Annotated in this window: 36 protein-coding genes (1 of these 36 only partly in view); 23 read left to right on the top strand and 13 right to left on the bottom strand. The window is 69.8% G+C overall.

The window, feature by feature from the left end; all coding sequences use genetic code 11:
• The 5 genes from ACTHK2_RS08880 to ispA all read left to right on the top strand — a co-directional run.
• Positions 1 to 1,328, top strand: partial view of a heavy metal translocating P-type ATPase gene (locus ACTHK2_RS08880; protein ID WP_440245346.1) — the 3' portion only. Its footprint begins 1,075 nt before the window's first position; only the last 1,328 of its 2,403 coding nucleotides appear in the window; its start codon lies off the left edge, out of view; its stop codon occupies positions 1,326 to 1,328.
• Positions 1,329 to 1,506: 178 nt separating this feature from the next.
• A complete protein-coding gene (tdh, locus tag ACTHK2_RS08885; protein WP_440245380.1) occupies positions 1,507 to 2,529 on the top strand; it encodes an L-threonine 3-dehydrogenase in 1,023 nt (340 codons plus the stop codon).
• Positions 2,530 to 2,574: 45 nt separating this feature from the next.
• Positions 2,575 to 3,951 carry a tRNA lysidine(34) synthetase TilS gene (gene tilS, locus ACTHK2_RS08890; RefSeq protein ID WP_440245347.1) on the top strand — a complete coding sequence of 459 codons (1,377 nt, stop codon included), beginning with the start codon at positions 2,575 to 2,577 and terminating at the stop codon, positions 3,949 to 3,951.
• Between the two features lie 11 nt (positions 3,952 to 3,962).
• Positions 3,963 to 4,214, top strand: a complete 252-nt coding sequence (locus ACTHK2_RS08895; protein ID WP_440245348.1) for an exodeoxyribonuclease VII small subunit — start codon at positions 3,963 to 3,965, stop codon at positions 4,212 to 4,214.
• A 172-nt stretch (positions 4,215 to 4,386) separates the two neighbouring features.
• Complete coding sequence (ispA, locus tag ACTHK2_RS08900) at positions 4,387 to 5,280, top strand: (2E,6E)-farnesyl diphosphate synthase (RefSeq protein ID WP_440245349.1); 894 nt, start codon at positions 4,387 to 4,389, stop codon at positions 5,278 to 5,280.
• Positions 5,281 to 5,442: 162 nt separating this feature from the next.
• Here the strand turns inward: ispA and ACTHK2_RS08905 are convergent, their stop codons facing one another.
• Positions 5,443 to 5,871 carry a DUF4870 domain-containing protein gene (locus tag ACTHK2_RS08905; RefSeq protein ID WP_440245350.1) on the bottom strand — a complete coding sequence of 143 codons (429 nt, stop codon included), beginning with the start codon at positions 5,869 to 5,871 and terminating at the stop codon, positions 5,443 to 5,445.
• 86 nt (positions 5,872 to 5,957) lie between these two features.
• Positions 5,958 to 7,313: a metalloprotease PmbA gene (gene pmbA, locus ACTHK2_RS08910; RefSeq protein WP_440245351.1), complete on the bottom strand. Its 1,356-nt coding sequence runs from the start codon at positions 7,311 to 7,313 to the stop codon at positions 5,958 to 5,960.
• A gap of 24 nt (positions 7,314 to 7,337) precedes the next feature.
• On the opposite strand from pmbA, the gene yjgA reads away from it, so the two are divergent.
• Positions 7,338 to 7,877 (top strand): ribosome biogenesis factor YjgA, encoded by a 540-nt coding sequence (gene yjgA / locus ACTHK2_RS08915; RefSeq protein ID WP_440245352.1) that lies wholly within the window; start codon positions 7,338 to 7,340, stop codon positions 7,875 to 7,877.
• A 273-nt stretch (positions 7,878 to 8,150) separates the two neighbouring features.
• Here the strand turns inward: yjgA and tldD are convergent, their stop codons facing one another.
• From tldD to rng, 3 genes are all read right to left on the bottom strand, one after another.
• Positions 8,151 to 9,593 carry a metalloprotease TldD gene (gene tldD / locus ACTHK2_RS08920; RefSeq protein WP_440245353.1) on the bottom strand — a complete coding sequence of 481 codons (1,443 nt, stop codon included), beginning with the start codon at positions 9,591 to 9,593 and terminating at the stop codon, positions 8,151 to 8,153.
• 116 nt (positions 9,594 to 9,709) lie between these two features.
• On the bottom strand, positions 9,710 to 13,603 hold the full coding sequence (locus ACTHK2_RS08925; RefSeq protein ID WP_440245381.1) for a YhdP family protein: 3,894 nt from the start codon (positions 13,601 to 13,603) through the stop codon (positions 9,710 to 9,712).
• Positions 13,604 to 13,630: 27 nt separating this feature from the next.
• Positions 13,631 to 15,145, bottom strand: a complete 1,515-nt coding sequence (gene rng / locus ACTHK2_RS08930) for a ribonuclease G (protein WP_440245354.1) — start codon at positions 15,143 to 15,145, stop codon at positions 13,631 to 13,633.
• A 218-nt stretch (positions 15,146 to 15,363) separates the two neighbouring features.
• Between rng and ACTHK2_RS08935 the strand changes: the two genes are divergently transcribed.
• From ACTHK2_RS08935 to ACTHK2_RS08955, 5 genes are all read left to right on the top strand, one after another.
• Positions 15,364 to 17,703: a winged helix-turn-helix domain-containing protein gene (locus tag ACTHK2_RS08935; RefSeq protein ID WP_440245355.1), complete on the top strand. Its 2,340-nt coding sequence runs from the start codon at positions 15,364 to 15,366 to the stop codon at positions 17,701 to 17,703.
• Positions 17,704 to 17,841: 138 nt separating this feature from the next.
• Positions 17,842 to 19,650 (top strand): winged helix-turn-helix domain-containing protein, encoded by a 1,809-nt coding sequence (locus ACTHK2_RS08940; RefSeq protein ID WP_440245356.1) that lies wholly within the window; start codon positions 17,842 to 17,844, stop codon positions 19,648 to 19,650.
• Between the two features lie 105 nt (positions 19,651 to 19,755).
• Positions 19,756 to 20,829, top strand: a complete 1,074-nt coding sequence (locus ACTHK2_RS08945) for a hypothetical protein (RefSeq protein WP_440245357.1) — start codon at positions 19,756 to 19,758, stop codon at positions 20,827 to 20,829.
• Positions 20,830 to 20,871: 42 nt separating this feature from the next.
• Positions 20,872 to 21,288, top strand: a complete 417-nt coding sequence (locus ACTHK2_RS08950; RefSeq protein ID WP_440245358.1) for a globin domain-containing protein — start codon at positions 20,872 to 20,874, stop codon at positions 21,286 to 21,288.
• 151 nt (positions 21,289 to 21,439) lie between these two features.
• Positions 21,440 to 23,026: a choice-of-anchor Q domain-containing protein gene (locus ACTHK2_RS08955; RefSeq protein ID WP_440245359.1), complete on the top strand. Its 1,587-nt coding sequence runs from the start codon at positions 21,440 to 21,442 to the stop codon at positions 23,024 to 23,026.
• 61 nt (positions 23,027 to 23,087) lie between these two features.
• Here ACTHK2_RS08955 and ACTHK2_RS08960 read toward each other — a convergent pair whose 3' ends face one another.
• From ACTHK2_RS08960 to ACTHK2_RS08970, 3 genes are all read right to left on the bottom strand, one after another.
• Positions 23,088 to 23,663: a Maf family protein gene (locus ACTHK2_RS08960; protein ID WP_440245360.1), complete on the bottom strand. Its 576-nt coding sequence runs from the start codon at positions 23,661 to 23,663 to the stop codon at positions 23,088 to 23,090.
• A 101-nt stretch (positions 23,664 to 23,764) separates the two neighbouring features.
• Entirely contained in the window at positions 23,765 to 23,929 is a 165-nt protein-coding gene (locus ACTHK2_RS08965) for a hypothetical protein (RefSeq protein WP_440245361.1), read from the bottom strand.
• A 152-nt stretch (positions 23,930 to 24,081) separates the two neighbouring features.
• Positions 24,082 to 24,261, bottom strand: coding sequence for a hypothetical protein (locus ACTHK2_RS08970; RefSeq protein WP_440245362.1), 180 nt, complete (start codon positions 24,259 to 24,261; stop codon positions 24,082 to 24,084).
• A 137-nt stretch (positions 24,262 to 24,398) separates the two neighbouring features.
• On the opposite strand from ACTHK2_RS08970, the gene ACTHK2_RS08975 reads away from it, so the two are divergent.
• From ACTHK2_RS08975 to ACTHK2_RS08985, 3 genes are read left to right on the top strand one after another with little or no spacing between them, the layout of a single operon-like run.
• The gene (locus tag ACTHK2_RS08975; protein WP_440245363.1) at positions 24,399 to 25,259 is read left to right on the top strand and encodes an alpha/beta hydrolase; all 861 of its coding nucleotides are present in this window, start codon (positions 24,399 to 24,401) and stop codon (positions 25,257 to 25,259) included.
• Positions 25,259 to 26,377, top strand: a complete 1,119-nt coding sequence (locus tag ACTHK2_RS08980; RefSeq protein ID WP_440245364.1) for a peptidogalycan biosysnthesis protein — start codon at positions 25,259 to 25,261, stop codon at positions 26,375 to 26,377. The genes ACTHK2_RS08975 and ACTHK2_RS08980 overlap by 1 nt, the downstream gene beginning before the upstream one ends.
• A complete protein-coding gene (locus tag ACTHK2_RS08985; RefSeq protein ID WP_440245365.1) occupies positions 26,355 to 27,221 on the top strand; it encodes an arginase family protein in 867 nt (288 codons plus the stop codon). Before ACTHK2_RS08980 ends, ACTHK2_RS08985 begins: the two co-directional genes overlap by 23 nt.
• A gap of 291 nt (positions 27,222 to 27,512) precedes the next feature.
• On the opposite strand, the gene ACTHK2_RS08990 is transcribed toward ACTHK2_RS08985, so the two are convergent.
• The 4 genes from ACTHK2_RS08990 to ACTHK2_RS09005 form a co-directional block, all read right to left on the bottom strand.
• Positions 27,513 to 33,392, bottom strand: coding sequence for an ExeM/NucH family extracellular endonuclease (locus ACTHK2_RS08990; protein ID WP_440245366.1), 5,880 nt, complete (start codon positions 33,390 to 33,392; stop codon positions 27,513 to 27,515).
• A 172-nt stretch (positions 33,393 to 33,564) separates the two neighbouring features.
• Complete coding sequence (locus tag ACTHK2_RS08995) at positions 33,565 to 34,809, bottom strand: DegT/DnrJ/EryC1/StrS family aminotransferase (protein ID WP_440245367.1); 1,245 nt, start codon at positions 34,807 to 34,809, stop codon at positions 33,565 to 33,567.
• Complete coding sequence (locus tag ACTHK2_RS09000; RefSeq protein ID WP_440245368.1) at positions 34,781 to 35,173, bottom strand: DMT family transporter; 393 nt, start codon at positions 35,171 to 35,173, stop codon at positions 34,781 to 34,783. The genes ACTHK2_RS08995 and ACTHK2_RS09000 overlap by 29 nt, the downstream gene beginning before the upstream one ends.
• Before the next feature lie 5 nt (positions 35,174 to 35,178).
• The gene (locus ACTHK2_RS09005; RefSeq protein ID WP_440245369.1) at positions 35,179 to 35,538 is read right to left on the bottom strand and encodes a hypothetical protein; all 360 of its coding nucleotides are present in this window, start codon (positions 35,536 to 35,538) and stop codon (positions 35,179 to 35,181) included.
• Between ACTHK2_RS09005 and ACTHK2_RS09010 the strand changes: the two genes are divergently transcribed.
• From ACTHK2_RS09010 to ACTHK2_RS09045, 8 genes are all read left to right on the top strand, one after another.
• Positions 35,519 to 35,959, top strand: coding sequence for an acyl carrier protein (locus ACTHK2_RS09010; RefSeq protein WP_440245370.1), 441 nt, complete (start codon positions 35,519 to 35,521; stop codon positions 35,957 to 35,959). The two genes, ACTHK2_RS09005 and ACTHK2_RS09010, sit on opposite strands and share 20 nt — an antisense overlap.
• A 26-nt stretch (positions 35,960 to 35,985) precedes the next feature.
• Positions 35,986 to 37,200: a beta-ketoacyl-[acyl-carrier-protein] synthase family protein gene (locus ACTHK2_RS09015; RefSeq protein WP_440245371.1), complete on the top strand. Its 1,215-nt coding sequence runs from the start codon at positions 35,986 to 35,988 to the stop codon at positions 37,198 to 37,200.
• Between the two features lie 136 nt (positions 37,201 to 37,336).
• Entirely contained in the window at positions 37,337 to 38,239 is a 903-nt protein-coding gene (gene cysD / locus ACTHK2_RS09020; protein ID WP_440245372.1) for a sulfate adenylyltransferase subunit CysD, read from the top strand.
• Positions 38,239 to 40,143, top strand: a complete 1,905-nt coding sequence (gene cysN, locus ACTHK2_RS09025; RefSeq protein WP_440245373.1) for a sulfate adenylyltransferase subunit CysN — start codon at positions 38,239 to 38,241, stop codon at positions 40,141 to 40,143. Before cysD ends, cysN begins: the two co-directional genes overlap by 1 nt.
• A gap of 365 nt (positions 40,144 to 40,508) precedes the next feature.
• Positions 40,509 to 40,922, top strand: a complete 414-nt coding sequence (locus ACTHK2_RS09030) for a cupredoxin domain-containing protein (protein ID WP_440245374.1) — start codon at positions 40,509 to 40,511, stop codon at positions 40,920 to 40,922.
• Positions 40,923 to 40,930: 8 nt separating this feature from the next.
• A complete protein-coding gene (gene pcp / locus ACTHK2_RS09035) occupies positions 40,931 to 41,599 on the top strand; it encodes a pyroglutamyl-peptidase I (RefSeq protein WP_440245375.1) in 669 nt (222 codons plus the stop codon).
• Between the two features lie 141 nt (positions 41,600 to 41,740).
• Positions 41,741 to 42,610 (top strand): DMT family transporter, encoded by an 870-nt coding sequence (locus tag ACTHK2_RS09040; RefSeq protein WP_440245382.1) that lies wholly within the window; start codon positions 41,741 to 41,743, stop codon positions 42,608 to 42,610.
• The gene (locus ACTHK2_RS09045; protein ID WP_440245376.1) at positions 42,607 to 43,200 is read left to right on the top strand and encodes a hypothetical protein; all 594 of its coding nucleotides are present in this window, start codon (positions 42,607 to 42,609) and stop codon (positions 43,198 to 43,200) included. Before ACTHK2_RS09040 ends, ACTHK2_RS09045 begins: the two co-directional genes overlap by 4 nt.
• 12 nt (positions 43,201 to 43,212) lie before the next feature.
• On the opposite strand, the gene ACTHK2_RS09050 is transcribed toward ACTHK2_RS09045, so the two are convergent.
• On the bottom strand, positions 43,213 to 44,103 hold the full coding sequence (locus ACTHK2_RS09050; RefSeq protein WP_440245377.1) for a hypothetical protein: 891 nt from the start codon (positions 44,101 to 44,103) through the stop codon (positions 43,213 to 43,215).
• A gap of 468 nt (positions 44,104 to 44,571) precedes the next feature.
• On the opposite strand from ACTHK2_RS09050, the gene ACTHK2_RS09055 reads away from it, so the two are divergent.
• Positions 44,572 to 46,797: a WD40/YVTN/BNR-like repeat-containing protein gene (locus tag ACTHK2_RS09055; RefSeq protein ID WP_440245378.1), complete on the top strand. Its 2,226-nt coding sequence runs from the start codon at positions 44,572 to 44,574 to the stop codon at positions 46,795 to 46,797.
• The last annotated feature ends 95 nt before the right edge of the window (positions 46,798 to 46,892 follow it).

The raw sequence follows: 46,892 nt of genomic DNA on the forward strand, positions 1-46,892 counted from the left end.
AGAACACCAGCGGCAGCCTCGTCGTGCGCGCGACGCGCATCGGCGCCGACAGCGTGCTCGCGCAGATCGTGCAGCTCGTCGCGCAGGCGCAGCGCACGCGCGCGCCGATCCAGCGCCTCGCGGACCGCGTCGCGGCAGGTTTCGTGCTCGCGGTGCTCGGCGTGGCGCTCGTCACCTTCTTCGCCTGGGGCCTGGCAGGCCCCGCGCCGTCATGGACCTGGGCGGTACTCAATGCGGTGTCCGTACTCATCATCGCCTGCCCCTGCGCACTCGGCCTCGCCACGCCGATGTCCGTGATGGTCGCGAGCGGGCGGGCCGCGCGCGCGGGCGTGCTGTTCCGCGATGCGGCGGCGATCGAGACGCTGCGCCGCATCGACACCCTCGTCGTCGACAAGACCGGCACGCTCACCGAAGGACGCCCGCGTTTTCGTGAAATCGTGCCCGCGCCGGGCTGGACAGGCGACGAGGTGCTGCGCATCGCCGCGAGCCTCGACCAAGGCAGCGAGCACCCGCTCGCGGCGGCGCTCGTCGCCGAGGCGCGCGCACGGGCGCTGCCGCTCGAAACCGCGGCGGATTTCGAATCGACCGCCGGCATCGGCGTACGCGGCCGCATCGGCGGAAAGGACGTCGCGCTCGGCAACGCCGCACTCGCACGCGGCTTCGGCGTCGCGTCGTCGCCGCTGGCCGCGCGCGCCGAGGCGCTGCGCGCGGAGGGCGCGAGCGTCATGCACCTCCTCGTCGAAGGCGGCCTGGCCGGCCTCCTCGCGGTCGCCGATCCGATCAAGGCATCCACGCCGGCGGCGATCCGGACGCTGCGCGAAGGCGGCATGCACATCGTGATGGCGAGCGGCGACGGCGTCGCCACCGCGGCCGCGATCGCACGCGGGCTCGGCATCGACGAGGTGCACGGCGACCTGCGCCCGGAGGACAAGGTCACGCTCGTGCAGCAGCTGCGCGAGCAAGGACGTCGCGTCGCGATGGCCGGCGACGGCATCAATGATGCGCCGGCGCTCGCTGCGGCCGACGTCGGCATCGCGATGGGCAGCGGCACCGACGTCGCCATCTCCAGCGCGCAGGTGACGCTCGTGCGCGGCGATCTCGGCGGCATCGTGCGCGCCCGCTCGATCTCGCGCGCGGCGGTCGCCAACATGCGCCAGAACCTCGTGTTCGCACTGCTCTACAACGCCGCGGGCGTGCCCCTCGCGGCCGGCGCGTTGTACCCCGCCTTCGGCATCGTGCTGTCGCCGATGGTCGCGGCCGCGGCGATGAGCCTGTCGTCGGTGTCGGTGGTCGCGAACGCGCTGCGCCTGCGCAACGCCCGGGTGTGAGGCGACGCCGCAACCGGTCATCGACACGCGTTTGCGGGGGGGCCCGCCGGACCATCCGGCGGCGAATCGAACGGCATCGCGGTTTCGTGCGCCGCCGCTGCGCGGCGCGCGCGCGCAGGACGTATAATTCCGCGGTTCGCCTACCCGCACCGAGCGAGTTACCTCCATGTCGCAGATGATGAAGGCCCTGGTCAAGCGCGAGGCCGCGCGCGGAATCTGGATGGAGGAGGTCCCGGTTCCGGAGATCGGCCCCAACGACGTGCTCATCAAGCTCGAGAAGACCGCGATCTGCGGCACCGACCTCCACATCTACAAGTGGGACGAGTGGTCGCAGCGCGTGATCAAGCCGGGCCTGGTGATCGGCCACGAGTTCGTCGGTCGCATCGTCGACATGGGCCCGGGCGTGCGCGGCTACAGCCTCGGCCAGCGCGTGTCGGCCGAAGGCCACATCGTCTGCGGCGTCTGCCGCAACTGCCGCGCGGGCAAGCAGCACCTGTGCCCGAACACGGTCGGCATCGGCGTCAACCGCAACGGCGCGTTCGCCGAGTTCGTGTCCGTGCCGTCCTCCAATCTTTGGCCGATCCCCGACCAGATCCCGAGCGAGCTCGCCGCGTTCTTCGATCCGTACGGCAACGCCGCGCATTGCGCGCTCGAGTTCGACGTGATCGGCGAGGACGTGCTCATCACCGGCGCCGGCCCGATCGGCATCATCGCCGCGGGCATCTGCAAGCACGTCGGCGCGCGCAACGTCGTCGTCACCGACGTCAACGACTACCGCCTCAAGCTCGCCGCCGACATGGGTGCGACCCGCGTCGTCAACGTGTCCAAGCAATCGCTCAAGGAAGTGGTGAAGGACCTGCACATGGAGGGCTTCGACGTCGCCCTCGAGATGAGCGGCAACCCGCGCGCCTTCAGCGACATGCTCGACTGCATGTACCACGGCGGCAAGGTCGCCCTGCTCGGCATCCTGCCGAACGGCGCCGGCATCGACTGGGACAAGGTCATCTTCAAGGGACTCACGCTGCACGGCATCTACGGCCGGCGCATGTACGAGACCTGGTACAAGATGACGCAGATGGTGCTGACCGGCTTCCCGCTGCAGAAGGTGCTCACGCACCAGATCCACATCGACGACTTCCAGCGCGGTTTCGACCTCATGGATTCGGGCAACTGCGGCAAGGTGGTCTGCTCCTGGACCTGATGCTCGCGGATCCGACGCCCTGGCCCTGACGCGACGACCGCCGGCATGACACCGAGCCGCCGCATCCGCGACATCATCGAATCGGCACTCGCCGAGCTGCCGCAGACGCCGATCCTCGCCGCGTTCAGCGGTGGCCTCGACTCGATGGTGCTGCTGCACGCATTGGCGCAATCGGACGCGACGCGGGCGCGCGGACTGCGCGCGGTGCACGTCGACCACGGCCTGCACGAAGACAGCGAGGCGTGGGCGCGCCGCTGCCGCGAATTCGCCGATGCGCTCGGGGTCGAGTTGATCGTGTGCGCGGTCGACGTCGTGCGCAGCCCCGGCCTCGGCCTCGAGGCGAGCGCCAGGCGCGCGCGCTACGCGGCGATCGAGACCCTGCTCTCGCCCGGTGAAATCGTCGCGCTCGCCCATCATCGCGACGACCAGGCCGAAACCGTGTTGCTCAAGCTGCTGCGCGGATCGGGGCCCGAAGGCATCGGCGCGATGCGCCCCTTGCGCAGGCTCGGCCGCGGGTTCGCGTGGCGGCCGCTGCTGCTGTTGCCGCGCGCGGCATTGCGCGAATACGCCGAACACCATCGCCTGGGCTGGATCGCTGACCCGAGCAACGCCGACCAGACGATCGACCGCAACTACCTGCGCATGCAGGTGATGCCGCGCATCACCGCGCGCTGGCCCGAGGCCGAGAGCAGCATCGCGCAAAGCGCCGCCTGGGCGCGTGCCGCGGCCGAATTCATCGACGTGGAAGCCGAACGGGCGCTCGCCCGCATCCAGGGCCTGGACCCATCGACCCTGCAGTTCCGCGAATGGCTCGCGCTGCCGACTGCGCTGCGCGACCCGGTGCTGCGCCGCTGGCTGCGCGCGCTGGACCTGCCCGAACCGACGCACTATCAGGCCGCGGAACTCGTGCGCCAGCTCGGCGAAGCCGGCGAAGACCGCCAGCCGTGCGTGCGCTGGCCGGGCACGGAAGTGCGCCGCTATCGCGACCTGCTGCACGCGCTGGCGCCATTGCAGTTCCCGCCGCTCGAGTGGGTCGCGGCGTTCGACGGCAGTCCGCTGGCGCTGCCGCTCGATCTCGGCGTGCTGCGCCTGCGTGGCGCCGCCGGTGACCTGCGGCTGGCCGTCCCGCTGCAGGTGCGCTTCCGGCGTGGCGGCGAAAGCCTGCGCCTGTCCAGCGGCGGCCACACGCGCGAGCTGCGCGACCTGTTCCAGGAGGCCGGCATACCGCCGTGGAAGCGCGGCCGCCTGCCGCTCGCGTTCGATGCCGACGGCGCGCTCGTCGCGGTGGCCGACATCTGGCTCAGCGAAGCGGGTGCCGCCCTGCTCGCCCCGTCGGGCGCACGCTTCGAATGGACGTCCGCCGAAGGCGCGCGGCGCGGTGGCGACAGGCTCGCGATTGATCTTGCGGACGCGCTGAGCTAGTTTTCGCGCCCATGCCAAAGCCCGCCGCCGAAACCTCGCAGGTCGCCGACTTCGAGAAGTCCCTCGACGAACTCGAACAGCTCGTCGGCCGCATGGAACAGGGTGATCTCAGCCTCGACGAGTCGCTGCAGTCGTTCGAGCGCGGCATCGCGCTCTACCGCAACTGCCAGGGCGCACTCGACCAGGCGAAGCTGCGCGTGAGCCAGTTGCTCGATCCGGGGGTGCCGGAAGGTGCCCAGCCCTTCGACCCCGACGTGCCGTGATTTGTGCGATCGTCCATGATCGCGGCCTTGTCGGGGTGTAGCTGTTCGAACGGATCGTAGCCTCGCCCTGAAGTCCACAGCGGCCATCCATGGCCGCACTTTTCAAGGAAGGCATCAAGACCATTTACTGCGGGTGGGGCATTTGCCGTCCGCCCCGTCGAGAGCTGTCTACGTGAGCGATCTTTCTCCTGAACTTCTGGCGCTGTCGGTGCGGGCGGACGAGGCGCTGGCGCACGTGTTGCCGGATGAGGCGCAGCCGCCGGTCGAATTGCATCGCGCGATGCGCTACGCCGTGCTCGGCGGGGGCAAGCGCCTGCGGCCGTTGCTCGTCTACGCGACCGGCCTCGCGTTTGGCGCGGCGCCGGAGCAGCTGGATGCATCGGCCGCCGCGGTCGAGATCATTCACGCCTACTCGCTCGTGCACGACGACCTCCCGGCGATGGACGACGACGACCTGCGCCGCGGCCGGCCGACCTGCCACGTCGTATTCGGCGAGGCGATGGCGATCCTCGCCGGCGACGCGCTGCAGGCGCTCGCATTCGAGGTGCTCGCGAACGATCCTGCGCTCGCCACCGACCCGGCGAACCACCTCGCGATGCTGCGCACGCTCGCCGGCGCCTGCGGCTCGCACGGCATGGCGGGCGGCCAGGCGTTCGACCTCGCGGCGGTCGGACAGGTGCTCGACGCGCCCGAGCTCGAGCGCATGCACGTGCACAAGACCGGCGCGTTGATCCGCGCGTCCGTGCGCCTCGGCGCGCTCGCCGCCGGCGTCCGCGACGCGCGCGTGCTCGACGCGCTCGAGACCTACGGTCACGCGATCGGGCTCGCGTTCCAGATCCGCGACGACCTGCTCGACATCGAGGCGGATACCGCGCAGCTCGGCAAGACCGCCGGCAAGGACGTCGCGGCGAACAAGCCGACGTATCCCGCGATCCTCGGCGTCGACGCCTCGCGTGCGGAGCTCGCGATGCTGACCGCACGCGCGCTCGCCGCAATCGAACCGCTTGATGCGCGCACCGACGTGCTGCGCGGCCTCGCCCTCTTCGTCTCCGCCCGCAAAAGCTGAGTCCAGGGAGGCCTCACCCCGTGCAGGGCCATGGATGGCCGACGACAGGGGGTCCACTTCCGCAATGGACTCACTCCGTGCAGGCCATGGACCGCCGTCGACACGGCGCGACCGGCTCCGCGCAATACGCCGGCCACGCGATGCGCGCGGCCGGCGCGAACCTCACTTCACGAGACGCAACGCGAACGGATAGCGGTAGGCGACGCCTTCATTCGCCTTGATCGCGGCGACGATCGTCAGCACGAACCAGGCCACGAACAGCAGCAGGCCGATCGGCACCGTGAGCAGCGCGCCGATGAAGAACGTGCCGATCGTGACGACCCACAGCGCGGCCGCGACGATGAGCGCGGTGATGTTGAAGTTCAGCGCTTCCTTCGCCTGGTCGGCCGCGAACGGCAGCGTATCGCGCTTGACGAGCCAGACGATGAGCGGGCCAATGACGCAGCCGATGCCCGTGATGAACGCGCTGAACGCGGACAGGTGGCCGATCAGCGCCCAGGTACGGTCGTCGTTCGAAGGCACCGGGGACTGGACCGTTTCGGGCACGCTGGCCGGGGTGGCGCTGCCCGTATCGTTCTCGTTCTCGCTCATGCGCTCTCTCCGCGTTGGGTGGCGATGTCGAATCTGGGTGCGCGCGAACGACGCCACAATAGCGCGGAAGTCATGCCTGTGCCGCGCTATTCGCCTGCGATCGTCATGCGCTCGAGCAGGATCGACCCGGTGAGGATGTGCGAGCGCGGGTCGACGTCGCGGCCGACGGCTACGACGTTCGCGTACATGTCGCGCAGGTTGCCGGCGATCGTGATCTCCTCGACCGGGTACGCGATCTCGCCGTTCTCGACCCAGAAACCGCTCGCGCCGCGCGAGTAGTCGCCGGTGATCAGCGACACGCCCTGGCCCATGAGCTCGGTCACGAGGAGGCCGCGACCCATGCGCCGCAGCAGCGCAGGCGTGTCGTCCTCGCCCGGCTGCACGACGATGTTCTGCACGCCGCCCGCGTTGCCGGTCGACTGCAGGCCGAGCTTGCGGGCCGAGTAGCTGCCGAGGATGTAGCGCGCGAGAACGCCGTCGCGGACGAGGTCCGAGTCGCGCGTGGCGACGCCTTCCGAATCGAACGCCGTCGATCCATGGCCGCGCGGGATGTGCGGCCGCTCGACCATCTGCATCCAGTGCGGGAACACCGGCTTGCCGACGTGATCGACGAGGAAGCTCGCGCGCCGGTACAGCGCGCCACCGCTCGCCGCGGAGAGGAAATGGCCGACGAGGCTGCGCGCGACTTCGGGCACGAACAGCACCGGGCAGTCGCGCGTCGTCAGGCGCCGCGCGCCGAGGCGCGCGACGGTGCGTTCGGCCGCCTTGCGCCCGATCGACACGGCGCTGGCGAAGTCGCTCGCGCGGCGCACGCTGTCGTACCAGTAGTCGCGCTGCATGCCGGACTCGTCTTCCGCGATCAGCGCGACCGAGAGCGTATGGCTCGTGCCGCGCTCCGTCCCGACGAAGCCGAGCGAGTTCGCGTATGCGGTCAGCGATGCGCCGACCTGCACCGATGCGCCGTCGGAATTGTCGATGCGCGGGTCGTGCGAGCGCCCGGCCTCCTCGATCTCGACGCCGAGGCGGATCGCCTCCTCGGGCGTGATGTCCCATGGATGCCAGAGGTCGAGATCCGGGATCGTCTTCGCGAGCAGGGCCGGATCGGCGAGCCCATTCGCCGGATCCTCCTCGGTATGGCGCGCGATCGCGCACGCATGCTCGACCGTCTGCTCGATCGACTTGGGATCGAGATCGGCCGTGCTCGCCGAACCCTTGCGTTTGCCGAAATAGACGGTCACCGAAACGCCGCGATCGCGCGTGCGCTCGACCGTCTCGACTTCGCCGAGGCGCACGCCGACGGCGAGGCCGAGATCGACGCTCGCGGCGGCGTCCGCTTCGCTCGCCCCCTTCGCGCGGGCGAGGCGGACCACGTCCTCGGCGATCGCGGCGAGGCGGTCGAGGTCGGCGGAGCTGGTATCTTTGTCGGTCACGATGGCATTCATTGCAGCATTATCCTGGAATCCGTGATGCACGACCTGCACGACGACGAATCGCCGGAGGCCCTGGGGCCGAGCCGCAGCCAGTTGCGGCGCGAGGCGCTTGACATCTTCAAGCTCGCCGAGACGCTGTCCAACCTCAGCGAGGCCGAACTCGCCCGCGTGCCGCTCGACGACGACCTGCGCGAGGAAGTGCGACGCACGCGCGCGGTCACGTCACACATCGCGCGCAAGCGCCAGAACCAGTTCCTCGCCAAGCAGATGCGCAAGCTCGACGAGGAATCGGTCGAGGCCATCCGCTACGCGCTCGGCGTCGACCGCGAGAAGGCGCATCGTGAAACCGCAGCGATGCACCGCCTCGAAACCTGGCGCGAACGCCTGCTCGCCGAAGGCGACGACGCGCTCGCCGAATTCATCGCGCAGCATCCGTCCGCCGATCGCCAGCGGCTGCGCCAGCTCGTGCGCAACGCACTCGCCGAACGCAAGGCGGACAAGCCGCCGCATGCGTACCGCGAACTGTTCCGCGTGTTGCGCGAGGCGAGCGACTCCGACGCCGGCGCGGCGGAATGACGGCCGCCGGCGGCGCGCGGCGACACAAGGGTTCCTGCCCGTCGCCGCCAGCGCGATCCACGCGGTCGCGCCGAAGTGCGGCCAGCGGAAACAGTACGCGTCTGGCGCGAGTCCGGTCGTGATGCGCGGCTCGCGCGTCGCGTAGGCATGGCCACCCGGGGCGAATTCACGCGCGAGGCACGACGGCGCTCGTGCGCAGCGGCTTCGTCACCGCGCACGCGATACGCGAGCCGCTCGACGCCGCGAGGGCCGCACGCGGCGACCGCGTGAGCTTCACGCCGCGGTGCCTCCGACCGTCATGCCGTCGATCTTCAACGTCGGCTGGCCGACGCCGACCGGCACGCTCTGCCCGTCCTTGCCGCAGACGCCGACGCCTTCGTCGAGCTTGAGGTCGTTGCCGATCATCGACACGCGCTTGAGCACGTCGGCGCCCGAACCGATCAGCGTCGCGCCCTTCACCGGGCGCGTGACCTTGCCGTCCTCGATCAGATACGCCTCGCTCGCCGAGAAGGTGAACTTGCCGTTGGTGATGTCGACCTGGCCGCCGCCGAAATTGACCGCGTACAGGCCACGCTTGACCGACGCGATGATCTCGCCGGGGTCGCGCTCGCCCGGCAGCATGTAGGTGTTGGTCATGCGCGGCATCGGCAGGTGCGCGAACGATTCGCGCCGGCCGTTGCCGGTGGAGCGCTGGCCCATCAGGCGCGCATTGAGCTTGTCCTGCATGTAGCCCTTCATCACGCCGTTCTCGACCAGCACCGTGCAGCTCGTCGGCGTGCCTTCGTCGTCGATGCTGAGCGAACCGCGCCGCGCGGCGAGCGTGCCGTCGTCGACCACGGTGACGCCGTCCGCCGCGACCTTCTCGCCGAGCATGCCGGCGAACGCGGAAGTTTCCTTGCGGTTGAAGTCGCCCTCGAAACCGTGCCCGATCGCCTCGTGCAGGAGCACGCCGGGCCAGCCGGGGCCGAGCACGACCGGCATGTTGCCGGCGGGTGCCGGTACCGCGTCGAGATTGACCAGCGCCGTGCGCACGGCCTCGCGCGCGAATGCGTGCGCGCGGCCGTTCTCGAGCAGTTCGGGGAAGGTGTAGCGGCCGCCGCCACCGCTGCTGCCCGACTCGCGCCGGCCGTTCGCCTCGGCGATGACCTGCACGTTCATGCGCACGAGCGGTCGCACGTCGGCGGCGAGCGTGCCGTCCGAATGCGCGATGAGCACGGTGTCGACGGCGGCAGCGAGGCTCACGATGACCTGCTTCACGCGCGGATCGGCGGCCCGGCAGGCCGCGTCGACTTCGCGCAGCACGGCGATCTTCGCTTCATTCGTGAGGCTGTCGATCGGATCGACCGGCGCATACAGCGCACGCGCGCTCGCGATCGCGAGCGGCTTGCCGACGCCGTTCGCACCGGCGCGGGCGATCGCGCGCGCCGAGCCCGCAGCTTCGACCAGCGCCGGCAGCACGATCTCGTCGGAGTACGCGAAACCGGCCTTTTCGCCCGAGAGCGCGCGCACGCCGACACCCTGCTCGATCGAATGCGAGCCGTCCTTGACGATGCCGTCCTCGAGCACCCAGGACTCCGAACGCGAATGCTGGAAATACAGGTCGGCCGCGTCGATCGCCGGTCCCATGAGGCGGGCGAACACGCCGTCGAGGTCACGGGTGGCGAGCCCGCCCGGGCTCAGCAGTTGGCGTTCGGCAAGGGCGATGAGATCGGACATGAAGGGAGCCAGGCCAGGAAAACGGTTGGATCATGGCGCACGCAGCGCGCGAGACCAACCGGGAAGATGGGGCCGCGCATGCTGGACCACAACCTGGTCCATTGCAACGCAGGACGTCAGGGCCGGCTGCCGCCGTCGTCGCCGAGCGGCGACACCTGCCAGGGCGGCGCGAGCTCTTCGGGCAGCACGGGCTCCGCCGCAGGCTCCGTCGCCGGCGCCGCATCCGCGCCCCTGCCCACCCTGGCTCGCGAGAGCAAGGTGATGTGCGGCTTGTCCCACGATCCGGACACCTTGTAGCGGCGTGCGACCGCCTTGCCGATCGGCTTGTTGAAGATGCCCTGCATGACCAGGCCCGCCGCCGCACCGACCGGACCCGCGGCGATCGCGCCGACGATCGGCAAGGTCGCGCCGGCGCGCGCACGCACGTCCATGAGCTGGTCGTAGTCCTTCGTGCGCAGCCCCGTGCGGCCGCTGACGATGATCTCCGCGGCCGGACTGTCGATGCGCAGCCCGTCCGTGTAGGCATTGCCGCCGGCGAGGCGGAACGTACCCGTGATCGAATTGAAGCCGAGACCGGACCGGAAGAAATCGCTGAAATCGAGACTCAGGCGCCGCGGGATCTCGGTCAGCGAGAAGAGGCCGAAGATGCGCCCCGCTCCGGGGTCGACGTCGAGGATGCGACCTTCGGCGACGTCGATCGCGAGCGTGCCGTCGAGCTTGGGCAGCGCGAACGCGGACGGCGGGCCGAACCAGCTCGCGTCGATCGTGGCCTTCGTGCTGCCGCCGTCGATGAGCCCGGCGAAGCCGAGCGCATCCATCATGCGGCCCAGGTTCTGCGCGCTGAGCTGGATCGACATGCGCGAGCGGTTCTCGATCGCGCCGCCGGTCCAGTCGCCGCTGCCGATCATCGACACGTTCGGCGAATGCGATTCGAGCGTGTCGATCTGCATGCCGCCCGCGATCGGATGGCTGTCGAACTGCGCGCTGCCGAAGCTCGCGTTGCCGAGCTGGAAATCTTCCACGCGCAGGTGCAGCGGCGGCAGCGAACCCGGCGCGACGTCGGCGAGTGCGCCGGCGTCGGGTGCGTCGGCCGGTGCTTCCGGCCAGTGCACGCGCGCGAACCTCGCGGTGATTCCGCGCGTGGCGAGGTCGCCGCGCGGCACTTCGAGCGTGCCGGCGAGCGCGGCGCCGTCGATGCGGATCGTGGTCTTCGCGAGCGTGTTCTCGATCGCGAGGCCGGTGTCGTCGAACTCGCGCCCGCCGAACACGAAGTCGTCGGCGCGCAGGTCCAGCGAGTCGACGAGCGCTGGACCGCCGCTGCCGCTCTCGACGAGGTCGAGCCAGGCGCCCGCGTCGAGGCGCGCGACGCGCCCCCCGATCGCGATGCCCTGCGCCGGCGGCGCGCCGACCACGCCTGCGCCGAATTGGATGCGCGCACCGAAGGCGCGGCCGCTGCCGGGCGCGCGGCCGCGCATGCCTGCGATCGTCCCCAGCCGCGCACTGAATTCCTGCCCGGCATACGGCAGTCCGAGATCGAGGTGGAACGGCGTGCTCGCGTCTGCCGCCTTCGCGAGCGGCGGCGGCAAGGCGATCGCGGTGCCGACGAGGTCGCTGTCGAGCGCGAGTACCGCGCGCGCGTTGCCGTCGACCGCGTGATCGACGCCGACCCGCGCGGTCCACGCCGACTCGCCCTGCACGCTGCCGAGCATCGGCAGCAGCACGGGCACGTCGGCGAATACGCTCGTGACCGGCCAGCTGCCGGCGACGCTCGCTTCGAACACATGGCGTGGATCGACGACGTAACCGCCGATCGCGACGGTCAATTTCGCCTTGCGTTCGCGGAACGTCGCGTCGAGCGCGTCGGCGAGGAAGCCCTTCTGGTTGAAGCGCAGCACGCCGTTCGCGTCGTTGAAGTGCAGGTCATACGCCTCGTGGTCGATGCGCGCGCCGGCGAGATCGACCTTGCCGTCGAGCACGAGCGCTCCGGCCTCCTTGATCGGCAGCTTCATCGTGAAGCCGACTACGCCACGGCCGCCGATCGCGATGTCCTTGAGTTGCTCCTGGTAGGTCTTGCCGATCGGCGTCGCGCGCAGGAACGCGAGCAGGTTCGGTCCGGTGCCTTCGCCCTTCGCCGACAGGTCGAGCACGAGCGGGCCGAAGTCCTCGATCGTCGCACTCGCCGCGCTCACCTTGTTCCCCATTGCAGTGACGGCATCCGCTTCGACGTTCATGCCGTCGTTGATGAAGGTCGCGATGCCGTGAATGTGTTCGGCCGGCGGCCAATCCTCGTGATAGTCGAGCGTCGCGTCATTCACGATGCCCACCGCAACGAAGCGCCCGGCGCGATTGTGGAACGGCCAGTCGGCGAGATCGCCGTGGATCGCGACGCGGCCTTCGTCGATGCGACCCCCGACCAGAGCGCGGTCGAGCCAGGCGACCGCGTTCGGCGGCATCGTGTTGGTCGGCCAGAACAGCTTCGCCGCGACGACGTCGCCGTGCGTGGCGATCGCGTACAGGTCGAGGCTCGGCCGGCGTCCCGCGGCGACGTCGACGCTGCCGCGCAGTTCGCCACCGAAGCCCTCGCCTTCGAAGCCGATGCGATCGGTTTCGATGCGCCAGCCGTCCTCGCTGCGGCGCGCGACCAGGTCGCCGCCGAAGCGGGAGAACGCGAACGGCTTCCGGAACACGCGCGGCAGGTTCACGCGCAACGCCTGTTCCGGCAGTTGTGCGAGCAATGCGCTTTCGTCGCCGACCACGTCGACGTCGAGGCCTTCGATGCCCGGTATCGCGCCGGCGCTCGCAGCCTCGCCGCCACGCAGGTTCGCGCTTACCGCATACGCGTCGCCACGAAGATCCACCTGCGCCTGCCCGAGCAGGCCGCGCGGATGCGCGAGGTAGAGCCAGCGCCGCAGCTCGCCCGGCGTGCGCGCGGGCAGCATCGCGAGGTTGGCGAGCGGCTCGAGCGCGAGCGCGCTCGCGGCCGCGCGCCAATGCGTCGTGGCGCCATCGCCGCGACGCTCGAGGGTGAAGCGCGCGGGTTTGGCGTCGGCGGCGGCCACGAAGTCGGCGATGTCGAGCGTCCAGCCGTCCGCGTCGCGCATCCAGCGCGCGACCAGCGCGAGGCGGTCGAACGAGGCGCGCGGTTCGATCAACGCGCCGTCGCCGATCGCGACCGGCTCGTTCGCGGCGAACTGCGCGTCCTTGAGGTCGATGCGCGAGCGCGCGTCCTCGATGCGCCCCGCAGCGACGTGCAACCAGAACTGCACCGCGCCGTGCCCCGCGAGCGGGCGCACGCCCGTGGACGAGGCGCTCGCGCCGAACGCGGCCAGGTCGAGGTCGCGCCCGCCGACGTAGATCTCACCCGAACGCTCGGCCGGATCGAGGTCGGCGACGAGTTCGAGCGGCGGCGTTTCACTGCCCGCGTCGCGCACGCGACCCAGCACGCGCATGACCGAGCCGCGATTGAGCACGCGCAGGATCGGTGCGTCGAACTGCAGGTGCAGGTCGCGCCCGGTATCGTCGATGGCGAGTTTGAGGCGCGTGATCTCGAGTGCACCGAGTGCGCCCATCGAAACGGGCTCGTCGCGCGGCGACGAGGCGCCGAGATCGAAATCGCGCAGCCTCCATTCGCCGTCGGCGTGCACGAGCCGCAGTTCGACGTCGGCGAGCCGGAACTCGCTGAATGCCTTGTTGCGCTGCACGGCGGCGAGCAGGTCGAAGGCGAGTTCCGCGTGCGGGATCAGCAGCGGCGCGCTGCCCGCGCTGCCGGCGATGCGCACGTCGTCGAGCGAGAGCAGTGGTCCGCCACCGACCCAGCGCCCGTCGAGGCGCCCGATCGTGACGGCGCGGTCGAGCCGGTCCGACAGCCAGCGCTCGACCTGCTGCGGATGCTGGGTAAGCCATGGCATCGCCAGCTGCGTGATGCCGGCCAAAACGCCGAGCAGGATCACGCACGTCGCCGCCGCCGCCAGCAGCGCGAACCGCAGCCGGCGCAGGCACACCCGCAGCATGGTGGTCACCCGACCCCCGCCGCGGTGCTAGAGCAGCACGACATCGTACTGCTCCTGCGAATAGTGCTCTTCCGGTTGGAAACGTATCGTCTTGCCGATGAATTCCTCGAGTTCGGCGACCGCGACCGACTCTTCCTCGAGGATGCGGTTGACCACCCTCGGTGCGGCCAGCACGAGCAGTTGCTGCGCCTCGAACTGGCGCACCGCGCGGGTGATCTCGCGGAAGATCTCGTAGGTGATCGTCTCGGCGGTCTTCACGCTGCCGCGCCCGCTGCACGCCGGGCATGGCTCGCACAGCTGCCGTTCGAGGCTCTCGGTGGTGCGCTTGCGCGTCATCTCGACCAGGCCGAGCGGCGACATGTCGTACACGGTCGCCTTCGCATGATCGCGCGCCATCGACTTCTGCAACTGGCGCAGCACCTGGCGCTGGTGCTCCTCGTCGGTCATGTCGATGAAGTCGATGATGATGATGCCGCCGAGGTTGCGCAGGCGCAGCTGCCGCGCCGCGGCCTGCGCGGCCTCGAGGTTGGTGCGGAACACCGTCTCCTCGAGGTTGCGCGAGCCGAGGAAGCCGCCCGTGTTGACGTCGATGGTCGTCATCGCCTCGGTCTGGTCGACGATCAGGTAGCCGCCGGACTTCAGCGGCACATCCTTCTTCAGCGCGTTCTGGATCTCGTCCTCGACCCCGTACAGGTCGAAGATCGGCCGCTCACCGGGGTAATGCTCCACCCGCTCGGCCAACTCGGGCATGAACTGCGATACGAAGCGCTGCGCGCGTTCGAGCGTCTCGCGCGAATCGATGCGCACCTTCTCGATCGACGGCCGCATGAGGTCGCGCAGCGCGCGCAGCGGCAGGCTGAGGTCTTCGTAAATGCGCTCGCCGACGCGCGCGCGCGCCATCTGTTCCTGGATGTTCGCCCACAGCTTGCCGAGGTAATCGATGTCCTCGGCGAGCGCTTCGCGCGACTGGCCTTCGGCATTCGTGCGCACGATGTAGCCGAGCCTCGGCGCGAGGGTCGTCGCGGTCGCGGGTGCGGCGGGTTCCAGCCCGATCGTCGCCGCGAGCAGATCCTTGAGCCGCTGGCGCTCCACCTCGTCCTCGATGCGCACCGAAACGCCGAGCACCTTGCTGTACGGCAGCAGCACGAGATAGCGCGAGGGGATCGACAGGTGCGTCGTCAGGCGCGCGCCCTTCGTGCCGATCGGATCCTTGACCACCTGCACGACGATGTCCTGGCCGTCGCGCACGAGTTCGGTGATCGGCGGCGCCGGCGCGGCCGCGGCCTCGCCGTTCTCGCCGGTCAGGGTCGCGTGCGGTCGCACGATGTCCGAGGCGTGCAGGAACGCCGCGCGATCGAGGCCGATCTCGACGAAGGCAGCCTGCATGCCGGGCATGACCCGGCTGACCTTGCCTTTGTAGATGTTGCCGACATAGCCGCGCCGGCTCGCCCGCTCGACGTGGACCTCCTGCAGCATGCCGTTCTCGACCAGGGCGACGCGCGTTTCACGCGGGGTCACGTTGATCAGGATTTCTTCGGACATGTAAGGACTTGGAGGAGGAAATTGAAGCAACTTATAGCTTCACGGCGGGCTTCTTGTCGAATGCGCCGTTCGCATCTCGACCGATGTTTGCAAAGCTACCTTTCGGCGCGCCGTCAACGCCCGGCGAAATCGGCCACCCGGCGTCCGCGGCGACGGCCCTGCCCCACGCGTCCATGTAGACTTGCGCCGCATTCCGCCCTCCGATCCTGGTTGCACGTTTGCGTTACCTGACCGGCGACACCCTGATCGACCTCGACGCGCGCGAGATCCGCCGCGACGGTGCGCCGGTGGAAGTCGAGGCGAAGGTGTTCGACCTGATCGCGCTGTTGCTGCGCGAGCGCGGCCGCGCCCTCGACAAGCGCGAACTCATCGAGGCGCTGTGGGGCGATCGCCCGGTCACCGACGCGGCGCTGTCGCAGCAGTTGCGCAAGGCGCGGCGCGCGCTCGGCGATGACGGCGATGCGCAGCGCGTGATCCGCACGGTGCATGGGCGCGGCCTGCGCTGGGTCGGCGACGTGATCGAACTCGCCGACACGGAGCCCGCCGTCCTGCCGGTCGCCGTCGCGCCGGCCGAACCGCTGGCGCGGACGGTCGAGCCTGCCGCACGCGGACTGCATCCGCGACGCCTCGCCTGGGTCGCCCTGTCCGTTTGCGTGCTCCTGCTGGCCGGCGTCCTCGGTTACCGCGCCTTTGCGCCCCATGCGGACGCGCCTTCCGCTACAGCGACGCGCATCGCGATCCTGCCGATCGAGGATCGCAGCGGCGACGACGGGCTTGCGTGGACGCGCAGCGGCCTCATGGGCCTCATGGCCGGCCTGTTCGGCGAGGACGGGCGCGTCGACGTGGTGCCGGCGAAGGACGTGCTCGCCAGCGACAAGGCCGCGCGCGCGCTCGATGCCGAGGGCGTTGCCGCGCTGCGTGCGGCATTCGGTGCGACCCACCTCGTCGCGACGCGCCTGCGCCGCGTCGGCTCGCTGTACGAACTGGACGTGCGCCTGGTCGGCGCGGGCGCGGCTGATCGCAGCGAAACCCTGCATGGCAGCGCGCCTGCCCCGCTCGCGGTCGACGCGGTCGCGCAGGTGCGCCGCTGGCTCGGCCTCGCCGCGTTGCCGGACGTGCGCCACAAGGGCATCGGAAGCGCATTCCTCGCCGAAGCCTATGCGCGCGGCCTCGACGCGCAGCTGCACGGCGACACCGCGGGCGCACGCAAGTATTTCGAGATCTGCCTCGACCAGGATCCGGCTCTCGCCTGGCCGCGCCTCGGCCTCGCGATCGCGCAGGGCGCGGCGGGCGACGCGCAGGCGAGCGCCGACAACGCCGCGAAGGTCGCCGCTGCCGCGCGCGAGCAGGGCGACGAGGAACTGCTGGTCGCGGCCGAACGCCAGCTCGGCTCGATCGCGTTCCGCCGCGGCGACCTCGACGGCGCGGCGCGCCACCTGCAGGCCGCGCTCGCCGACGTCTCCGCGAGCCGACCGTTCGTACTCACCGACCTGCTCGTCGCGCAGGCGTCGGTCGAGGACGAGCGCGGCCACTTCGACGAGGCGCGGGCGCTGTTCGAACGCGCGCTCGCACTCGCGCGCAGCACCGGCAACCGGCGCGGCGAAGCGCTCGTGCTGGTCAACCTCGCCACGGTCGACAACGGTGCCGGCGATGCGGCCGCGGCAGGCGCCAAGCTGCGTGAAGGGCTCGACGCCGCGCGCGCCGCCGGCGACGCCACGCTCGAAGGCCACACGCTCGCCAGCCTTGGCGCGACCGAGGCGAACCAGGGTCGCCTGCGCGATGCGGCGACACTGCTGCAGCAGGCGCTCGCACTCGCCCACCGGCGCGGCGACGTGCAGCTCGAGATGCTGGCGAGCCTGCAGCTGCTCGGCGTGCTCGCGCCGTTCGATCGCGACGCGGACATCGCGATCCTCGCCGAGCGCGTTCGCAGTGCCGCCGAGCGCCAGCGCAATCCGTACTGGCAGGCCGAACTCGACTGGGCGCTCGGCCTGCATGCGGCACGGCGCGGCGACATGGCGGCCGCCCTGCGCCACTATGCGACCGCACGCTCGACCTATGCCGAAGCCGGCATCACGCGCAGCCTCGCCCCGGTGCTCACCGACATCGTCGCCGCGGCCGCGGCGGGTGGTGACGCGAAGACCGCGCACGAAGCCGCCGACGCCTTCCGCGCGATCGCGCAAGCCGACGCGCGGTCGTGGGCGGCGTGGCTGCCGCTGCTCGATGCGCAGTTGCGGTTCGTCGACGGCGATGCCGCAGGCGCGCGGGATGATCTCGCCGCGCGCCTCGACCGCGCGCCCACGGCGAACGGCCCCGCAGCGCAGGCGAGCCTGTTCCAGGTCGGTCGCTGGCAGGTCGCCGCCGGTGCGCCCGACGACGTGTTGCTGCGCGACGCATGGAAACCCTGGCTCGAGCAGCAGCCCGAAGCGATCGCGTTGCGCGTACAGGCCCTGCGCAGCGCACGCCGCGACGACGAAGCCGATGCCGAGCAGGCGCGGCTCGACCGCCTGCAGCGCGCGCCGCAGCTCGCGGTGTCCGAGCTCGCCGCCGCGACGCCGTAGGCCGCGACGCGAAGGCTGGCGCGGTGACACGCGCGACCGCTACGCTATGCGCGACGATGTCGGCAGGATCGCCGACGACATCGGCCACGACCGGCCGCACGAGCGCTACGACGACCGATGGGCGCAGGAATCCCCGAGGTGGCTCCCTACCGATATTGCTTCGCCGACGTCGTGATCGAGCCGCACGGCCGTCGCGTGTTCGTCGGTGCGCGCGAGCGCGCGGTGTCGCGGCGTGCATTCGACCTGCTGCTCGCGCTGTGCGAGACCCCCGGCCGCGTGCTGTCGCGCGACGAACTCAGCGCGCGGCTGTGGCCGGGCGGACAAATCGTTTCCGACGAAGCGCTGACCCAGGCGATCTTTCGCGCGCGCGCCGTGCTCGGCACGCAGGGCGAGCGCATCGTCACCGTGCGCGGCGTCGGCATCCGCTTCGATGCGCAGGTGCAACGCGAGTCCACCGCGGCGATCGATGCGGCAGCGCCCACGATCACCCCCGGCATCGACGCGGGGACACCCCGCGTCGCGAACGGCCCGACACCGGCCACCGCTGCACCGGCCCCGGCGACGGTGAAGCCGGCGCGCGCGGTCCACCCACGGCGCGCACGCGGATTTGGCGCTGCGCTGGTCGCGCTCGCTGCGATCGTGCTCGCCTTCGTGCTGCGCGCCTGGGCGCCCGGCGACGGGGCGTGGATCGACGTGGGCTACGGCATCCGCGCCGCCGACGTGCACGCGGCTCACGCCGACAGTGCGCGCCTGCTCGGCGAGGCGCTGCGCCACGACAATGGCGGCGACCGCGCGCGTGCACGCGCACTCCTCGAAGCGCTCGACGACAGCGACGCACGCACGCCATGGCCGCCGCTACTGGTCGGCCTGTGGGCGGTCGGCGCCGGCGACGCCGCCGAGGCGGATCGATGGCTCGCGCGAGCACGCGCGCGGGCCTCGCCGTTGCGCGATGCCTATGTCAACGCGATGCTGCGTTATGCCGAGGCGGAACGCGACGGCGCAGCCGCCGACATCATCCGCTACGCCGGCGCCGTGCTGGACCTGCGTCCGCGTGCGTGGCGCATGCATCTCGCACGCGCGCATCTCAAGCATTACCAAGGTCTGCGCGAGGCGGCCCTCGCCGAGATCCGGCAGATCGACATCGATGCCCTCGGCAACCGCAAGCTCGAGGCCGCACTCGCCGATCGCGCCTCGTTCGGCGACATCGACGGCGCCCGGGCGGTGCTCGACCGGCTGCCGCGCACGACCGACGCGGCGGCATGGGAATACCTCGCCGGCCGCATCGCCTGGAGCCGCGGCGACCGGCGCGCGGCGCGCGACGCCTGGCGCCGCGCCGCGGACGAAGCGCAGAAGAACGGCCGCAGCGACATCGGCAATCGCGCCCGCGCGAACGCAGGCCTCGCCGCGATGCTCGACGGCGACGCGGCCGGCGCGATCGCCGGGTTCGAGCGCGCGCGTGTGGGCATGGTCGAGGCGGGCTGGGTCACCGACGAGTTCGACCTGTCCCTGCTCCTCGCCCAGTTGCAGGCGATGCAGGGCAACCGGGCCGTGGCGCGCAAGGAATTCGAGCACGCGATGACCGTCGGCCGGCGCAACGGCGACGGCACGATGGCGAGTCTCGCCACGCTGGTCGGCCTGCGCCTGTTCCCGGAGATCGCACCGGCCACGGTCGAGTCGACGCCCGCCGTGCAATCGCTCGCCGCCGCACGCACCGCGCTGCAACGCGGCGATCGTGCCGCCGCGCACGACGACCTCGAAGCCGCCTATCGGCGAGGCGTACTCGACCTCGCGTTCGCCGACGAAGCACGCCTGCTCGCCGCCGAGCTCGGCCAGCCGGTGCCGGCGGAAAAGCCGCTCGACCCGCCCTATCCGCCACTCGCCGTCGCCGGCGCGCGCCTCGCCATCGCCCGGCTGGTCGACGCAAGCGACGGTTCGGAAACGAAATAATGATCGCGTGAGCTGCGCGTCGCGTTGCGGTCAGGCGATCGTGGCGGCGAGGCCGGATGCTCCTCCCCGAACACGCCGCCACGGCGTCATTTCGAGGAAGACGCAATGCCCGTTGCCATCCGCCTGCTCCTGCGCGCTGCCCTGCTGGTGCTCGCTACCCTGCCCGCGCCAGGCCAGGCACTCACGGTCCGCTGCGTGCAGACGCCAGGGGCGCTCGTCAGCGCCGTCGACGATGCACTCGCATCCAGCGACTCGTTGTTCATGATCAAGCTGCGGCAGGGGCGATACGACCTCACCACCGCCCTGGACGACGTCCAGTGGTCCCGCGCCAACCAGGTCATCGAGATCTCGGGCGGATGGACCGGCCCGAACGGAACCTGCAGCAATCTCCAATTCGGATATGGCACCACGCTGCTCGCCGGGCCGCCGTCGACCAGGACGCTGTGGACCAACGTCAGTGGCGCCGGTTCGCTGCTGTACATCCACGACGTCAGCATCACCACGACGGGCCAGGTGCCAGGCAACGGCGCCTGCCTGTACGCCAACGTCGAGGCATCCGGCACGCTCCGCATCGAACGCGTGCGCTTCACCGGCTGCAGCGGCGGCGGCGACAGCTCCTCCGCGTCCGGCGAGATCAACAGCGCAGGCACGCTCTCGATCCGCGACGTGCTGATCGAGAACGGGCAGGCCCTGCGCAATGGCGGCATGAGCATCTACACCGCCGGGAACGGCATCACGCAGCTCGCGCACCTGACCGTTACCGGCAACCACTCGAGCCATCCCGACGCCAGCGCAAGCGGCCTCACGCTGATCAACGTCGCCAACGCCCGGGCCGAGCTCTCCAACAGCGTCCTCTGGGGCAACGACGCAAGCCGCCCGGACCTCTACTTGTCGGGCGGATTGCAGTGGCTCGCGCGCGTGCACACCGGTTCACGCGGCGGCATCGAACCTGCCGGCGACACCGTGCCGGGCAGCGGCGACCCGGGGTTCATGGCGGTCGGCGATCCGCACTTGCGCCCCGATTCCCTGCTCATCGACAGCGGCCTCGCGGATCCACCCGGCGGCAGCGGCAGCTTCGACGCCGAGGGGCGGCCACGCTTCGTCGGAGCCGGCGTCGACGTCGGCGCCTTCGAGGCGGCGCCGCTCTCCGACCTGATCTTCGCCGATGGATTCAACTGATCCTGCCGTGCACCACCACCACGTACCCGCGAGGCATGCGACATGACCGACGATCACATCCGACTCGTGCGCGGCACGTTCGCCCGCATCGGCAATGCGGACACGTTCGGCCGGCGCTTCTATGCGCAGCTGTTCCGCCTGCGCCCGGACGCGCGGTTGCTTTTTCCCGCCGATATCGATGCACAGGTGCGCAAGCTCGTCGACATGCTCGAATCGATCATGCGCCATCTCGACGATCCGGAACGGCTCGCGCATGAATTCGCCGAACTGGGTCGACGCCATGCCGGCTACGGCGTCGCCGAAGACGACTACGACGATGTCGGCGCCGCTTTGCTGAGCGCACTGCGCGAACACTTCGGCCCCGCCTTCACGCCAGCGGTCGAACACGCCTGGGGGGAGATCTACGGCACTCTGGCCGAGTCGATGATCGCGGCAGCCGGCGCGCGCGCGGCCGGTTGAGCATGCGCGCGCGATCGATCCCGATCCGCTCCCTCCACGTACAGGTTTCGCGCGAGTTGGCCGCAGTGCAGCCGCAAGGTCGCTGCGGCCGGCCGTCGCGGGTCGTGCCATCCACGCCGCCCTCTTCGGCGGCCGCTTCGAGGGTCATCCGATGTCCACGCGTTTCCTTCGCACCGCCGCCCTCCATCTCGTCGGTCTCGCCACGGCATTCGCGTTGCCCACCGCCGCCGTCGCCGCGACGCGATGCGTATCGAACGCCTACGAACTCGCCGCCGCGCTCGCGGACGTGCGCATGGCCGCCGACACGCTGTTCTTCATCCGCATTCGCAGTGGCGTCTACCCGTCGACGTCCCTGACCGGGCCGTTCGAACTGATCCAGACGCACGCCAACCAGATCGTCGATGTTTCCGGGGGCTGGAGCGGTGCCGACGGCAGCTGCACATCGCAGGACCACGACCCCGCAATGACCACGCTCATCGGCAGCACGAGCAAACCGGCATTGCGCGTGTACGCGGGAATACCGTCGTCGATGAATCCGGACGACGTTCCGTTCAACGCCAAGGTCAACGTGACCGGCCTGACGCTGAAGAACCCGAACTTCACCAAAGCCTATGCCGTGCATGCGAATCTGGACGACTTCCCGTTCGAGTACTGGGAACCGGAGAGCGCCTGCCTCGACGCGCTGGTCGGGCTGGAGACCAACGAGCTGCTGCTCGAGCGCCTCGACATCCGCGGCTGCCATGCGCCCAACAACGGCAACGCCGCAGGCACCCTGCGCAACATCGGTGCCACGCTCACCGTGCGCGACGTCTCGGCGCGCCAGTCGAGCGCGCTCGGCAATGCGGGGCTATTCGTTCACAGCGCACAGGGTGGCGTCACGCGCGTGTCGCAGGTCAGCGTCACCGGCATGGACACCAACGCGTCCTGCCAGCAGCCCGATGGTCCGGACACCCTGTTCTACCTCGACCTCGTCTCCGGCATCGAACTGCGCGCCACCGAGGGCGGTGTGGTGCACCTCGGCAACAGCGTGTCGTGGGGCAACAAGAAGTGCTCGACCACGGCCGAGCGCGACCTCCTGCTGATGATGGGCTCCTGGGACGACGGCGACCCGCATACGATCCACGACAACACCTGGGCCCCGGGCAGCGGCGGCGACGTCTGGCTCGATCATGTGCGCACGGGCGGGATGGAAACGTGGACGCCGATCCAGTCGCCGCACCTGTCCGGCGTGAGCTACGGCGATCCGGATTTCATTGCGCCGGGCAATCCGATGCCGCGCGTCGGCTCGCCGCTCATCGACGGCGGCATCGCGAATCCACAGGGTGGCAGCGGCAGTCGCGATGCGTCGGGTCGCGCACGCATCGTCGGCGGCCAGGTCGACATCGGCGCATACGAAGTCCAGGCGAACCAAGCACCCACCCTCGTGCTCGCGCCGCAGTACACGGTGGGCCCCGCAGCGCCCGCCGGTACGCTCGTGCTCACCGCTGCGGCGAGCGACGACGGCCTGCCCACCCCGCTCACGTACGGCCTGTCCAGCCAGTGCCCGGGCCTTTTCGCGATCGATGCCACCAGCGGCACGGTGCGCCTCGCGTTCGCCAACCCGCCGGCGGGCGGCGATTGCCTCACGACCGTCACGGCGAGCGATGGCGCCGTGTCGACCAGCGCGACGACGCTTGTCGTGCTGAAGGAGGTGCCGGGCGATTCCATCTTCGCCGACGGGTTCGACGCGACTCCGTGAGCGGATCGCACGCCGCCTGTGCGGCACGCGGACTGTCGATCGCCGGACGCCGCTGAAGCCGTCAGCCGCGTTCGAAACGGCGCAGCAACACCGAGGTCTCGTGCAACGGCAGCCCCATGACCGCCGAATGGCTGCCGACGAGGCGACCGATGTACGCGGCGGCATGCCCCTGGATCGCATAGGCGCCGGCCTTGCCGAACGCTTCACCGGTCGCGATGTAGTCGGCGATGTCGGCATCGGACATCGGCGCGAACTCCACCGTCGAAATGCTGAGCGCGTGCTCCTCGCGGCCCGCGCTCACGCACCACACCGCCGACAACACGCGATGACTGCGACCGGACAGGCGCCGCAGCATCGCCGCTGCGTCCATCGCATCGGCCGGCTTGCCGAACACATGGTCGTCGAGCACGACTTCGGTGTCCGCGCCGATCACGACCGCATCGTGCACCGCGGCGACCTGCAGCAGCCCCGCGCCGGCCTTCTCGCGGGCGACGCGGCTGACGTAGTCCTCGGGTGATTCATTCGGTTCGCGCCGTTCGGGCACGTCGACGTCGAGCACGTCGAAGGAGCGACCGATCTGGCGCAGCAGCTCGCGCCTGCGCGGCGACTGGGAGGCGAGGAAAAGATGGATCGGCATGCGTGTCCGGTCGCTCGGGGCCGTCGGCGACGGCGCGGCCGGACTATACCGGTTGCGGCAGCGATTGCGTCCGCGCGCCTGGCGCGGAAGCACGAACGCGTCTAGCCGACGATCGTTTCCGGATGGTCGCCCGCGTCGCGGCGCGGCTCTTCCTGTTGCAGGCTCTGGAACGCTTCGCGCTGCATGCGTTCGAGCGTCTTGACGAAATCGGGTGAACTCGCGTCGAGGTGATCGAGCCCGAGGCTATTGAGGATGTCGTAGCTCATGGAGTCCCCCTGAGACTCGCCGGAGTGTTTCGAAACAAGTTCAGCAAGATTCATGCCGCGGCCGGTGCGAGGCAATCGGCCGTGCGTGGGAAAAGGTGTACGCCGTACCTGACGCGCTGCGCGAGAATCTGACACTCAACGGGTCGGATCGCTCAGCGGATCGCGATGCGACGTTCAGGTTTGCAGTACGTGCTCGTGCACGCGCCGAGTCCCGGGATCGCCTTCGCGATGCAGTCGCCGTCCGCTCGCGTCGCGACCAGCGCGCCGAGCAGCGGAAACAACGCATGCAGACTGGCGAACGAGGCATGGCAGAAGTGGGCAAGGCGGGTCATGGCAGGCTCTGGATCCGGCGACGCATGAGCCGAAGCAAGGGTCGGGCCAACACCCCGTCGCGAAACCCGTGCGAAAGACGCCCACGCGATGCTTGCACCATCGGCGCCCGCGGGCGCGCGCGTCATCGTCGAGCGAGATGATCAAGCCTTCCGAATTCCACCTGCGCGGCGGCCGGTCCGGCGTGCTGCTGATCCACGGCCTCACCGGTACGCCGACCGAAATGCGCTTCGTCGGCAATGGCTTGCATCGTGCCGGCTTCAGCGTGCTCGGCATGCAGCTCGCCGGCCATTGCGGCGACGATGCCGACCTTCTCGCGACCGGCTGGCGCGACTGGTACGCCAGCGTCGTCGACGCGGCCGGGCGCCTGCGCGACGAGGTCGATCATCTGTTCGTCGCCGGGCTCTCGATGGGAGCGATCCTCGCGCTCGAACTTGCGATCGATCGTCCGCACGACGTCGACGGCCTCGGCCTCTACGGCACGACGTTCTTCCACGACGGCTGGGCGACTCCGCCGATCGGCCGGCTCGCGTTCCTGCTGCCGCTGCTGACCTCGCTCGGCATCGGCCGCGGCAAGGTATCCGCGGAAGTCGAGCCGTACGGGATCAAGGACGAACGCATCCGCAACCGCATCGTCGGCGCGATGCTGTCCGGCGACAGCCAGGCGGCAGGCCTCGCCGGCTTCCCGTGGCCTTCGCTCGCCGAGTTCCAGCGCCTCTCGCGCCGCGTGCGCCGCCGCCTCGGGCGCGTGCGCGCGCCGTGCTTCGTCGCCCATTCGTCCGACGACGACGTCGCCTCGCTGCGCAACGTGCGCACGATCGAACGCGGCGTCGACGCACCGGTGGAAACGCTGCTGCTCGCCCACAGCTATCACATGGTCACGGTCGACCAGGAACGCGGCAAGCTGATCGAACGCTCGGCCGCATTCTTCCGGCGCATCGCCGAACAACGAACGCCCCTGCCCGCGCAGGGCGTGCGCCTCGCCGCAGCGGCCGAGTGATGGCGAGCGCCGAAGCCGGGCCAGCCGCGCCGTTGCGCAACCTGCTCGAACCGCCGGAGCTCATCGGGCATTTTCTCGCCCATCCACCCGACGGTTTCACGGCGCTGGCGACGCGTTCGGGCACGCCCGCGTTCATCGCGCCCTTCGACCTCCTGACCACCGCCGACACCGACCTGCGCCGTCGCGTCCGCGCGCTGCCGCTGTATCGCTGGTGGGGACGCTTGCTGCGTCCGCGCACCTGCTTCGTCGGCACCACGGTGTCGGAGTACGCGTTGTTCCCGCGCGACGGCGACGCCGCTGCGCTGGTCGAGGAATGGATCGCCGAACCCGCGTCGCGCCAGCCGTTCCTCATCGTCAAGGACATCCCGCAGGAATCGCCGTTGCTCGACCAGGCGAGCAATGCGCAGGCGCGCGCGATCGCCGATGCGTGCGAGCGCGCCGGCTTCGTGCTGCTCGAGGGGCAGGCGCTGGCCTGGGTGCCGATCGATTTCGAATCCGCCGACGACTACCTCTCGCGCCTGTCGGCCGCACGGCGCAAGGACCTCCGGCGCAAGCTGCGCGCGCGCGCGGGCCTCGACATCGAGGAGGTCCCGACCGGCGAGGCCTTCGCGGATGCCGCATTGCGCGAATCCTGCTACGCGCTCTACCTCGAGGTGTACGCGCAGAGCGAGATCCATTTCGACCGGCTCAGCCGCGCGTTCTTCGACGCATTGCTGCAGGACGCCACGAGCGGCGGCATCATGATGCTCTATCGCCATGCCGGCCGCATGATCGGCTGGAACCTCTGCTTCGAGGCCGGCGAAGCGCTCGTCGACAAGTACGTCGGCTTCTCCTATCCGGCCGCGCGCGAGCACAACCTCTATTTCGTGAGCTGGATGCACAACCTCGAAGTCGCGCGCCGGCGCGAGCTGTGCTGCTACATCGCCGGCTGGACCGACCCGGAGATCAAGGCTTACCTCGGCGCGCGCTTCACGTTCACGCGCCACGCGGTGCGACCGCGCAGCCGCGTGCTGCGCGCGCTGCTCAGGCGCGTCGCCTCGCGTTTCGAAAGCGATCGCGCCTGGGCCGACGCCAGGGCCGACGAGGGAGTCGCGCTTGGCCGCGCCGGTCGTCCTTGATTTCGACCGCTCGGTCGGCGCGCTGCCCGGCGCGACCGTGCTCGACCTCGCCGACCGGCAGGAGGCGATCCGTTTCGGTTGTTCGCTGCGCACGCTGCGCGCGCTCGCGGTGGAACTCGACGCGCGCCTGCCACGCGGGCATGGCACGGTCTTCCTCGGCAGCGGCGACTATCACCATCTCAGCTGGCCGCTGATCGAACGGCGCCCGGCGCGCGTGCCATTCGACGTCGTCGTGTTCGACAATCATCCGGACAACATGCGTTTCCCGTTCGGCGTGCACTGCGGCTCGTGGGTGCGCAAGGTCGCGCTGCTGCCGCATGTCGGCCACGTGCACGTGCTGGGCATCGGCTCGGCCGACGTGTCGCGCGCGCATGCGTGGGAAAACTATCTCGCACCGCTGCGCCGGCGCAGGCTCACGTACTGGACGATCGGCGTCGACACGCGCTGGGCCACGCGTTGGGGACTCGGCCATGCGTTCCTTGCGTTCGACACGCCCGCGGCGCTGCTCGACCGCTTCGTCGACGAGCAGCGCGGCGCCTCCCACCCGCTGTACCTGTCGATCGACAAGGACGTGCTCGACCCCGCGATCGCGCGCACGAACTGGGACCAGGGCCGCCTGCTCGACACCGACCTGTTCGCCGCGATCGACGCGATGCACGGGCGCCTCATCGGCAGCGACATCACCGGCGACGTATCCGCCTACCGCTATTCGACCTGGTGGAAGCGCAAGCTCAGTGCGCTCGACGAGCAGCCGGCGATCGATGCGGGGCAGCTCGCCGCGTGGCAGGCGCAGCAACACGCGCTGAACCTGCGCCTGCTCGAACGCCTCGACGCCGCGCGCTGAGCGCAAGCAAGCGCGGTGTCACGACAGGCAAATGGATTCCCGCTTCCGCGGGAATGACGATGCATGGGTCGAAGACGCTGGGTCCCGGCCTTCGCCCGGACCACGACGAGGAAGGCTCTTCGTGCGGGTGCTCTTTCGCTCTTGCTCCACCGGGGTCCCCTCGGCGCCGGCGGAACCTCGCGACAACCTCTCGCCAGGCGAGAGAACCTTGCGCTTGGCGTTCCGTGGAGAGCGAAACAAAAAAAACGGGACCTCCCGAAGGAGGTCCCGTTGGCTTGCCCGCAGCGGCGATCAATGCGCCATCGGCGCCTGCGTGCGGTCGATCGTGACGTCGTCGACGAACGTGTTGCCGTCGGTCGATCCCGTTCCGTCGTAGTCGTATTCGAAACGGATGACGTGGACGCCACCGTCGGCGTACGCGGTAACGTCGATCGACTGCAGCACGTAGTCATCGTCCAACTGCGTGCTGAGATCGGTCGTCTGTACCGCGACGCCGTCCACCGACACGACGAGGTTCGCGGGTACGTCCGGCCCGCCGGCGACGAAGCGCCAGTAGTTGAGGTAGAGCGGGCCGCCCGACGGCAGCGTCACGCTCTGCGCGAAATGCTGCGTTTCCGCACCCGCGTCCCAACCGCCGAACCAAGCGGTGAATTCGCCGTCATGGGTCGGCACGTCGAACCCGCTTGCGCTGTAGAAGATCGAGCCGCCGCCGTCCAGGTTGGAATCGTCGCTGTCCCACTCCGGATTGGTGCCGCCGTCGTCGGTGGTCGCTTCGAAGCCGGGATCCTGCACCGGCTGCACGAACGCCGCCGCCGGGTCGAAACCGTCGCAGAAGATCGTGTCCGCGGCCGAGCACGGCACCACCGGTGCCGGCGTGACCGTCAGCGCCACCGGCACCGCGATCATCGCGTGGGCAGGATCGTTCGTCGCGATGCACAGCGTCGCCGTGTACGAGCCCGGCGCGAGGTCGTCGGCCGACGGATCGGCCGTGATCGCCACGTCGGTGTTCGCACCGCCCGCGACCGTGCCGTTGGCCGGACTCGCAGCAAGCCATGCCACCGCCGCGCCGGCGCAGGTCGCGCCGCCGCCGGTCGTCGTGCCGCGCACCATCCACACGCCGGCAAGACCTCCGTTGCTGAGTGCGTCGAGCGTGCCGATGTTGTCGTTGTTGCCGAGCACGTCGACGTCCGCATCGCCCGTGCTCATCGCGGCGACCCAGCCCACGTTCGGATTGCCGTCCTCGTCGAGCGCAGCCGAGTACAGCACCGGCGTCGTGCCGCCCGCGGCGAACGTATCGACGAACCCAAGGTAGACATCGCCCGCACCCGGCACGACGAAGTTCGCCGGGTAATTCTCGAACGCATCCGGGCCGTTGATCGTGACCGGCGTATTTGCGCCGAGGCGCACGGCATTGGTCGGATTGCCGTCCGCGTCCGCGTCGTAATACGCGACGAGGTTGACCGTCTTGCCGGTCACGTCACCGGCCGCCGACGTCGCATTGGGCCATTCGATGGACACCGTGCCGATCGTCAGCGCGCCGGTCGCGGAATAGCGGTTGAGCCACAGCGACGTATTCTGCGTCGTGCCCGCCTCGTCCGTCCACGCGATGCCATTCTCGTAGCTGCCGTCGTCGGCCTGGAACGTCACCGACCCGTCCGGCCCGACCGGCACCCACGGCGCCGGCGCTGCGTGCACCGCACCGCCCGCACGCGCGACGCGCATGCCGGTGCTGCGCAGCACGGCCTGTGCATGGCGATTCTTCGACACGTGCGGCAGCAGACGCGCCGCGCGCGAGGCCTGGCCCGTGATCGCGAACGTCAGCGCGTCGCTTCCCGCCGCGTTCGCGATGTTCAGCATCTGCGTCCCGGTCTGGTCCTCGCGCACCGTGAAGCTCAGCGAGGTCGGTGCCACCGTCGCCGCCGGCGGGTTGGCGCCGTCGGCCGCGAAGTTCGCCGTCACCGTGCAATCCGCCGTGATCGGGCCGGTCGTGTACGTGTTGCCGGCGAGCGACCCGCCGCAACCGGTCACGCCATCGATGTGCGAACCCGCATTCGCGGTGACCGTGAACGCCGTCGTCGCGCCATCGTTCACCACCGCGCTCGGTGGCGTGATCGTGCCCGAACCGGCACCGACGACCGCGGTCACCGTGTGCGTGGCCGGGCCGCCGCCGGTCACGCTGTAGGTGCCAAGCAGCGTCGCCGAGGCGATGTCGGACGAATCGTCCGCCGGGAAGTACACGTTGCCGCTCGTCGGCGCGGTCAGCATCGCCGCGTACACCGCCGGTGCGACCGACCACGTCGCGCTGCCCGCGAACGCGACCTGGCCCGCCGTGAACGTCGTCGTCGCCGTACCCGAGTAGCTCCACACGTTGAGGCCCGCATCGGCGCCGCTGGTGCCGCGGAACAGGTCCGGCGAGCCGTCCGGCGCGACCGACGCCGCGGTCAGCGTCGCCGTGCCGACGATCGTCGCCGTGCCGAGCGGCAGCGTGCCCGTGTTCGCGAAGAAGTCCTGGAAATAGAAGCCGGTCGAGGTCGGGCCGGAACGCGTCGCCGCCGACGTGCCCCCCGCCGCGGTGATGGTGATGCGGTTCGCGACCGACAGGTCGATCGTCAGCAGCGGCGAGCCGCCACCGTCCGGCGCGAAGTTCGCGGTCACGGTGCAGTCCGCGGTGATCGCACCCGTCGTGTACGTGTTGCCGGCGAGCGAACCACCGCAACCGGTCACCGTGTCGATATGGAAACCGGTGCCCGCGGTCACCGTGAACGCGGTCGTCGCGCCGTCGTTCACCACCACGCTCGGGGGCGTGATCGTGCCCGTTCCCGTGCCCACGGCGGCGGTGACGGTGTGCTGCGTCGTGCCGAACAGGCCGACGAGGACCGGGTCATGATCGGATGCGCGATACGGGGTGTTCGGCTGCCACACGACGCGCGGCGGCGTCAGCGCCGAGCCGTCGGGCTTTTCCTCCTGCGCCGCTTCACCGGTGTCGCGGATCTCGTCGTTGTAGTCGAACGACGGCACTTCGTCGGAATTGATGTGCCAGGCATCCGCGCCCGTGACCTGCGACTGCAGGCTCGCATTCGCGAACGCGTAGTCGAGGTGGCCGAGCTCGCCATCGAACTGGTACGAGTACGCATTCGTGCCGTGCAGCACGGTTTCGAGGTCGGCGTAGCCGCCGTTCTCCAGGGCGACCACCGGATCTTCGCTCGCGTACGAATTGAAGTCGCCGAGCAGGAGCACGTCCGGATCGTTCGCGGCCGGGACCACCGTGCCGGTGATCCACGTCATCAGGCGATTGGCCTGCTGCGTGCGCTTGGACGCCCAGCAGCCCTGGCCATCGCCCTGGTCGGCATCGACGCCGCTCGCCGGGCAGCTGCCCTTCGACTTGAAATGGTTGGCGACGACCGTGAAGCGCTTGCCGAACGCGGGGTTCGCCGCGTCGGTGACGTCGAACGTCTGCGCGGTCGGCGGGCGATCATGGATCGAATCCATGTCGACGAGCGGCGCACCGACCGTCGACACCACGCCCGTGCGATAGACGATCTGCACGCGGATCGCGTCGGTGCCGAGCGTGCCGCCCGTGCTCACCGCCGCATACGGATGCGCGCCGCCGCAGCGCGCGTTGACCGCGCCGAGGAGGTCCGTGATCGTCGCGCTCGGCGTCGTGTTCTCGAGCTCCATGAACGCGCCGACGTCGGGGTTGAGCGTGCAGATCACGATCGACGCGCGTTCGCGCTGGCGATTCAGCTCGGCGATGCTGTCGGCGCCGCGGCAGTCGAGCGTGCCGCCCGGGCCGCACGGACCGCTGTTGTTCGACGACGTCGTGTCGATCGTCGTGAAGTAGTTGAGCAGGTTCATGCCGACCACGCGGATCGCGCCGCCGACGTCCGGCGGCGTCGCCGGGCGCGTGTTGACCGGCGTGAACGTGACCGGGTGCGACGAGGTCGGGCGGATGCGCCAGGCATCGGTGCTGGACAGGCCCGCGAACGACCAGTGCAGCACGCCGGTGAGGCCCGAAACCGTGTCACCGCCGCGGAAGTAGTCGACACCCTGCGTGCCGACGCCGAAGCCGCCGTTCTGGTGCGGCCAGTACATCGCCTGCTGGCCGTTCGGCTGCGCGAGCACGGAGTTCTGCACGTTGTTGTCGTCGTCGAGGATGACGCGACGGCGTGCGAGGTTGTCCAGGTGTGCGGCGAGGCCGGCGACGCTCGGTGCGTTGTCCTCGGTGAACGTGCGCGAACGGCCGCCCTGCAACAGCTCGATCTGGCCGTAGCGCGGGAGTTCGAAGAATTCGGAAACCGTGAGCGTGTCGGCGAAGGTGACGAGCATCGCCTCGCGCGCCTCGTAGTACGCGTTGATGTCGCCCACCACCGGCAGCGAGATCGTCGCCGGCGAGACTTCGGCGAGGTGGTTGCCGCTGTCGGTGACGACGACCATCGCCGGCGACGCCGGCGTCAGCTCGGTCATGTCGAAGAACTCGCTGACCACGCCGGTCACGCGCACGCGCTGGCCTTCGGTGACCGCGCCCGCCGCGCACGGCGTGCAGAACACGAAGATCGCCTCGGACGTGCTCGGGTCGGCATCGACGTCGGCGTCCTCTTCCTGCAGGAAGAATCCGCTGAGCCTGGCCGCGCCGAGGAACTCGGCGGTGACGACGCCTTCGACGGTCACGGTCGCGCCCGCGATGGGCGTCGCGGCGCCGTTGCCCTGCACGTCGTGGATCTTCGTCATGTCGTCGTTGACGATCGTGCCTACCGCCTGCGCATCGTCGACCGATGCGTTGACGACGTTGCTGACGTTGACGTTGAACGACTCGTCCGGCTCGCTCGTCGTGTCGCCGTTGACGAGCACGGTGAAGGCATACGTGGTGCTGCCGGCCGGGATCGTCTGGCCCGCCAGCGCCTTCTGCGTGTAATCGGACGGCGCGGTCGCACTGCCATCGGCGGTCGCGATGTCGAACGTGACGCCGCCAGCGCCGGCCGGCTGGGTCAGCGACACGGTGAACACGTAGCTCGTCGTGCCCGCGTTGCCCTCGTTGTGCGAGACGTCGGCAATGGACAGGTGCGGCGCGTCGTTGTCGACGATCGTGCCTTGGCCCTGCCCGTCCGTGACGGTCGCACCGGTGACGTTGGTCACGTTGACGAAGAACGTCTCGTTCGGCTCCGGCGCGGTGTCGCCGTTGACCGTGACGTTGAAGGTGTAGCTCGTGCTGCCCGCCGGAATCGTCTGGCCGGTCAGCGAATTCGCGACGTAGTCGCTGCCTGCGCTTGCGGTACCGTCGGCGGTCGCGATGTCGAACGTGACGCCGCCGGGGCCGGCTGGCGGCGACAGCGTGACCGTGAACGTCGCGGTCGTCGTTCCCGAGTCGCCTTCGTTGACCGACACGTCGTTGATGCCGAGCGCCGGTTGCGTCGCGGCGCCGTGCGGCGTGACCGAGAGGTTGTCGACGGCGAGGCCGTGGTCGTTGCCCGAATCATTGGCATCCTTCCAGCGCAGCAGGATTTCCTCGCCGGGAGCGACGCTGAGGCCGCTGATCGTCGCCGACAGCGCAAGGCGGTTGGCGGCGGCATTGCCATCGAGCGCAGCGGCCGTCGCGGAGGCGATCGGGCTCGCGAAGTCGAGCGCCGGCACCAGCGTGCCCGCGGACGACAGGTTGGTCTGCGGCGCCGCGCCCGTCACGTACGAGAAGACGAGGCTCTGGAAGTTCGCATTGCCGCCGTTGCGCCACTGCTCGCCGGTGTAGGCGACGTCCAGCGACGTGATCGTGGCCGCGGTGTTGTTGACGAAGCGCACACCGTAGAACTGGTCGCCCGAAGCATTCGAACCGGCCGAGCCAAGCGCGCGCTCGGTCGCCGTGCCCGTGCCGTAGCTGTAAAAGGCGCCCGTATTGCCTGCGCCCGCGTTCGCGACGACCGTGTACGGCGCGACCGGCGTACCGACACGCGCGAGATACCATCCCGGGATGCTCGAGTTGTCGGTCCAGGTGCTGCTGCCGGTGGCCGGCAGGCTGTCGAAGTCCTGCGCGTACGGCGTGTCGAGCGTGGTCAGCGCAACCTGCGCCTGCGACGGCGCCGCGAGCGCGAGCAGCAGCAGCGCTCCGGCCGCCCTGGCGGAATTTGGAATGAGACGACGATCGGCTCGCGCCAGGCGCGAGCGCTTGGATTGAAACGGCATCACGATATTTCCCCTGCAGATGGGCTGCGCAGCGACCGCAGCCCGCGAAGTCTACCGGTCAAAACGCGAACGCATTGATGCGGCGCAGCAATTGCGGTCCGGTCACCGCGCGGGCTCGGGTTGCCCTGCCAGCATGCCCACGAAATGCGACGGATGGATGACCGCTGCCGCTTCAGCGGGAGGCCGGGCGTTCGGCCTGCAACACGCCCTCGATGACCGCGCACACGGATTCGAAGTCCGCATCGTCGAGCCAGGGGCTGTTCGAGATCGTCAGGGTCGTCGCCGCGAAGCGACGCGCATTCGGCACGTCGGCGGGCGCGACCACGCCGCGCAGGTAGCCGTAATCCGGCAAGGCATGGATGAAGAGGCGGCTCACGCCACGCCCTTCGTGCCAGAGCCGCGCGAGGACCCGATCGCGCGCCGCCTCGTCCGGCAACTGCACGATGAGGAAGGGCCAGGTGCCGTCCGTGCCGGCCGGGTCGCCGGGCACCTCGACACCGTCGAGCGCGGCGAGGCGTGCGCGCCGGCGCCGCGCGCGCAGCGCGCCATCGGCAAGGAAAGCGGGCAGCCGCGCGAACGCGCGCGCGCCGACGTTGCGGCGCCAGCGGCCGAGCGTGTGCAGCGGGATGCGCAGCGGAAAATCGTCGCCGACCGCGGCGACCGGATCGCCGCGCCGCAGCGCGCGGCGCAGCGGCGCGCCGTAGGCCAGGCGCAACAGTGACGGCCGGTAGCCTGCGTGATAGGCGAGCAGCTCGAGTGATCGGCGCAGTTCCCAGCCCGGACGCCACGGCACGATCTCGCGGCTCGTGCGCTTCAGCTCGCGCCGCAGGCGCGCGTCCGCACTCACGAGCAGTCCGCCTTCGTAGGTCGTGAGACCCTTGCCGACTGCGAGACTGAAGAAGCCCGCGTCACCGTCGAGGCCGACCGATCGGCGACCGCGCCGCGCGCCGAACGCCTGCGCGGCATCCTCGATCACGAACGCCCCCGCCGCGCGTGCGAGCGTGAGCGCGGTCGCGACATCGGCGACGCGACCGCCGAGATGCGTCGGCAACAGCGCGAGCACGTCGCGATCGCAGGCCTGCGCGAGCGCCTGCGCGTCGAAGTCGATGGACCCCGGCGCGAGGTCGCACAGGCGCAGCTCCAGGCCGCAATGCGCCACCGCGATCGCGACCAGCGGGCAGGTGTACGCCGGCACGACCACGACGCGGCGGCCACTGAGGCGATGCATCGCGGTGAGCGTGACGACGAGCGCGACGGTGCCCGAGCACTCGGCCTGCACGTCGTCGGCGCCGATGAACGCGGCCGCCTGTCGTTCGAGGCCGCCCTGCCGCGGCGAGGCCGGCCAGAGGTCGGCCCAGCGCGGCGGCAGCCCCGCGGTCGGCGGCGCCTCAGTGCGGCGTGGGCGACGGGTCGCCATCGGTTTCGCTGATTGCGAGGCAGACGATGCCGGCGATGATGAGCGCGCTGCCGATCCACTGCGGCGTGCCGATGCGTTCATTGAACAGCACCACCGACAGCGCCATCACGCTGGTCACCTCGAGGTGCGAGGCGGCGAACGCAGGACCGATCGGCGCATGTTCGAGCAGGGTCATCCAGGTCACGAACGCACCGATGTAGCAGGCGATCGCGCAGTACACCCACGGCGAGGACAGCACGCGCAGCACCCAGGCGAGGCTCGCTTCCGGCGGCATCGCGTGATTGGCCGTGAGCTTGAAGCAGATTTGCGCGAACGTGTCGAAGCACACGAGCACGAGGAAGCCGACGAGATAGAAGCGGCGCATCGCGGTCAGCCCCCGATGCCGACGACCGCCACGCCCGCGGCGATGAGCAGGATGCCGAACGTGCGCAGCGGCGAGAGCTTCTCGGCGAACAGCAGGCGACCGGCGATCATCACCGCGACGATGTTGATCGAGCCGAGCAACACGCCCTCGGACAACGGCACCAGCGAGAGGAACGCGAGCCAGACGAGGAACTCGCCGACGTAGCAGGCGATGCCCGTCCATATCCACGGCCGCCGCGCCATCGCCTTCCAGCGTGCGAGGCCCTCGCCGAGGTCGGGACCCGCCGCCGCGGCCTTGAACGAAAGTTGCCCGAAAGTATCGAGCACTATGTTGGCCAGCCAGAGCATGACGACGGTGGCGGACATCGGTTCCTGCTGGCGTGCGACGGGCGGCGCAGTATGCCCGCGCGGCGCCCGCAAGTCGAAGCACGCAGGCGCGCTGCTTGAAGATCACGGCACGCCCGGCGATCATGCCAAGTGCCCGCGTCGCCGCCGTCGATGCGCGACGAATCCGAGGAGACGTGGAATGAGCAGCGTGCAGGACACCGTGTTCGACATCATCGCCAAGGAATCGGGCATCGATCGCGCCCGCATCACGCCGGAAGCGACTTTGAAGGACCTCGAAATCCAGTCGCTCGACGCGGTGCAGATCATTTTCGAGATCGAAGACCACTTCAAGGTCACAATGCCCGACCGCGATCCGAAGTTCGATACCGAGTCGGTCAAGGGCTTGATCGAGACCGTCGAGAAACTGCTGGCCGAACAGGCGACGCAGCCGCTGCCTTGAGCGCACCGGCAGCGGCGAGGCAACGCATGCAGCGCGTCGTCATCACCGGCATGGGCGCGGTCACCCCGCTCGGCCTCGATGCCTCTTCCACCTGGGCGGCGATGCGCGAAGGCCGTGTTGCGATCGGCCCGATCACGAGCATGTCGCGCGAGGGCCTGCGCTTCGGCATCGCCGCCGAGGTGCAAGGCTTCGATCCGCTCGCCCACTTCGAAGAAAAGAAACTCATCCTGTTCGACCGCGTGTCGCAGCTGGCGATGGTCGCCGCGCGCGAGGCGATCGCGCAGGCGGGCATCGACTTCGCGGCCGAGGGCCTCGGCGAGAACACCGCGGTGATCATCGGTACCGGCATCGGCGGCGAGCAGACCCACGACGAGGCATCGCGCCGCCTGTACGGGGAAAACAATCCGCGCACGCATCCCCTGACCATCGTGCGCCTCATGGCGAACGCGCCGGCGAGCCAGATCTGCATCGAACACCAGCTCACCGGCCCCGCGTTCGCGACCTCGAGCGCGTGCGCATCGGCCAACCATGCGCTCGCGCAGGCGTTCCACATGGTGCGCAGCGGCGTCGCCGATGCGGCAATCGCCGGCGGCAGTGAAGCGTGCATCACGCTTGGCGTGATCCGCGCGTGGGAGGCGATGCGCGTGATGGCCGACGACACCTGCCGGCCGTTCTCGAAGCAGCGCCGCGGCATGGTGCTCGGCGAAGGCGCCGCGGTGTTCGTGCTCGAAACGCTCGAACGCGCGCAGCGCCGCGGCGCGACGATCCTCGCCGAAGTCGCGGGCGCGGGCATGTCGGCCGACGCCGGCGACATCGTCTTCCCTTCCGAGGCCGGCGCGGCGAAGGCGATCACGCGCGCGCTCGCCGACGGCGGCATCGGCATCGACGAGATCGGCTACATCAATGCGCACGGCACCGGCACGCCGGCGAACGACCCGACCGAGAGCAAGGCGATCCGCCGCGTGTTCGGCGCGCACGCCGATGCGCTCGCGGTGTCGTCGACGAAATCGATGCACGGGCACGCGCTCGGCGCGGCCGGCGCGATCGAACTCGTCGCGACGATCGGCGCGCTGCGCGACGGCGTGCTGCCGCCGACGATGAACTTCATCGACCCCGACCCCGACTGCGACCTCGATTACGTCGCCAACGCGGCGCGCGAACGGCCCGTGCACGCGGCGCTCAGCCACTCGTTCGCGTTCGGCGGACTCAACGCGGTGCTCGCGCTGCGCCAGGCACCCTAGGCGCCCGCCGCCCCTTCCGCGGCCGCCACCGGGGCGGCGCGGGCCGGCCACACCGCGTTCTTAGGACATGCCGGGCCGGCATGGCCGCGCGCCCGCGCAAGGCCGTAAACTGGCGTTTTCCCCCACTTCCGTACCGATGACCGCGCTGACCCACCTGCAACGCCTCGAAGCCGAGAGCATCGACATCCTGCGCGAGGCGGTCGCCGAGTCGGAACGCCCGGTGATGCTGTATTCGATCGGCAAGGACAGCTCGGTCATGCTGCACCTCGCGCGCAAGGCGTTCTTCCCTTCGCGCCCGCCGTTCCCGCTGCTGCACGTCGACACGACCTGGAAGTTCCGCGCGATGTACGAACTGCGCGACCGCATGGCGCGCGAGTCGGGCCAGGAACTCATCGTGCATCGCAATCCCGACGCCGTACGCGAGGGCATCAACCCGTTCACGCACGGCTCGGCGCTGCACACCGAGGTCTGGAAGACGCAAGGCCTCAAGCAGGCGCTCGACCAGTACGGCTTCGACCTCGCCTTCGGCGGCGCGCGCCGCGACGAGGAGAAGTCGCGCGCGAAGGAGCGCGTGTTCTCGTTCCGCTCGGCGCAGCACCAGTGGGACCCGAAGAACCAGCGGCCCGAACTCTGGCGCCTTTACAACGCGCGCAAGAACAAGGGCGAGAGCATCCGCGTGTTCCCGCTGTCGAACTGGACCGAGCTCGACATCTGGCAGTACATCCTCGCCGAGTCGATTCCGATCGTTCCGCTCTACCTCGCCGCGGAACGCCCGGTCGTCGAGCGCGACGGCACGCTGGTGATGGTCGACGACGACCGCTTCCCGCTGCGCAACGGCGAGGCGCCGATGCTGCGCCGCGTGCGCTTCCGCACGCTCGGTTGCTATCCGCTCACCGGCGCGATCGAATCGGACGCGGACACCCTGCCGGCGATCATCCGCGAGATGCTCGTCGCGCGCACGAGCGAGCGTCAGGGCCGCCTGATCGACCAGGATGCGGGGGCGTCGATGGAGAAGAAGAAGGCCGAGGGATATTTCTGATGAATGCCGAAGGCCGCTTCGAGGACATCGAGGACTACCTCGCCGCGCAGCAGGCGAAGAGCCTGCTCCGCTTCATCACCTGCGGCAGCGTCGACGACGGCAAGAGCACCCTGATCGGTCGCCTGCTGCACGAATCGAAGGCGCTGTTCGACGACCAGCTCGCCGCGCTCGAGGGCGATTCGCGCAAGTTCGGCACGCAGGGCGATGAGCTCGACTTCGCGCTGCTGCTCGACGGACTCGGCGCCGAGCGGGAACAGGGCATCACGATCGACGTCGCCTACCGCTTCTTCGCGACCGAGAAGCGCAAGTTCATCGTCGCCGACACGCCCGGGCACGAGCAGTACACGCGCAACATGATCACGGGCGCGTCGACCGCCGACCTCGCGGTGATCCTCGTCGACGCGCGCAAGGGCCTGCTCACGCAGACGCGCCGGCACAGCTACCTCGTCTCGCTGGTCGGCATCCGCAAGGTCGTGCTCGCGGTCAACAAGCTCGACCTCGTCGACTGGTCGCAGGAGGTGTTCGAGGCAATCGAGCGCGATTACCGTGTGTTCGCGGCGCAGGTCGGCATTGAAGACGTCGTCGCGATCCCGCTGTCGGCACTGCGCGGCGACAACCTCGGTGCGCCGAGCGCGCGCACGCCGTGGTATCGCGGCCCGAGCCTGCTCGAGCACCTCGAAACCGTCGATATCGGCGGCGACGACGCGAGCGGCCCGCTGCGCCTGCCGGTGCAATGGGTGAACCGCCCCGACCTCGATTTCCGCGGCTATTCGGGCCGCATCCTCGGCGGCCGCGTGCGACCGGGCGATGCGGTGCGCGTGCTGCCGTCGGGGCGCACATCCACGGTTGCGCGCATCGTCACGTTCGACGGCGACCTTGCGGAGGCGCGCAGCGGCCAATCGGTCACGCTGACGCTCACCGACGAGATCGACATCAGCCGCGGCGACGTCATCTGCGCGGCCGACGACCCGGCCGGCCTCGCCGACCAGTTCGAAGCGACGCTCGTCTGGATGGCCGATGCGCCGATGCTGCCCGGCCGGCCGTACCTCGTGAAGCTCGGCGCCACCACGCTCGGTGCATCGTTCGGCCAGCCGAAGTACGCCGTCGACGTCAACAGCCTCGACCATCTCGCGGCGAAGACGCTCGAACTCAACGGCATCGGCGTCGCCAACCTCACCCTCGACCGCGCGGTCGCATTCGATCCGTACGCGGCCAATCGCGACATGGGCAGCTTCATCGTCATCGACCGCTACACCAACCAGACGGTCGGCGCGGGGCTGCTGCATTTCGCGCTGCGCCGCTCGCAGAACATCCATTGGCAGGCGGTCGAAGTCGACAAGCAGGCGCGCATCCGCCAGAACGGGCATGCGCCGTGCGTACTCTGGCTGACCGGCCTTTCCGGCAGCGGCAAGTCGACGATCGCGAACATCGTCGAGCGCCAGCTGCATGCCCTCGGCGCGCGCACCTACCTGCTCGACGGCGACAACGTGCGCCACGGACTCAGCAAGGACCTCGGCTTCACCGACGCCGACCGCGTCGAGAACATCCGCCGCATCGGCGAAGTCGCCAAGCTCATGGTCGACGCCGGCCTCATCGTCATCACCGCGTTCATCTCGCCGTTCCGCTCGGAACGCCAGCTCGCACGCGGCATGGTGGAGGACGGCGAGTTCATCGAGATCTTCGTCGACACGCCGCTCGAGGTCGTCGAGCAGCGTGATCCGAAAGGCCTCTACAAGAAGGCGCGCCGCGGCGAGCTCAAGAACTTCACCGGCATCGACTCACCCTACGAAGTACCGGCCGCGCCGGAATTGCACCTGCACACGATGCAGCAGTCGCCTGAGGATTCGGCGAGCGAGATCGTCGAGTTGTTGATGCGGCGAGGGGTGTTGCGTCCGGGGCACTGAGGGCCTGGTAGAGGCCTCTCGACGCGCCCGGCCTCGTGCCGCTGCGCACTGTGCGCCCGCGCGGTGACGATGCCGTCGCGCGCGTCGAGCCGGTTCCGGACTCCGCCGTCTCCGGTCCATTCGGCCGGTTGCCTGGCCGTCGACGACGCCTCCTGCGTCGTGCTGCCCGATACAGCCAAGGTGCATCCCTGCCGCGATCCATCGCTGTTCCTGCGGCGCACTCTGCGCTCGTTGGCCGGTCGCGTCGTCGCGCAAACGGCGCGATGCGGTGTGCGAAGCACACGCTGGCCCGTGTCGGAGATTTCCTACAGCACTCATGCGCCGCGGTTCCACGACGAACCCGCGCCCGTTGCATCGCACTGCCGATGGCGTACCCTGCGCCGATGCGCCTCCTGCCCGCGTCCGCCCTGCTCGCCCTCGTCGCCCTGCCCGCCCACGCCGGCGACTACCTCGTGCTGGTCGGACCGGGGCAGACCTTCAATCCGGCCGAACTCACGATCGGAGCGGGTGACAGCGTCACGTTCCGCAACAGCGGTGGCACGCACAACGTGAAAGCGAACGACAATTCGTTCCGCTGCGCGAACGGCTGCGATGGCGATGGCCAGGGCGGCAATGGCGCGGCCGCGAGCAACATCTGGCACTTCAGCCGCACGTTCCCGAGCGCGGGCACGATCGGCTACTACTGCGAAACGCACGGCACGCCGACGAGCGGCATGCGCGGCACGATCATCGTGCTGCCGAGCACGCCGGTCGACCTGCAGTCGTTCGATGTCGACTGAGCCGCGACGTGTCCGCTCTGCGATCCGCCGCTCCCACCGTGCTGCTGACCGGCTTCGAGCCGTTCGGCGGCGAGGCCGTCAACCCCTCGCAGGAGATCGTGCGTGCGCTCGACGGCGCAACGATCGCCGCGCACCGCGTCGTGGGCAGCGTGCTGCCGGTGTCGTTCGCGGCGACCGTGCCGATGCTCGAGGACCTCGTCGAGCGCCATCGGCCCGCGCTCGTGCTCGCGCTCGGCCAGGCCGGCGGGCGCAGCGAAATCTCGCTCGAGCGCGTCGCGGTGAATTTCATCGACGCGCGCATCGCCGACAATGACGGGCTGCAGCCGATCGACGTGCCCGGCGTCGCCGACGCGCCTGCCGCGTACTTCCCGAGCCTGCCGGCGAAGGCGATCGTCGCGCAACTGCGCGCGCGCGGCATCCCGGCCGCACCGTCGCTGAGTGCGGGTTCGTTCGTCTGCAACCAGGTGTTCTTCGCGATCGCGCACCTGCTCGCGACGCGCCTGCCGCAGGCGCGCGGCGGCTTCGTGCACGTGCCGTGGCTGCCGCAGCAGGCGGCGCAGCAACCCGGACAGCCGAGCATGGCGCTGGGAACGATGATCGAGGGCGTGCGCGCCGCGATCGAGTGCGCGCTCGACGTGCGCGAGGATCTCGCCACCAGCGGCGGCACCACGCACTGATCCGCGCCGCGCGCGTCGGCCGCTGTGCGCGATCCTGCTAGACTGCGCGCCCGTCGTCCCGCTTCGACCGCGATCGTGATCTCCCCCGCCGCCGGCGCGGCCCCTTCCGCCAGTTCCCTGCCCGCGCGTGCCGCGCTGCTGATGGTCGCGAGCGCGAGCAGCTTCGGCCTCATGGCGATCCTCATCCGCTACGCATCGCACGGCCTGCACGCGTTCGAGATCGCCTTCTTCCGCAGCTTCTTCGGCGCCCTCGCGACCGCGCCGCTGCTCGCACGATACGGCTTGCGGGCCATGCACACCGATCGGCTCTGGTTCTACGTCGTGCGCTGCGCGATCGGCACGATCGGCATGCTCGCGGGGTTCTGGGCGATCGCGCACCTGCCGCTCGCGCAGGCGATCGCGCTGTCGTATTCCTCGCCCCTGTTCGTGACGATCGGCGCCGTGCTGTTCCTCGGCGAGATCGTGCGCATGCGCCGCTGGAGCGCGGTCATCGCCGGCTTCATCGGCGTGCTCGTGATCGTGCGGCCGGGCACCGACGGCTTCAGCGCGGGCAGTCTCGTCGCCCTGCTCGCGGCCGCATCGACCGGTGCGGTCACGATCAGCATCAAGTTCCTCTCGCGCAGCGACCCGCCCGATACGATCGTGCTGCTCACCACCTGGCTGTGGGTGCCGCTGTCGCTGCCGTTCGCCCTCGCGGTGTGGCAGGCGCCGCCGGCGTCGCTATGGCCGCTGCTCGTCGTCATCGGCATGCTCGGCACGCTAGGCCAGTACCTCTGGACGCACGCGCTCCGCCTCGCCGATGCATCGACGCTCGCGCCGCTGAGCTACCTGCAGCTCGTGATCGTGTCGGTGCTCGCCTGGCTGCTGTTCGACGAGCGCGTGGACGGATGGACCGCGGCCGGCGCCGCGATCGTGATCGGTGCAAGCCTCTACATCGCGCGCCGCGAAGCGCAGGTCGCGCGCCAGCGCCGCGCGGAAGCGATCGCTGCGAAGACGGAGCCGCAGCTGTGAACGAGACCCACGATTCGAAGGATACGCCCGAGCCGACGCGCCGCTTCACCGCGAGCGACCTCGGCAGCGCGCTCGCACTCGCGGTCAGCGTGTTCGCGCTCGCGCTCGGCGCCTACCAAACGCGCCTCATGCAGAGCCAGGCGCGCGCGAGCGTATGGCCGTTCCTGTCGATCGGCTATACCTATTCGAGCAACGTCGACCGCGACGCGTTCATCTGGACCGTCAACAACAACGGCGTCGGTCCGGCCAAGGTCGAAACCGTGCGCGTCACGCTCGACGGCAAGCCGATGCACGACTGGCAGCAGATACTCGTGGCGCTCGGCGCGGACGACACGTCGCCGAGCATGGCGACCTCGAGCATCGGCGGCGAGGTGATCCCCCCGAACACCAATCGCGAGACGACGATCGCACCGATCCGGCTCAACGACCGCGAGGTCGCCAAGCTGTTCAAGGCAGCCGAACATCGCCTCGGCATGGACATCTGCTACTGCTCGGTCTACGACGAGTGCTGGGTCGCGCACTGGCAGCGCAGCCGCGTGGAAGCGGTCGATCGCTGCGACACGCTCGGCGGCGAGGCGTTCTCCAACTAACCGCAGATTGCCTCAACGCTTCAGCGCAAAAGCCGCAGCGTCCACCAGCATCGCGCGCTCGGCGTCGGTCGGTTCCTGCCCCTGCCCGGGCACGTAGGCGATCTCGAGCATGCGTCCGTCGCCCGCGACGACGACCTGCGCGCGCGGGTTGCCTTCGAAGCAGTGGTGCATGACGCCCGCGGTCTTGCCGAACTGCGGCAGCGGGTCGACGCTGCAGCCACCGCTGCGCAGCATGCCGTCGGCGGCCTCGCGGCTGCGCGCGTCCTTGACGATCGCGACCGTGAGCACGCGACCGCCGGCGGACATCACGCAGTTGTTCCTGTCCGGCACGATCACCGAGCGCTCGCCATCCGGCAGTAGCTTGTCGACCAGCGCATCGTCGAGGTACGGGCAGTTCGTCTCCCTGGCGAGCGCCTTCGCGTTGGTCGCGACGCCGAGCGTGCCGGCGATGAGGTTCGCGGCGAAGTCGCGCTGTGCGGGCGTGATCGCGCTCGCGAGATTGAGGTAACCGGACACGCCGACGCTGCCGCGGTGGCCGTAGAAGAACATCGTCTTCGGATCGATCGCGCCTGCGTCGTCCTTCGTCTGGTAGGCGAAGCCGTGCTCGCCGAGCGACGGCGTCGGCACGACCACGCTGTTGCCGGCGATCGCCTCGTGCATGTCGACGGCCGCCTTCGTCGCAAGATCGGTCGACTCGCTCACCATGTGATTGAAGCCGAAGTTCACGCTCGTATTCGCGGTCATGAAACTGCAGGCGCCGGGCCCGCCCGAGATCACGCGCCACGGTCCGTCGCCGAAGCCCTTGTCGACCATCGACGTCTCGATCGACGGACATTTCGATGCCGCGCCGGCCGCGCCGCTCGCCGCAAGCAGCAACACCCCTACCCACCCAGCGATGTTCATGGCATCTCCCCGTTGCCGCGCGGGGCCATCCTACGCCGGAATTCGCGGCTGCGGCGTCCTGGCAGCACGTCGCCGAAGAGCATCGCGCCTTCCGACGCGCCCTCGCCGGGCAGGCATCGCGGATCCACCCGCTCGTCGTCCAAGAAGGCCGGCATACGGAGGATTCCGTTCGCGCTGAGCGCAACACGTGAAGCGGCCGACTCGAAGTGCCCGCCGCCGCGCGCCGCGGCCCTTCGACTCCGGCCCGCGCAGAGGGTGAGCGTACGAGGTGAGCGCCGCTCCCCGGGAAGCGGCGGAAGCCGCGATGCTCCTCGATCCTCGACCTTAAGCCTGCTCTTCCGATTGTCCAAAATTGCACGTTCGGCGATCGTGCCTTGCCAGCCGCCACACCCGGGCCTATATACGTAATCGTTCGTACATCGAACAGGTTCCCGATTCCGGGAACGGGGCCACCAACGGAGTGCCATCATGAAGAACCCTCGCAGAGTCGCCCTGCTGGTTTCGTTCGCCCTGATGTCGGCGGTACTGCACGCGCCTCACGCGCGTGCCGCGCACGCGATGGACATCAACGGCTTCGCCGACGCGGCCGATGATCCCGCGCCGAGCCGAGCGCCGTGGATGCCGTTCGCGCCGCGCGATGCCAGGCCCACTGCGATCACCGGTGCTGCGGAAAGCTGGAGCGGCATCGGTCCGGACGGCGCGGACGTGACGGACGTCGGCGTATCGCCGGCCGACGCGGCGATCCTGCTCGCCACCACCTCGCCGAGCACGTTCCCCCTCCACGTGATCCTGGCGCCCCACGCCGGTGCCTACCGATCGACGGATGCGGGCACCCACTGGACCGCGTTGCCGGAGTTCGAAGGTGTCGCGGCGGACGGCATCGCCTTCGCCAGCGATGGCACCGCGTACATCGCGAGCGAGGACAGCGTGTGGAAGAGCAGCGACGCCGGCGCGCACTGGCAACGCCTCGAGCTCGGCGTCGGCGAGATCGCGCGCGTGCGCACCGTCGCGGTGGACCCGGACGACGATGCGACGCTGTGGGCCTGCCTCAACTCCAATGGGGGCAACACGGCCATCACGCTGGCCGTGTCGACCGACAGCGGCGCCACCTGGACCGATCGCACGCCGTCCGGTGCCGCGTTCCTCGACTGCGAAGCGGTCGCGGTCGAAGTCGGTGGCGCGCATCGCGTCGTCGCGACGTTCAATGACCCCGACTGGATCGGCCACGTCTGGCGCAGCGACGACCATGGCGAACACTGGACCGACATCTCCGCCGGCTTGCCGCAGTATCGCCTGTATGCACTCGCATTCGCCGGCACGCGCATCATCCTGGGCGGCGGCCATGTCGGCGGCGATGATGTCGGCGTCTACGCATCGGACGATTCCGGCGCGCACTGGCAAAGCCTCAGCGATGCGAGCTGGCCCTTGCTCGCAGTGACCGCCGTCGCGGTCGCGCCGAACGATCCGCAAACGCTCGTCGCCGCCACCGCGGGCCGTGGGCTCAACCGCAGTACGGACGGCGGCGCGACCTGGCAGCTGGAACTCGCCGGCACCAGCCGCATGTATGCGAACGCGGTGCGTTTCGCTCCTGGTGATGGCAGCCACGTGCTCGCCGGCGCGATGTCGTACGGCGTGCTCGAATCGGCCGATGCCGGCGCGCATTTCGCGCAGACGAACACGGGCCTGCGCGAACTCTATGTCAGTTCGATCACCGCCAATCCGCTCGACGCGGACGAACTGGCCGCGGCATTCCAATTCGCCAACGGCGGCGGCGTCTACGTTTCGGTCGATCACGGCGCGCACTGGCAGCTGCAAGACTTGCCGCCCCTGCGTTTTTCGCGGGTCGCGTTCTCGCCGACCGGCGTGCTGCACGCGATCGGCGGCGGGCCGACGAGCCCGATCCAGCAGGAAGGCCTCTATCGGCGCAACGGCGACGGCAGCTGGACCAATCTCGGCCCGGACCAGGGCCCACACTTCGAATCGGATCTCAGGGCGGTGCTGTTCAGCGCGACGGACCCGGACCTCATCCTGCTCGGCGGCCGCGACTTCGGCGTCGCCGGCTTCGGCGGCACGATCTGGCGCTCGCCGGATGCGGGCACGACGTGGACGAAGGTGTATCTCGGCAGCGATTTCGACGTCATCACCGACTTCGAACGGGCCGCCGGCAGCGGCGGTAGCACGCTCGTCGCGAGCTACGACGGGCAACTTCCGCCCTACGGCGGCATCCTGCGCTCGACCGACGCGGGCGCGGATTGGAGCGACTCGAGCACGGGCCTCGCCGACGGCGCGGGCTTGCCGCACCTGTGCCAGAGCGGGGGCGCGACGCCGTCGATCTACCTCGCGGCGATCACCTCCCCGTTCGGTGGCGGCGTCTACCGAAGCGACGACGGCGGCGCGAGCTGGACGCCCGTGTCCAAGCACAATGGCGTGCTGCTCGACATCGCCTGCGATCCGTTCGACCCGTCGGTGCTCTACATGGCGTGGAACAGCTCGCAGCAACCCGTGCTCCGTTCCACCGACGGCGGCGTGACGTTCGTGGAATACGGCGCCGGCATCGCGAGCTACGCGAGCGTGAGCGAGATCTTCCCCAGCTCGTACGAGGGCGCCACGCAACTGCTGCTCGGCTCATCCGTGAGTGCCTACGTACTGCACGGCACCGACACGATCTTCGTCGACGGGTTCGAATCGCCATAGATGGCCATCGCCCCGCTGTTCCCTTATCCCGTTCGCGCGAGCCTGTGCCCTACTGTCGCTATCGGGAGGCTGTTCCGTTCTCCCGATCGCGGGCG

The sequence above is a fragment of the Dokdonella sp. genome, from assembly GCF_051958935.1.
Taxonomy (GTDB): Bacteria; Pseudomonadota; Gammaproteobacteria; order Xanthomonadales; family Rhodanobacteraceae; genus Dokdonella_A.

Bases quoted from the DNA above. Each gene is read 5' to 3' on its own strand.
- ACTHK2_RS08980 (WP_440245364.1), top strand. From the start codon at position 25,259: ATGGCGAGCGCCGAAGCCGGGCCAGCCGCGCCGTTGCGCAACCTGCTC.
- ACTHK2_RS08990 (WP_440245366.1), bottom strand. From the start codon at position 33,392: ATGCCGTTTCAATCCAAGCGCTCGCGCCTGGCGCGAGCCGATCGTCGT.
- ACTHK2_RS09030 (WP_440245374.1), top strand. From the start codon at position 40,509: ATGGCGTACCCTGCGCCGATGCGCCTCCTGCCCGCGTCCGCCCTGCTC.
- ACTHK2_RS08925 (WP_440245381.1), bottom strand. From the start codon at position 13,603: ATGCTGCGGGTGTGCCTGCGCCGGCTGCGGTTCGCGCTGCTGGCGGCG.
- tldD (WP_440245353.1), bottom strand. From the start codon at position 9,593: ATGTCCGATCTCATCGCCCTTGCCGAACGCCAACTGCTGAGCCCGGGC.
- ACTHK2_RS08945 (WP_440245357.1), top strand. From the start codon at position 19,756: ATGCCCGTTGCCATCCGCCTGCTCCTGCGCGCTGCCCTGCTGGTGCTC.
- ACTHK2_RS09010 (WP_440245370.1), top strand. From the start codon at position 35,519: ATGACGACGGTGGCGGACATCGGTTCCTGCTGGCGTGCGACGGGCGGC.
- rng (WP_440245354.1), bottom strand. From the start codon at position 15,145: ATGTCCGAAGAAATCCTGATCAACGTGACCCCGCGTGAAACGCGCGTC.
- cysD (WP_440245372.1), top strand. From the start codon at position 37,337: ATGACCGCGCTGACCCACCTGCAACGCCTCGAAGCCGAGAGCATCGAC.
- ACTHK2_RS09055 (WP_440245378.1), top strand. From the start codon at position 44,572: ATGAAGAACCCTCGCAGAGTCGCCCTGCTGGTTTCGTTCGCCCTGATG.
- ACTHK2_RS08965 (WP_440245361.1), bottom strand. From the start codon at position 23,929: ATGAGCTACGACATCCTCAATAGCCTCGGGCTCGATCACCTCGACGCG.
- ACTHK2_RS08960 (WP_440245360.1), bottom strand. From the start codon at position 23,663: ATGCCGATCCATCTTTTCCTCGCCTCCCAGTCGCCGCGCAGGCGCGAG.
- tilS (WP_440245347.1), top strand. From the start codon at position 2,575: ATGACACCGAGCCGCCGCATCCGCGACATCATCGAATCGGCACTCGCC.
- yjgA (WP_440245352.1), top strand. From the start codon at position 7,338: ATGCACGACCTGCACGACGACGAATCGCCGGAGGCCCTGGGGCCGAGC.
- ACTHK2_RS08950 (WP_440245358.1), top strand. From the start codon at position 20,872: ATGACCGACGATCACATCCGACTCGTGCGCGGCACGTTCGCCCGCATC.
- ACTHK2_RS08970 (WP_440245362.1), bottom strand. From the start codon at position 24,261: ATGACCCGCCTTGCCCACTTCTGCCATGCCTCGTTCGCCAGTCTGCAT.
- ACTHK2_RS08995 (WP_440245367.1), bottom strand. From the start codon at position 34,809: ATGGCGACCCGTCGCCCACGCCGCACTGAGGCGCCGCCGACCGCGGGG.
- ACTHK2_RS08955 (WP_440245359.1), top strand. From the start codon at position 21,440: ATGTCCACGCGTTTCCTTCGCACCGCCGCCCTCCATCTCGTCGGTCTC.
- ACTHK2_RS09050 (WP_440245377.1), bottom strand. From the start codon at position 44,103: ATGAACATCGCTGGGTGGGTAGGGGTGTTGCTGCTTGCGGCGAGCGGC.
- ACTHK2_RS09015 (WP_440245371.1), top strand. From the start codon at position 35,986: ATGCAGCGCGTCGTCATCACCGGCATGGGCGCGGTCACCCCGCTCGGC.
- ACTHK2_RS09040 (WP_440245382.1), top strand. From the start codon at position 41,741: ATGGTCGCGAGCGCGAGCAGCTTCGGCCTCATGGCGATCCTCATCCGC.
- tdh (WP_440245380.1), top strand. From the start codon at position 1,507: ATGAAGGCCCTGGTCAAGCGCGAGGCCGCGCGCGGAATCTGGATGGAG.
- pmbA (WP_440245351.1), bottom strand. From the start codon at position 7,313: ATGAATGCCATCGTGACCGACAAAGATACCAGCTCCGCCGACCTCGAC.
- ACTHK2_RS08895 (WP_440245348.1), top strand. From the start codon at position 3,963: ATGCCAAAGCCCGCCGCCGAAACCTCGCAGGTCGCCGACTTCGAGAAG.
- ACTHK2_RS08905 (WP_440245350.1), bottom strand. From the start codon at position 5,871: ATGAGCGAGAACGAGAACGATACGGGCAGCGCCACCCCGGCCAGCGTG.
- ACTHK2_RS08975 (WP_440245363.1), top strand. From the start codon at position 24,399: ATGATCAAGCCTTCCGAATTCCACCTGCGCGGCGGCCGGTCCGGCGTG.
- ACTHK2_RS09000 (WP_440245368.1), bottom strand. From the start codon at position 35,173: ATGCGCCGCTTCTATCTCGTCGGCTTCCTCGTGCTCGTGTGCTTCGAC.
- ACTHK2_RS09005 (WP_440245369.1), bottom strand. From the start codon at position 35,538: ATGTCCGCCACCGTCGTCATGCTCTGGCTGGCCAACATAGTGCTCGAT.
- cysN (WP_440245373.1), top strand. From the start codon at position 38,239: ATGAATGCCGAAGGCCGCTTCGAGGACATCGAGGACTACCTCGCCGCG.